Origin of the sequence: Legionella hackeliae, from assembly GCF_000953655.1 — a bacterium.
In the GTDB taxonomy this organism is placed as follows: Bacteria; Pseudomonadota; Gammaproteobacteria; order Legionellales; family Legionellaceae; genus Tatlockia; species Tatlockia hackeliae.
This window is the reverse complement of record NZ_LN681225.1, coordinates 3,331,201-3,388,871: the sequence shown is the minus strand read 5'-3', so window position 1 is coordinate 3,388,871 and position 57,671 is coordinate 3,331,201. Positions and strand designations below refer to the sequence as shown.

Genomic DNA, 57,671 nt, shown 5'->3' with positions numbered 1-57,671 from the left:
CGTTGTTGAAATACAATGCTGCAGAATTACTCGTCGCTTCTTGGCGTTGCAAGTGTGATGATCGACATCCAGGAAATTTTAGTCTCTTTGGCTTGATTGATTGGGACATGGCATTTTATCCCTACACCTATATTATGAAGGGTAAGCGCTTGGTCGATGGTATCCTCAAAGACCTCCCTGAAAAAGCGATGAAATTGCTATCCAAAGATTTGGATGATTTCCCAAATATTGAGGGGCGTACTCATACGCCCACTAATTCAGTACCCGGGAACATTAACATTGCGAAGCGTTTTCAATCTTATCTTGAATTTCAGGCATTAGCGACCAACCAGGCACTAAAAACAGAAACAGGTGATATTTCCTGGCAAGAACAGTTCTTCAGTGCTCTCCTTAAAGAGCTTCTTGTTTTCGAGCCGGATATGTTGCGGGTAAGATTGCAAGAATATTTTGGAGAAGAATTAAAACTTGATTATGATGCTGTCTCTAAAGAAATTCGTACAGAATGGGAGTTAAAGTATTCAGATTTAAAGTTAAACCTTCAAGAATTATTTGGTCAATCCGAAAAAATTAATTTGGATTATCGTTATCTTTCAAAAGAAAAACGAAAGCAACTTAAAGAGACTTATCCAGATATTTTTAGCTATTTAGAAGATCATTTCAAAAATGAAATAACACTTAATCACCGTTCACTTACTGAAGAAAAATGGAAGCAATTGGAAAAAACCCATCCTGATTTCTTTAATGAAGATACTAATCAACAACCTTTCATCAATCATATTATGCGAGTTTTCCAACACGAATATGATGAACTTTATCGAGCAGTCGTATTTTATGCAGGTTGTACCCAGAATAAAAGTAATGTTCCTGTAGTTGGTTTTAGCCGATTTCTACGCAATAAACCCTCAGCTTTTCATAAAGCCAAAGCTTGGGCTGCCCATGAAAATGAAAAGATGAAAGAGCATTGGGATGGCTATAATTCAGCGAGTCATGATGCTTTGGATGCGTATACAACGCCACCAGAAGGTCGTTATGATCCTCAGAAAATGACTCAACGCTACCATCAAATTTGGCGCGATGCCCATGCCCCCACAATTAAAGCCATTTTGGATGATGCAAAAACTTTAGTTCGTCAATTAGGGAATGACTTACGAAAAAATCCCTTACCATTGGCCACGAAGGAAGAAGTTGATGTGAATGCATTGACGGAATCATTCCAGCTGATTGGCACTCCTGAGTTACTTGAAGAATCCAAAACGGTCGACTGTGATAAGGCTAGTGATTTAAAGAAAGCCTTAGAAGAGCTCGAGACAATTGCATTTGAGCTCCATACCTGTGCTCAAAAATATTACCATGTCGATAGAAGAGAGCTTCGACCCGATCACAACCAAGAATTTTGTACTGCTGTTGCACAATTAATTGTTAAATCGGAAACTCACGTTTTACCTCATCTAATGGCCAGTCAAAGATCGGATTCGTTCGGCAAATATCTAAAGAATCTGAAAGAATTTTACAATGGTATTCACTTTCAACTCCATCTGATCGAAAAAGATGTAGCACTCAGTCAGAGTGCAACCCATGATTATTCTGCATTGTTGAATCGAAAGCACACGGATGAAGAAGTTATTTCCACCTGTCTAAAGACTTTGTTCACATGGGTTAATACTCTTGAAGAAGGGACGTTTAATAGCATTATTCTAAATAGTATTGAGGGGTATAAACCAAGTTACTACAATATTACATCGCAGCGTTTTCGGGCACCTTCCGTAGAAGCTTATTTGAAATCGACTAAACATAATTGTGCCAATCGGTTAGCAAATATTTTAGGTGAGGGGGGCGTTGAGAGTACTTCGTTAAACACTCATTTGCTGAAAAATTTAATACCAATGATGATTACCGCAACGGAAGCACAAGTTGAAATTAATTTATTGAGCGTGCGGAATGCGATAGAGCGTGGCAATTTTCAAGCAGAATTTTATGCAAAACAGGCACAAGAATTTGTTAAACAAGATGAACAGTTTATTATTCCAATTTCCAAAAACAGAATTATAAAGTTTAACGATGCCATGTTTACTTGGGTGCACGACCAATCCAGAAAAAATATTGAAAAACTTGTTGCTGCTGCTTTAAAAGAGTATGCAGGTTGGGGACTTTTTGGTGGAACACGAGTGGTTCAAGTGAAGAGTTTTCTTGATCAGTTTCACAATAAACCTCAAACTTATTCGAAGGAAAAATTGATTGCTATGATTTTGACTGATGGGGGAAATGAAGATAATTCTTTGAACACCTGTTTGCTAAAAAGAATACTTAAAGGAATGAAACAAGATAGCAGCTCTAAAAAAACGTCTGCTCTGGATGTGGTTTTGAGCGATATTACTGAGGCTCATCTTCCTTATTATGGTACGCAAATTAAGCTCCTTGCAAAACCTAAGACATATGAGAAAGCCTCAGAGTCCAAAGCATCGGTCAATGTCCTTTAACCAGCCAGTAGTTTTGGTGTAGAGGCGACTAGGTCTTCATGAATTTCTTCTAATTCGTCATGGAGACTTCGCATTTCTACGGCATCAAAATTACCCTTATCTGCTTGTTTGAGTAGATTAATATAGTCTTCATTTAGGAATGATAATAAATCGTCATACGCGCTAGATTTTAATTCGGCTACTAAATTATTAACAATATTAAGCAGATCAGCTGTTTTAATCTTGATTGCTTCAAAATCTTCGGATTTGGAGTTCTTAGCCTCTGGGATTTTCCAGGAGTCATAAAGAAGCTTAAATGCTAAAATACTCAAAGGGAGAAGCACTAAAAACCCCAATACGACCCCTGCATACATTGCTGATGAATGAGGGGCTGTATTCTGGTTGCTATCTGTTGAAGACTGGATTGGCAATGCGGCGGTTGAATTGCAAGTCGCATTCCCACAGGGTAATGCAGACGGCACATAAATTTCAGCTGGCGAAGCCCAAAATTGAAAGGGGGTTAATCTTGACGCTTTGGAAGGTATCGCTGTGTCTTTAATATTGGAATTCACCTGAAAGACTGGCTCACTTGGAGAGTTAGGCAAAGTCTCCGGTTTAACTGGTGTCGAGGAAACAAGAAGTGGAGGTTTTTCAGGAGTAGGCAATCCTTTTAATTCGTATTGTCGGCCTACCCAGGCATGCATGGACTTCATTAATTGTTCGACCATATCCCTCGTTTGACTCACTAACTGTAGTTGACTAGTCTCACTGGCTTGTTGCGTTAGTTGATTAACAACCTGGTTAACTTGCTGTAATAACTCTTTATTGGCTATTTGTAAATCAGAGGGTGTAGTTTCAAAACGTGCCAGATTGTCTTGGTTCTTAATAAAGTCATCAATTTTTTCTTGACGCTGAGTGAGCATTTTCTCCCACCATCGTAAATCTTGTTTAGACTGAATAAATTCGTGGTAAAGGTTGGTATTCGCCTCCAACACCATCATTATATTCTGTTGAGAATGTTGGATGAATTGTTCGATATTTTTAAGTAAACCTAGCATTTGCTCGCGAAACTGGATAATAGTGAATACTTCACCCGCTTGATCAAAAAGATGCTCAAGTTGATCTAAAATGCCTTGAAAACGTGAGATTTCCTGAAGATCGATAAGACTGTTACTGTAAGCCTCTTGCACAGATTCGGGAAGAGCCGCAACAAATTTAAAATCTTGACAGTTTGATAGTGTTTTTGCAGATAGTTCAAGAACATTAAGTTGTCGATGAGATGATTTATTCTCTATATTGGTAACTGCGTCTGAACGAATTGAACCACATGCTTTTGCTGCTAACGTAGGAAATTCTTTTTTTGATTCAAGTTGCGGTTGTGAGGAAGCAAAATGCTCCCAATACGGATGAGGATTAACCGGTTTGTCTGAAAGTGCAAAATGAAGAATAGTATGCCTAAGTTCGGCAACCTGGTTTAATTGTTGTTGAACCTGATGTATTTGCGTTTTTAATTGCCTTGAATGAATTTGATTTTCTATTTCTTTCTGTTGGTTCTCGATAGTACGTCGACAATCACTTAGAAAAAGACGATCGCTACCGACGGTTGCTGAAGTATGGATTTCTACCGTGCGTAAATAATTATGTAATAATTGTAATTGCTTGGTGACGTATTCGGGTGTCTCAACCAAAGCTAGTCGCTTGAGTATTCTTACAGTATCTAGTAGGACATAATTCATCGGCTGATTAAGATGATTGGTTGCGAGATCTCTATTGCGCAGTAACAAATAGTCGCCAATAACGCGAGTCATCGTTCCTAGCTCTGACCAATTTAAGCGTTGATTATCAATCAAGCCAATATGAAAATCGTCCATACTAAGTACTTCTCGTGGCCGATATTCGGCATTAAAAAACCAGGAGTTTTCATTGATATTTGTCAATGCCGTATCTTGATTATTGGAAAACCAGCTATTACTTGTTTGTAACAGATCAGCATCCAAGCCAGAATTTGCTCTTGCGGTTAAAATTTTTGTGCGGAATTGTAATTCTTCGGCTGTATAACTGGCTTCATTATGAAGTACTCCAAAAATTACACCGAAACGTGATTGAGCTGGCATGGGGCGATAGTGAACACGGTGATATTTACTGCGCATAAACACTCTCCTTTAGATTCGTTATTTACGACTTACCATCCTGGTGGTCATTAAAACGGCAATGAGTGAACGCACAACTAAAAATCTACGACAGACAATTATTGAAATTTAATAATGTTATTTTTAATTTGCCATAAAAGAAGGAGGATTTACAATCCGATTGCAATTTAATTTGTTAAATCTGCAAATATGATAGACTGTTTGTTTTAGAGATATATTTTTAATTATTGATTTATCGATATGCTTAACGACTATATAAAAACACTACCGCAGTTCATTATTCCTAAACAGTTGCTAACTAGGCTTTCGGGTCTACTTGCTAATGTCCGCTCACCCGCAATTAAAAATTTACTGATTCGTCGTTTTATTCAACAATTTTGTGTGGATATGCAGGAAGCCAAAGAGCAAAACCCGGAAAAGTATGGTTCATTTAATGAGTTCTTTATTCGTCATCTAAAAGAAGAATGTCGACCCTTGGCTGAGGCGGATATTGTGTCACCGGTGGATGGTTTTATTAGTGAAATTGGAATAATAAAGCAAGGGCAGATTTTACAGGCCAAAGGTCGTTATTATACGGTGGAACAATTATTAGCCTGTCTACCTACCTTGAGTGACCAATTTATCAATGGTTGCTTTGCCACACTTTATTTATCGCCTAAAGATTATCATCGTATTCATATGCCCATCGATGCGACCTTAAGAGAAATGATTTACGTGCCGGGCAAGTTATTTTCTGTGCAACCTGCAGTCGCTCGCATTGTTCCTCATTTATTTGCTCGCAATGAAAGGCTGGTTATTTTTTTTGATACCAAAGTGGGACTTATGGCAATGGTATTAGTGGGTGCTGCAATCGTCGGCGCTATTGGAACTAAATGGCATGGTGATTTAAAGCGTTCACGTAAAATACAGCATTTTAGTTATGCTGATCTTGAGCAAAAAAATATCTTCATGATGCAAGGCGAAGAAATGGGCTATTTTAAATTAGGCTCAACCGTTGTACTTTTATTTGCAAACGGAGAAAAAGTTCATTGGATGAATAGTTTAGTTGCTGGTCAAAGTATCCATTATGGACAAGCTTTTGGTAAGATAACTGATTAAAATCTGAGTCAGTTGGTACCGAGAAGAGGACTCGAACCTCCACGGGGTTACCCCCACTAGCACCTGAAGCTAGCGTGTCTACCAATTCCACCACCTCGGCATGGTCGGTAAAATACTGAAGAATAGACGAGCTGTCAATCTTTCATTAAAAATATCATACAGGCGGCGGCTCTACCTTTTGCTGTTGGTCAACTAGATCGGCAAGGCCAGGTAGAAGCTTTTTTCTAAAATTAAAAAGCTTCTCTTCTGAGCTGGATGCAAAAAAGCCGGGTTTGTAAGATTTCTCATCGCCTTGAAGCAGTTTATATAAGCTTGGAATCATTTTATTAATGAATTGCAAAAGACTCTCTAAAACTGCAGGGAGAACAGTCAGTTTTGATAAATTTTCGCGAGAAAACTTCTCGTATATGTTTGCTTTTAAAGTATCCGTGGTTTTTTGATTTTTGTCTTGAAATTGTTTCAATGTGCCTTGGACCGCCTGGACTTGCTTGGCAAGAGCAGTGAGATCATTTGTCTCAACAGGGGCTTGCTCAGAAGTATCAGCTAAGAGACTTAAATCTGATTTAGTTTGAATAAAAGGTTCTTGTAACGAAGTTAATATTTGTATCCTAGGGTCTTTTTCTGAATACTTCTTTTTTATTTCCGTTACTTCATCCTCTATCGTGCTTATAATATTGTCTAACAACTCCAGTTTACTGGTAACCAGTTTTCTATGTTTTTCTAGTTTTTCTATAACCGTTTTATGTTCAGTAAGCAATCGTTCTTTTCCCAGACGTAGCAGTTCGCCTGTTGCAAAACGATCGATGTCATTTCTACTGTTCTTAAGGGTTTTATATTGTTGTTGAAGTGAGCTTAGCTCTCTTTGAGTTTTGGGAGGAGCCTTGTCCAGGGTTTCAACCAAGCTGTTATACAGTCCATTATAAATATGAACGATTGTCTTAATATCATCATCATTGCTAAAGGAAACGGGTGTTGATTGATAAATAAAGCCGCCGCTTTGTCTGAGCTCCATGTAAGAGTAGTCTTCTAATTCCATGCGCAGCATTTGCACTTCCCTATTTAATTTGCGTTGTTCTTCAATGTGTGCTTCTATTTTCGATTTACTTTCTTGAAGAAACTTTAAGCCATCTTCTATGGGGCCTAATCTATCTCTAGTGATTTGCGAAAGATTTTCTTCCAGACGCGTTGCTAAATACTCATAGGTTCGATTATATTGGCTGACAAGGGGCTTGTTTACAGTGTCCAGGGGATAACGTCCTGACTGATAGGTAAGAAAATCATTCTCAACCGGTAGGATAGAAAATTGTTTAAATTGTTGTCGCAAGCTTTGTATCCTCTTTGCTATATCGGCTCGCTCACTAATATGATTTTCTACATACGTCTTCACTTCGGATCTATTTTTTTTGAGCATTGTAAATTGCTGTTGAATGGACTTTAATTCTTCCAGGGTAATTCGCGAAAGATTACCACTCATGCGTTTTGTTAGGTCTTCCAGATTGAAATTATAGCCTGTGATATCCTTTCTAATGTCTGCATTCACGGGATAAGGTGCGCCCTGAAAATCAAAAGAATTCGTATGAAGAGGAATTTTTTCAAAGCTTTTTAATTGTGATTGTAGCAAGCGCAAGTCATCAGCAATTTTATGTTGTTCCTTAAGGTGGTCCTCTATAAAGGTTTCAATAGCTTTTTTGCTGTCGCGAATTGTTGTCAACTCTTGTGAATAGTTAATAATAGATTCGCTGACGTTATCATCTCCATCCTTTAGGGCTGAATTAAGACGGTTTCGAGCAAGTTGATAATGCTTTATAGTTTCGACTATCGGTGCAAGAGGATATTGTTGTCCTTTGTAGCTAAAAGAACCGTTTGAGGTAGAGACTTCAGGGAAGTCTTTTAAAAATTGTGCTTCAGTGTCTTTTATCCCTTGTCGTTGACCCTGAATTAGTCTAACTGCAGAGGCATAAAGCAATAAATTCAATAAATGAATCTCAAATTCCGATGCGGGCTGGGCTGCGCGAAAATCATAGTTAATTGCTTTGCTTAGCCGTGAGGGGATAAATGAGTCTCTTCCACTGAAAGCTGCTATTACTGCAGTACGTTTAAGACAAAATTCTATATCTTCGCCAATGTTCTCTTTCAATTGTCTCTGATAATCTGAAATGACGTTGAGAATTGTTTCTGATGATTTTTCTTTCTCTTCAAGTTGCTGAAGTATTTCTTGTCGCTCGGCTTTTATACTTTCACGCCAAGACACACTGTCACTCCACTGCAAGCTTGAGGTCGGTGTTTTTAGTTTGAAATCCTCAGCAGCAAAAGATAAACTAAAATGAAGAGATTCATCCATTAACAATGGCCTTAAAGCGGCGTTCAACTCACCTTGCTGTCTGTCGGCAACAACCAGCTGATACACTTTGCGTAGATTACTATAGGTTGTCTCTAGAGTTGTAGTTAGTTCTTCAATAATTTGATCTTGTTTAAAAATTGCTAGGCGCTCTTCAAACAACTTACAAGTTTGCATAACTTCAAACGCAGTTTCACTGAACGTGTAAAGCATATTGGCCAAATCTGTGTACAATTCGGCAGTGATTACGCCTTTTTGAGAAAGTTTAAATATCCGTTCTATTTCTTCAGAGTGGACTTTGACTTGTGCAACTTGAGAGTCTAATCGTTTAAGATCCTCTTCCATTGCTTTTTGTATCCATTTGTCTTGTTGGATTAATGCTATTTTGACTTCGCCTACGCGGTCGTTTACAGAGACATAAAGCTCGGTAGCCGCTTTTTTCCACTCAAGAAACACTTGAGGGTTAATCTTTTTAGGATCAGGAAATAAATCTTTTTCGATAGTTTCAAGATTTTCATGCAACAAATTAAGCGCACTTAGTGTGCGATGCAAAAACTCATTACGATCTCTCAAGTGTTGTTCCAACAACTGGGGATTTGTCATCAGTTTAGGGGCTTGCAAGCGGCTCTCTAACACTTGTAATTTCTGTTGTAAATCGTCGTTAATGCGTTGTATGTCTGTCCATAGTTTTTTTGCATCTGTATTGAGGGCTACTGCACGATAGTTTTTTTTCTCCAAACTAGTGATGAGATCCATTAAAGTAAGCTTTTCTTCCTTCAGGTTCTGAATTGCTTTTTGAAGAGCTTCGTTTGGTTCTGCGATTGGAACTGGTTTTTTGGGGAATTTTGCGCTTTTAGATTTCATGAGCGCCTCACCGAAAAGCTTTGAACATATATTGATTATAGAGTTTATTAATTAAGCATTTATTAAGTCTATTGTTAAATTTGGGTAAAGCCGGGTAAAGATTTAGGGTAAGATAATTAATTAAAAATTTGCCTTGTATCCCCAATGAAAATGCTAGATTTTTTACAAAAATGTATTGATTATTATTTTGCGTTTATACCCAGAAAGCAGCCCGTGCAATCGACGTTTGAAAACGCACGGCTTATTGCTCATCGAGGTGCACATGACAGGAATAAGCACATTGTTGAGAACACGGATGCCGCGTTTACTCAGGCATTACTATATAAATGTTGGGGAATTGAATTTGATATCCACGAAACAGCTGATCACCGATTAGTAGTTAATCATGATCCCACGTTGAAACGGTTATGGGGGCAAGATGTAGCCATCGCCGAGCTGACATTTCAGGAACTACGTCGCCAGGTTCCGCAAATACCCAGTTTAGAGGAAGTGGTTAAACGCTATGGAAAGCGCATGCATTTATTTATTGAGCTCAAAGCACCTTTTGCGGCAGAAGCTCAGTTAGCTAAGGTATTGCAACCGCTTACACCCTGTGAAAATTACCATTTGCTGAGTCTTGACGAGGCGATTTTTGCTTCTCTGTCACAATTTCCGAAACAATCGCTGTTACTTGTTGCTGAACATAATAACGTGAAACAGTTTTGTGAGCTAAGTCTTAAAAACGAGTATGGTGGTGTTCTTGGGCATTATTTATTGATGACAAAGAATATACTAAAGCAGCTGCAAGAAGGTGAGAATCAAGCCGTAGGTGTGGGTATGGTAGATTCAAAATTTAGTTTATATCGAGAGCTGAATCGTGGTGTTCCCTGGTTATTTAGTAACGATGTTGCGAAACTTAGTCGTTGTCTTAAAGCGTTGAAAGAGCCGAGGAAGTAAAAAATGCCACCCTTGCGATGGGTGGCACAAAGGTTAACCAGGATAAACCATCTCTTCAGGTTTTACGTATTGTTTGAATTGCTCAGCTGTTAGAAAACCAAGTTTTACAGCAGCTTCTTGTAAAGAAATATTTTCATGGTGGGCCGTTTTAGCGATTTTTGCTGCTTTATCATAACCAATATGTTGGTTTAAAGCGGTGACTAGCATTAGTGAATGTTGAAGATTGTAATCAATTTTCTCGCGGTTCGCTTCCAGGCCTTCCGCACAAAATACCTGGAAAGAATGGCAAGTATCAGCCAATAAATTTAAAGAATGTAATACGTTAAAAATGATAACAGGCTTAAATACATTTAATTCAAAATTGCCCTGGCTGTCGGCTATGGCAACGGTAGTATCATTGCCAATAACTTGAGCGGCAACCATTGTCATGGCTTCACACTGGGTCGGGTTGACCTTGCCTGGCATAATTGAAGAGCCAGGTTCATTCTCAGGTAAAATTAATTCACCAATACCACAACGAGGACCTGAACCGAGCCAACGCACATCATTTGCAATTTTCATAAGCGCACACGCTAAAGTCTTTAAAGTGCTATGAGCCATTACTAAGGGTTCATGTGAAGCAAGCGCTGCAAATTTGTTGGGCGCAGAAACAAAAGGAAGCTTCGTAATATCTGCAATATGTTTTGCCGCAGCAACAGCGAATTTAGGATGGGTATTTAAACCTGTTCCTACTGCAGTGCCCCCTAAGGCTAATTCATACAGCTCTGGTAAAACGGCTTCAATACGATGAATACAAGCATCTAACTGCGCGACGTAACCGGAGAACTCTTGGCCTAATGTTAAGGGAACGGCGTCTTGTAAATGGGTACGGCCAATTTTTACAATGCTTTTGAATTCGTCTGCTTTGGCTGCCAAAACATCACGCAAATTACGAACGGCAGGTAATAATTTGTTCTTAAAAGCAAGTGCTGCAGCAATATGCATGGCGGTTGGGAAGGTGTCGTTAGACGATTGTGACATATTGACATGGTCATTGGGGTGAATGGGTGTTTTGCTTCCACGAACGCCACCAGCCATCTCTATGGCGCGATTAGAGATTACTTCATTCGCATTCATATTCGATTGAGTACCGCTACCGGTTTGCCAAACATGTAATGGAAAATGCTCATCTAATTTACCCTGTTGCACTTCTTCGGCAGCTTTTATAATTAAATCCGCTTTATCTTTGGGTAATTTGTCTAGTTCCAAATTGGTTAATGCCGCAGCTTTTTTTAAAATTCCGAAAGCATGAGTAACTTCACGCGGCATAATATCGTGACCAATATTAAAATGATGTAGAGAGCGTTCTGTTTGTGCGCCCCAATATTTGTCAGCAGCGACAGCAATTTCTCCCATGCTGTCAGTTTCTATACGCGTAGTGCTCATGTATCAGTTCTCCCCGTCAAAATAAAAATTCTAGCACAGCCTTTCAGTTTAATTCACTTTAAAAATAGATATCATATATTAGCTAATCTATAGGTTTGAGAATTGTTGTGAGAGAAATTCGTATATATCAATCCGGTGATTATTCTCCCGGTCAAGAACTGGAGCTGTCTTCGGCGGCAGGACAGCACGTTGGTGTGGTTCTACGCATGCAGCCTGGCGATAAAATTACCCTATTTTGTGGTGATAACCGCGAATTTGAAGCCGTCATTACCTCTGTTCATAAGAAAAAAGTAATGGTTGCAATTGTAGCGCAGCATTTTGTTAATCGAGAATCACCGCAGGTAATCCATTTAGCGCAGGGAATTTCCAAAGGCGAACGAATGGAAATCGTTATTCAAAAAGCAGTGGAATTAGGGGTAACTAGCATCACGCCCCTGCTAACTGAGCGCTCTGTCGTTAGACTTGATGAAGAGCGGATGGAAAAAAAAATAGCCCAATGGCAAGCGATTGCCATAGCCGCTTGTGAACAATGCGGCCGTAATCAAGTCCCTAAAATAGAAAAGGCTCTCCATTTAAATCACTACCTTAAACGCGGTTCTAATGCCTTAAAATTTGTTCTTCATCCTGAGATGGCGAAAAATTGGCGTGATTATGAATTTCACACTCAGGAGCTCATTTTAATGATTGGTCCTGAAGGTGGTTTTAGTGAACAGGAGATTAGTGAAATTTTATCTTATAATTTCAATCCATTAAGTTTGGGTCCAAGGATTTTGCGGACAGAAACAGCGGCAATTGCGGCCCTGAGCGTGTTGCAAGCAGTTTGCGGTGATCTATAATCTCTGTCAAACTAAGTTTTTATTCTATTAATTAACAAAAGGTGATTCATGAGCGCGAATATTAAAATGGTTACAGATACCAGTTTTGAACAGGACGTATTGAATTCTGGCAAACCAGTATTAGTTGACTTCTGGGCTGAATGGTGTGGTCCTTGCCGCGCGTTGACGCCCATTTTCGAAGAAGTGGCTGCAAGTCATGGTGACAACCTGGTTTTTGCAAAAATTAATATTGATGAGAATCCACAGACACCGTCTAAATACGGCGTGATGAGTATCCCTACCCTCATTTTATTTAAGAATGGTCAGGTTGAAGCTGTGAAAATGGGTTTACTTACCAAATCACAATTAAATGCCTTTGTTGAAAGTAATGTCTAATTACTAAAATAGTGGATCTCTGTGAGAGACTATGTTAATCTGGTCTCTCAAGTGTGGCCATTCCTTAGCCTGCCACTTCAGTAAATCAATTTTTTGCGACTGTACTTCTACCTAAACCTGTAGCTCGGCAGTTGTGCTAAAATGAATATTGATATTGGCAAACTTAGGGGTTGCCTATAGGCAGCAGCTTCCCTGGCTGTCCTTCCAATAAATTATCTCGGAAAAAATCCATTTCGTTTAACCAACACATCAAGTGAGAAGTATGAATCTTAGTGAACTTAAGCAATTACCCATTGCCGATCTTGTCAATATCGCACAGGACATGGGGGCTGAAAATACCTCCCGTATGCGTAAACAAGATATTCTTTTTGCTATTCTTAAAGCGCATTCCCATAAAGGCGAAGATATTCTTGGCGGTGGTGTCTTAGAAGTATTAACTGACGGTTTTGGTTTTTTACGCTCTGAGGATGGTTCTTATCAGGCAGGCCCTGATGATATTTATGTTTCGCCAAGTCAAATCAGACGGTTTGGGTTACGCACGGGCGATACGATTACAGGTAAGATTCGCCCCCCTAAAGATAACGAGCGCTATTTTGCGTTACTGAAAGTTGATCAGATTAATTATGATTCACCTGAAAGTGCTAAGCGCAAGATATTATTCGAAAACCTTACTCCTTTATTTGCTTCAGAGCGCTTGGTAATGGAGCAAGGCAATGGAAGTACAGAGGATTTAACTGCTCGTGTTGTCGATTTGTGTGCTCCCTTTGGACGTGGCCAACGTGGTCTTATCGTTTCTCCTCCCAAGGCTGGTAAGACATTAATGCTGCAAAATATTGCACATTCCATCGAAAAAAATTATCCCGAATGTTACCTCATCGTTCTATTGATTGACGAACGTCCTGAAGAAGTAACAGAAATGCAACGCTCTGTAAAAGGCGAAGTAGTTGCAAGTACGTTTGATGAACCAGCGAATCGCCATGTCCAGGTTGCGGAAATGGTCATTGAAAAAGCGAAAAGATTGGTTGAGCACAAACGCGATGTGGTAGTGCTTCTCGATTCTATCACTCGTTTGGCTCGTGCATACAACACCGTCGTTCCTTCTTCTGGTAAGGTACTGACCGGGGGTGTTGACGCCAATGCCTTGCAAAGACCAAAACGACTTTATGGAGCCGCTCGTAACATTGAAGAAGGTGGTAGCTTAACCATTATTGCTACCGCATTAGTGGACACAGGCTCTAAAATGGACGAAGTAATTTACGAAGAGTTTAAGGGAACAGGTAACATGGAAATCCACTTAAGCCGTAATATTGCTGAACGTCGAGTATTCCCTGCTATTAACATTAATCGTTCTGGTACCCGCCGTGAAGATCTTCTGTTAACACCCGAGGAATTGCATCGTACTTGGATTTTACGCAAGATTCTGCAATCCATGGATGAATGCGATGCGATTGAGTTCTTAATTGAGCGCATGAAAAATCACAAGACCAATGCTGAGTTTTTTGAGGCCATGAAACGCCAAGAATAAGCGCTCTAATCATTACGAAAATCGTGTGTCATTATATAAATAGTGAAGCAACTGTTGTTGCTTCACTATTTATTCTTTTAAGTATCCAAAAAATTCTAATCCCCTCATTGACTATTTTCACGTTATTTCATAGGTTCTGAGGATCAAAGGCTCTTTTTGAATAAATGTTAGCCAAATAATTTTTCTTGACTATACTTATTGCTTATTAAGAGCTGAAGGACAGCACTTAGAAGTCGTTCCCAAATTTGCTACAACTACTAATTCATAATTCTTTAATGAGATTGAGTATGAGCGCTAGTAATCAATTTACAAATGTAGTGGAGTTGTTTCGGCACCGTACACAAGATTTTCCTGACAGTTACTTATATTATTTTTCAGATACAGGTTTGCAAAAAAATAATCGTGCTTATACCTATGCCGAATTAGAGAAAAAAATCATAACCACGGCGGCACTCATTCAGGAATACACCTCTCCTGGTGATAGAGTGCTCATGATTTTTGCACCTGGTCTTGATTACATGATTGCATTTTGGGCCTGTTTATATGCGGGTGTGTTGGCTGTTCCTGCCTATCCACCATTCAATAAAAATACAGTAGAAAAAATCCAGGCCATTCTTGAAAATGCACAACCTGTAGCTATTCTTTCCAATACAAACATCATTAGTAGTATCAAACGGTTAGGATTACTAAAAAAGATGGCGGATAATGGTTTAATTAAAAAATTACTACAACAATTTGCCAGTAAGACCAATGATCTTTTAGCGTGGGATTTTAAACATTTTCACTGGCTTGATATCAATCAAATTAATGGTTTTTCTGGTCAATGGAAACCAATAAATACTAAATTGGATGATCTTGCCTATCTCCAATATACCTCAGGTTCAACTGCAATGCCTAAAGGGGTAATGGTAAGTCATGCGAACATTTTATCGAATGTAGAATTAATACATCAAGCGATAGGGAAAACTTCTGGTGAACGCATGGTGTCCTGGTTGCCTCCTTATCATGACATGGGACTAATCAGTAGTTTATTTTTTCCAGTATATTGTCGGTATGCTGTTATGATGATGTCCCCTATTTCTTTCCTGCGTGATCCTTCGTTATGGTTAAAGGCCATTTCTGAGTTTAAGGGATCAATAAGTGGTGGTCCAAATTTTTCCTACGAGTTATGCGAAAAAAAGATCAATGAAAAGGATTTAGAATCCGGATTTGATTTAAGTCATTGGCGCGTTGCATTCAATGGAGCCGAGCCTATTCGTCATAGTACCCTGGAAAATTTTGCTAAAAAATTTTCTCCTTTTGGATTTAAAAAAAAGGCGTATTACCCTCTTTATGGACTTGCAGAGTCTACAGTGTTCGTTAGTGGTGAAAAAGGAAATAAAGCAGCAGCTCCTTGTTATTTGTTTGCTGAAAAAGAAAGTCTTAAGGGAAATAAAATAACCATTGCCAAAACAGAGGAAGACAAACAAGTATTGGTAGGCTGTGGCAAGCCAAAAGTACCACTTGTTATTGTTTCTGAATCGCCACGTAGAAGAGTCTGTGAGGAAGGTGAAATAGGTGAAATTTGGATAAGTGGCTCTAGTATCACCAAAGGTTATTGGGGCAAAGAGCAAGAAACTAAAGAGTGTTATTTTGCCAGATTAGAAGAAGATCCTTTGGATTATTTAAGAACCGGTGATTTAGGCTTACTGTTAAATGGAAATTTATACATTACCGGCCGCATCAAAGATTTAATTATCATTAACGGTAAAAATTACTATCCTCATGATATTGAATTAATTGTCGAGGGAAGTGACAAGGCAATTCGTTTGGGATGCACTGCGGTGTTTGCTGTTAATGGTAATGATAAAGAAGAGGTGGCTGTAGTTACTGAGTTGAAACTCAACAATGCAGCAACCTATGAGGAAATTGCTCAAAAAATTTATGAACAGATTCATTTAAATTTTAGTATTCCTGTACAAGTTATTACGTTTATTCCGCCTAAAACTATCCCTAAAACGACTAGTGGTAAATTAAGAAGAGGTTATATCAGAGCGGCTCTTGAGGCCAATGAGCTGGATGTGTTATTTAAGTGGAGTCCTAAAGGTGTACTATGAGAACTAAAACTGACATTAAAGCGATTGTCTTGGAAGATATAGAAAATTGGTTAGTGTGTCAGCTCGCTGCAGTTTTAAATCAAAATGTAAAACGAATTGACAGAGATAAGCCTTTGTATACTTACGGTATCGATTCATTGCACATGCAAACATTATTTGCGGAGATTCAAAAAGTATTTTTAATCAAAATTGATGAACATCTTATTCTGGATGAAGAAAACATCAGAGAGACGGCAGCGATTATTCAAGCGTATATGGACGAGCAAAATGTTAATCCCTCTTTAGAAATTTTCTCAGAACCGCATAAAGAAAAAAGACAGATCACCTTCAATGATAAAGAAAGCTATACGGATTTTACTCAATACCCGCCTTACCAGGAATTTAAAAAACTGCAGAATGCATTAGATAATGTTTTTTTTGATCAGCAAGAAGGAACGTCAACAGACACCTGCATTATCAATGGGAATGAAGTGCTTAATTTTACGTCCTACAACTACTTAGGGTTAAGCGCTAATTCCAAAGTAATTGGGACAGCAACAGAGGTCATGAATAAATATGGCACTTCTGTGTCAGCAAGCCGTTTGGTATCTGGAGAAAAAGTGCTTCATGCTGAATTGGAGTCTGAAATTGCATCGCTAATTGGTGCTGAGGATGCAATTGTGTTTACGACAGGTCATGCGACGAATGTAAATACTATCGCCCATTTGTATGGCCCAGAAGATTTAATTCTACATGATGAATTGGCCCATAATAGCTTGATATTAGGTGCTCTTTATTCAGGCGCTACCCGCATTGCTTTTCAACACAATGATTGGAAAAGTGTTGATAAAATTTTGCAAAGCGATCGACAGTTCTACAAACGAGTGCTCATTGTGATTGAAGGAATTTATAGCATGGATGGCGATATTCCTGATTTACCCAAGTTTATTAACATCAAGAAAAAACATGGAGCCTGGCTAATGGTAGATGAGGCGCATTCCATTGGGGTTTTAGGCAAGCATGGTGGTGGGATTCGTGAGCATTTCAATGTGGATGCTCATGCTGTTGATATTTGGATGGGAACCTTAAGTAAAGCATTTGCCAGTTGCGGCGGCTACGTGGCGGGTAAAAAAGAGTTAATTGAATATCTAAAATATACCTGTCCCGGGTTTGTCTATTCAGTAGGCATGCCTCCTGCGATGGCTGGTGCTGCTCTTGCGGCTATTCGTTTATTAAAGGAAGAGCCTGAACGAGTGGCAAGACTTAAAAATTTGAGTGCCTTAGCACGAGAAACTGCACTAAGTTATCATTTTGATATTGGTTTCAATGATTATACGCCTATCCTTCCCATTATTATTGGCGATTCAAAACAATGTATTTCTATTTCAAAACAATGTTTCCAGCAAGGGATTAACATTAAACCCATTATTTACCCTGCTGTTCCTGAAAATTTAGCGCGTTTAAGAATTTTTATTTCCGCCGAACATAAAGAAACTCAGATAGAAAAAGCATTGACTATCTTATTTAAGATAGTGAAAGCCATTAAAAATTAATCCATTGGTCTTAAGATGTGTAATAGTTATTTCTGTCTACTACAGCCTGTGCGATAATCAACGGAATTTTATATCTGAACAGTTATTATGAAATATGCTGATCTTCGCGATTTTATTGCACAGTTAGAAACTCGCGATTTGCTTAAGCGGATTGAATATCCCGTTTCTCCCTACCTTGAAATGACCGTAGTTAGCGATAGGGTGTTAAGAGGAGGAGGACCTGCACTTCTTTTTACGAATCCCAAAGACTATGACGTTCCTGTCTTAACCAATTTATTTGGAACTGTAGAGCGCGTGGCGCTTGGAATGGGCGAAGAATCTATTGCAGCTTTACGAGAGGTGGGAAAATTACTGGCTGCTTTAAAAGAACCAGAGCCGCCTAAGGGATTTAAAGATGCCTTTACGAAATTGCCCTTGCTAAAACAGGCATTAAACATGGCTCCAAAATACGTCAGCAATGCGCCCTGCCAAACCCATGTTTGGGAAAAAGACGAGGTAAATCTCTTTCGCCTGCCCATACAAACTTGCTGGCCAGGGGATGTAGCCCCACTGATTACCTGGGGATTAGTGACAACGAAAGGACCCTATCAAAATCGGGAAAACATGGGAATTTACCGACAGCAGGTGATTGCAAAAAATAAACTGATTATGCGCTGGTTGTCTCATCGAGGGGGGGCTTTGGATTATCAAGCGTGGCAGGAGGCTCATCCTAACGAGCGTTTTCCTATTGCCGTAACGTTAGGTGCTGATCCTGCCACAATATTAGCTGCGGTTACCCCAGTGCCGGATACATTGTCAGAATATGCCTTTGCTGGTTTATTACGTGGTCAGCGTACTCAACTTGTCTCTTGTCTGGGTAATGATTTACATGTCCCTGCGAGTGCGGAAATTATTTTAGAGGGATATATTGAGCCTGGATCACAAGCCGATGAAGGTCCTTTTGGTGACCACACCGGCTATTACAATGAAGTGCAATCGTTTCCCATATTTACTGTGGAGCGTATCACTCACCGCGACCGGCCTATTTATCATAGTACCTACACTGGACGACCACCGGATGAGCCGGCAATTTTAGGTTTAGCGTTAAATGAAGTGTTTGTCCCATTGCTACAAAAACAATTTCCAGAAATTGTGGATTTTTATTTACCTCCTGAGGGTTGCTCTTATCGTCTTGCTGTGGTGACCATTAAGAAACAATACCCGGGGCATGCAAAGCGTATCATGATGGCGGTTTGGTCTTTTCTCAGGCAATTTATGTACACTAAATTTGTTATTGTTTGCGACGACGATATTGATGCGCGGAATTGGCAGGATGTCATTTGGGCTATTACCACACGAATGGATCCTATGCGTGACACGGTGATGATTGATAATACTCCCATTGATTATCTTGATTTTGCATCACCCATTTCTGGATTAGGCTCAAAAATGGGTCTGGATGCCACCAGTAAATGGCCTGGTGAAACACAAAGAGAGTGGGGAAAACCCATAGTAATGACAAAGGAAGTGTTACAACAAGTTGAAGGATATTGGCCAGAGTTGGGATTAGAGCTATGAGGAAATCGATTACCGCTCAGGTTGAGCGAATAACACCGCTTACCGATAGTATTTTACAAGTTGTATTAAAACCTGCGAAATATCTGGATTATCAACCCGGACAATATTTACAACTCCTGACTCAGAGCGGGGAGCTAAGTTATTCTATTGCCAATGCCCCTTTGGGGTCACATCACTATGAATTACATATTCGTCATAGTCAGGATAATGTCGCCAATCAACAACTCTTGGCTGAAATTAAAGAAAAAGGGGAGGTCAAAATTGGTATACCTCGGGGTGATTGTCATCTTAATAAATTATCTCCCAATATACCTATTTTGTTTATCGCTGGTGGCACCGGTTTTGCACCGATTAAGGCAATGATCGAGCAATTGCTGGCGACAAATGATAAGCGTTCATTTGAATTATTTTGGGGCGCTCGCTCCCAAAGCGATTTATATATGGACGAAAAAGTAATGCAATGGCAAGCTCATGTTGAGCATTTTCATTATTTTTCCTTACTTTCTAATACGAGTAAAGAAACACTGGCCTCTGTAATTCTTGATCATCATGCTATTGATTTAAAGCAATGGCAGATAGTCATTGCAGGACCTTTTGATATGGTTTTCGCGATAAGAGATATTTTGCTTGCCCATGATGTACCGCGAGCACAGTTATTTTCCGATGCATTTGCTTTTGAAGAAATAAAAGGGAGTGAGTAATGGAAACTTTGTATCAAATTCTGGGGATTGTGGGGGCAGGACTTATTGTATGGATTTTATATCGTACCATTAAAGGGCGTCCTGAGCTGTTTACCCGAGAAAGTTTTAGCAAAAGTTTTGCTACTATGGGCTTATTAGCGCTTATTTTGATAGGTTTTATTGCCTTTCTTGTTTTTATGCTAAGGCATACTTAATTGTCTAATGCAGGCAGCTATTACTGCGATAGTTGCCCTGGTTTTCATACAGGTAATTGCGTAATTGCGGGTTATCAATAATATTTTTACTTAAGTCTATGATTAGCAAGCATTCTTCGACATAGGTCATTTGATTGCTTTCATCAACTAACAGTCGATACCATGGGTTGCGTGTTGCAAATTCACGCTTAAAAACCTGAGGATTAATACGACCAGAGGGTTGAAAAAAAGGATCAATATCAATGATGACAGCGCGATAACCCTGTTGTTTATGAATCACACAGTCGCCGACGTTGAATTTTGCTTCCTTTTTCATCATTCACTCCATATCGTTGTCAGTTCTTGCCTTTTAATGTCGATATCGGTTAGCCTCGATGATTCTTGAATGAATCTTTGGCAGCGATGAATAAGGATTTGCTAAGTTATAAGTTACGCTTCATAACAGTTGGATTGCTTGTCGCTTATACCTTCCTTCATATTAAGCTCACAGGTCGCTACATTGACGCTACGTTTCAACAGCTTTTTGAGTTTTCTGCCCGCCTACCTTTTGGACAGCGATTATTAATACCGGCTCTGGCGAGGAGTCTTGCTTTTTTTATTCCTTTGCAGGTGAATGAGATATTTTTACTGATTGAATTAATTGCAATTAGCTTATCGTATCTAGTGCTGAAACAATTAATGCGGGAAGAATTTGAGCCGCTTCAGGCTAAATTGTTAAGTTGGTTATTTATCTTGTTGCTTCCGCTTGTCACTGTAGTAAATTATCGTTTTTCTATTACTGGAGAGGCGACAGTCTATTATCCTTATGACAGCGCTTCGCTTTTTTTCATGCTCACAGGTTTATTGCTGTGCTTACGGACACAATGGCTTTATTTCATTCCGCTGGTATTTATCGCGACATTTAATCGAGAAAGCAGCTTCTTATTAGTTTTACTCATTCCAGCTACTCATTGGCAACGGTTCTCATCTATTATCAAACCGTTAATATTGTCCATTCTGGCCTACGTAATAGCCAGGCTAATTATTTTATGGCTGGTGCAGGGATTCCCTGGGGACATGATCGAGTTTTACTACAGAGCATCTCATTATACTCATTATGAAGTGAACCTCGCCTGGTTGTTTTCAAAAGAACATGTGTTGCTATTTGTCTTTTGTTTAGCGGGTTTGCCGTTGTTCTGGTTTGCTTTCTATGATTTTATACCTTTGCAATATCGGCCTTTACGTTATGTTGCACTCGGTTATTTTTTAATGCTCTTGCTTGTTGGAAACTTTATGGAGGCGCGTATATTTATAGAAATTGTTGCGCTACTTTATCTTCCGGTATGCGCCGCTGTAAGTCGTTGGCTTAAGCAGAGAGCGCCCTTTCAATCGAATAGCACCGGTGTTCTCCATTATATTGACCGCTATTTTGTGGTAGCTGTATTAGCACTTGTCATTTTATTACATACGGTAATAAATCCTGTCATTCTTTGGTTAATACCTCCCCCTTAGGCGACAAAGAAGGAACAATTGCCACCAAAAAAAGTCCTAGTTCATAGAGCAAGCAAAGCGGAACAGCCAGCATAACTTGTGATAACACATCTGGTGGAGTTAATAACATACCTAGAGTAAAGGCCGAAACAATGACATAAGGTCTTATTTTTTTGAGCAGGACAAGGTCAACCCATCCCAATCGCACCAGGACAAGACACACCAGTGGAACTTGAAAGCACAATCCAAATATCAGCAACATACGGGTAATAAAATCCAGGGCATAAGCCATATCTGGTAACAATCTGACACTAGGGGGAACGGCATTGGCAAAAAACTGGAACATGAATGGCAAGACAATGTAATAGCAAAATAGCATGCCTAGCAAAAAGAGAAGCAAACTCATCAAGAGAGCTCCGCGTAGATTATTGCGCTCATGCCTATACAATCCCGGGGCAATAAATTGCCAAAGTTGCAGTAAAGCAAAAGGGGCAGTACAAAGAAAGGCCGCATCTGCTGCAAGTTTAAGTGGAGTTAACACCGGAGACGTAATATGCGTTGCAATTAATGCATCGCGTGCCCCCAATGCCTTTAATAAAGGGGCTACCAGGGTTTGAAATAGATTATCCGCGAAGAGAAAGAATAGGAAAAAAAACAAGGTAAAGAAGCATACAACATAGACGGCGCGGCGACGAAGCTCGATTAGATGATTAAGCATGGATTTGTAATTTTCTAGTAGCTATGGCTTAAACTAACATGTCCTTTTCGTTCCTCAAAGGTTTAAGGGTTTAAAAGCGACAATACTTGTAAAGTTACCATAAACATCAAGACGTAGACTTAAAGAAAATCAATAAGTGGCGTGCTATAGTTATAAAATGTATTTTGTTAATAACAAGACTTGTATGCCAATGGTTGGTATAGCCCGAGACGTTGTATCACGTTTAATTGAAAGTGCTACCGCTAAGGAAAAAATAGATGGACTTTCCAGGGGTTTCTAAGTCACAGATAGATGAAAAATTAATTAGAGAATCCTACAAGAATTTTCAGTTTGTTATCCTGGCTGATTTCTTTGCTGTGATATTATACACAGTCCTACTATGGCCAAAAGTAACTAATCAAAAGTTAGTCATCGCCTGGTTAATTTTAATGGTTGTAGTTAACAACTGTTTGCGGGCAATGATCGTCTTTTTTTATTATCGGGAAAAAAATTTACCCACATTGCTGCACCCAGCGTTTTGGAAAAATTATTTCATCTTAAATAATCTACAATCAGGTATATTCTGGGCATTAGGAGGATTGCTCTTTTTTTATGTAGATGACCCACTTCTTCGAGTGGTAATTTTTGTCTATTTTGCGGGTTTGTTGGGTGCTCCTGCTGCTAAATTGCTAACTTATCACAGGGCTTATCTTGGTTTTATGATGCCAATTTGGCTAGTAATGCTTTTCTTGGCTGTTTCGATTACCAGTTCACTTTCAGTTATTTTATTTTTGGCAGCGCTGCTTTATGTCTCTTTGGTAATATTTGCTAGCTGGGGGGCGAATACGTTTTTGCTGAAATCAATTTATCTCGAATTGTATAGTTCAAATCTTTTGCTTGATTTAAAGCGCAGTGAAGAAAATTTTCGAAATACTCTAGAAAATGCTCCCATAGGCATGGTGATCGTATCCCCAGAAGGAAACTGCATTCATGCGAATCGAACGATGCAAGATATTCTTGGTTATAGCGATCAGGAATTAAGCAATAAAAATCTTTTGGAAATTACTTATCATGATGATGTATTAATGACCAAAGAATCCATGACAAAAATTCTTAAAGGCGATATGCGTATTTCTCATCTTGAGAGACGCTTTATACGTAAAGATGGGAGTGTTATTTGGGCGATGGTAAGTCTGTCCTTAATTCGAGATGAGCAGGGGGAACCGATTAATTTTATTTTACAAATGAAGGATGTCAGTGACCGTGTTGAAAGTGAAGAAAAAATGCGACAACTTAATGAAAAAACTCTGGAAACATTAAATGAGCTGAAATTGTTGGAACACGATGAAAATTTACTCAATAAATTAAATCGATCGTTACAAATTTGTATTTCAGCAGAAGAAGCTTATCCACGTATTCTCTTGGTCGCTCAGGATTTATTCCCGGGACTAAGTGGGGGATTAATGGTGTTTAACAAATCAATTAATCAAGTGGAAACAGTGCTTCAATGGGGAGAGCTTCAAATACTTTCGAAGTTATTTTCGCCAATGGATTGTTTTGTAATTCGTGAGGCTGACATTATCGCGGTCAATGATCCGCAGAAAAGCATTCCCTGTCATCATTATATTAAGCCCCCGCAAGGAGGCTACATTGGATTGCCTCTCATTGTGCAAAATGATCTCATTGGCGTTATTCATTTATTCGCGGGAGCCGGAAAAAAATTAACGCAACATCAACAAGATATGGCAATAGCCTTTGGTAATATTGTGAAATTAGCTTTAGCCAATATTAACTTGAGAACGTCTTTAAATGAACTTTCCCTGCACGATCCTTTGACGAATTTATACAATCGGCGTTATTTGAATGATCTTTTATCAAGAGAATTAATAAGGCTTGCACGCGAAAAAACGACATTATGTGTCGCTATGCTTGATATCGATAATTTTAAAAATTTTAATGACAATTACAGCCATTTGGCAGGTGATGAAGTTCTCAAATTACTGAGTTTATTATTAAAGAAAAATTTTCGTGATAGTGATATCTCTTTTCGTTATGGGGGAGAGGAATTTGTTGTTGCTTTATTGAATACTACAATAGAGCCCGCAGCCCAAAAATTAGATCGATTTCGTGAGCTTTTAAAAGAAACACCAATTACTTATAAAAATAAAACATTAACGAATGTGACTATCTCAATTGGCGTCGCAGAAGCCCCCAAACATGGTGGTACAATTGACGATATAATCAAGGCAGCAGACCAAGCACTCTATGCGGCAAAACAGGCAGGGAAAGACAGGGTAAAAATCTACAAAAATAATGTTTAATAACTTAGCCTAATCATTATAATTTGCTATAATTTCGGCTTTGTTTTTAGGTGAAACAAAGTGAAGCATCATCCACGTAAGCGCTTTGGCCAAAATTTTTTACAAGATAAAGCGATTATCCATAAAATCTTGAGCGCTTTGAATTTACAGGAAAATGATAACATTGTTGAAATTGGTCCTGGACTTGGTGCATTGACTGAACCTTTACTGCGGCAATTAAAGCGTTTAACTGCGATTGAAATTGATACCGATTTACAGGCTCATTTGACAGCCATGCCCGCTGCCATGAATAAACTGCATCTAATTGCTGGCGATGCATTGACCGTAGACTTTAGCCAATTGGGTAAACATTTGCGGGTAATAGGCAATTTGCCTTACAACATTTCGACACCGCTACTCTTGCATTTACTTGACTATGCCCCACTTATTGAAGATATGCATTTTATGCTACAAAAAGAGGTTGTATTACGCATGAGCGCCAATCCAGGCACGAAAGCATTCGGACGGCTGAGTGTTATGTTGCAGTACCGCTGTGATGTAGAGTATTTGTTTGATGTGCCCCCTGAGGCTTTTTATCCACAGCCGAAGGTTGATTCGGCAATAGTGCGTTTAACACCTTATTTGAATTCTCCTTATCCTGAGGTGGATGTTAGTGCTTTGGAGCCTTTAGTGGCTCAAGCTTTTTCAATGCGACGTAAAACGTTAGCAAATAATTTAAAGTCTGTACTCAGTGCAGCCCAGCTGACTGAATTAGGTATTGATCCAGGTTTGCGCCCTGAACAATTAAGCATTAAAGATTATGTTCAAATAGCGAAATTTGTGAGCAATTAGTGTAAAATAATAGTACATGCCTGATCTTGGAGGTTGATTTGTTTAACCGTTATGGAAAGAAAGCGAAGTCGCTAAACGCAAAAGCCTTGAGTGACTTAACACGCATTGTTCAAGCCCCACTTTTATTAGCTGAAGAAAAGCGAAAAGTATTAGTTACTCAAATTAAAGAGGCGAGTGCTTTGGAAGAAGCGCGCTTTGATAGTTTGTGCTTAAGTCTTATGCATAATTTTGTGAATCATTGTCAAAATTTGCCTGAGACCGCCAATAGCTATTATTCTCACCAAGGTGGTTTTTTGGATCATGCTTTAAATCGCACCGAAGCGGCGCTTTCGCTTTTTAAACAATACATCATTCAAGAAGGTCAAGCAGAACTGTCTGAAGAGCAAAAACTGTGGCAGTACGCCCTTTTTTCAGCGGCAATATTACAGGGTGTTGCCAAGCTACACATCGATTTTCAAATTGAACTTTATGATAATCATGGTCAATTCTTAAAACAGTGGAACCCTTTACTTGAAAGTTTAGTCGCTGTGGGAAGTCATTACAGTTATGAATTCCAGAAAGAAACGGATGAAGACTTTCGCCGCCGCCTTAATCTGTTATTGGCTCGACTCCTCATGCCAGCGAGTGGATTTGCCTGGATTGCCTCCCATCCGCAAGTCTTGGCAGTTTGGCTTGCCCTCCTTAATGAAGATTTACAGGGAGCTGGTACGCTTGGCGCTATTCTAATAAGAGCGAATGCTATTGCTTTGCAGCGTTATTTTAACCAAATGATGGTGCGAAATTACGGCTCACGGGGAGGACGTTACGGACGTGTTAGCACCTTTGCTGGTGGTGTACCTGAATCCATCTCCGAAATTGAGCAACAACTGGGTGTAGAGTTTATTCAATGGCTCACTAAGGCGTTGGATGCTGGCCGTATCATGGTTAATAAGTCACCTTTATTTATGGTACCCGGCGGAATGCTGATGTCGCCTGATATTTTTAAATTATTTGTGCGCGAACATCCTGAATATAAGAATTGGCAGGCTATTCAAAATGGCTTTCTGTCACTCGGTTTACATCGCCTGGCTCCGGATGGCACTATTCATTCTCGTTTCGAACAGAGCAATACACAGCAAATGCATAATGGTATTGTTTTTGCCGATTATGCGGTTGCCTTGCCTGCAAAAGTGCAGGTGAATCATTTGAATACAGGGAAATCGAGCACTATTTCAGCTACGGAACTTATTTATCAAACTCAGTTTCACAGCCATTTCACGCGTCAACAATCGAATTCAATCATTAGTCCTATTCCCCATTTAAATGCAAATGGTAAATGGCAGCCACTAACAGCACCTGCCGTGCAAACCCTGTTAAAACCGGGGGTGACTAACGGTGTCTGATTATGCAATTGGCGATGTTCAGGGTTGTTATGAACCTTTGCAACGTCTGCTTGAGCATATTCATTTCGATGAAAGAAGAGATAGATTATGGTTCGTGGGCGATCTCGTAAATCGCGGCCCACAATCTCTTGAGGTATTGCGTTTTGTAAAGCAGTTGCCTTTGACTCCTCGCATCACATTGGGTAATCATGATTTACATTTATTGAATAAACTCTTTGGTGAGCACCCCCATAAAAATGCTGATGACAGTTTACATGCAGTATTGGCTGCTAGCGATGGGGAAGAATTGGGGCATTGGTTACGTAAACAGTCTATCTTATGGCATGATGAAGAACTCGAAATTGTCATGTGTCATGCTGGAATTCCTCCTGTTTGGGATTTATCAGAGGCAAAGCGTTATGCACGTGAATTAGAGTTAACCCTATCAGGTGAAAATTATCGTGATTTTTTTTCACAGATGTACGGCAATGAACCGTCTTGTTGGGCAAATGATTTAACAGGGCTCACAAGACTTCGAGTTATCACCAATTATTTTACAAGGATGCGTTTTTGCAATAAAGCAGGTTGCTTACTCCTTGATTACAAGGGAACTATAAAGGAGGCTCCTGTTGATTATCTGCCTTGGTATGCAGTTCCTATGCGTAAATCTATTTCCGTTGATATCGTGTTTGGTCACTGGGCAGCTCTAGAAGGTAAAAGTCCAGAACCGACGATTTATGCGATTGACACAGGTTGTTTATGGGGAAGGAAGTTAACCGCATTGCGGTTACAAGATAGAAAACGATTTTCTGTTTCTGGGTTAAAAAAATAAATCTTATGAAAAGATATTTATTGCTGACAGTTGTTTTACTCATCCTGGTGATAGTCGGGTGGTTTAGCCTATCGCGATTAACACGAGAGACTATAGAAGTAGTGCATCCGGTCTATGGTAATGCCGTGCAAGCAGCCTATGCTACAGGTACGGTCGAGGCTACAGTGATGCTGCCTATTTCTACGCACATTGCTGCGCGATTAATCAAATTAAATGTTGATGAGGGTAGTGAAGTTAAAAAAGGAGAAGTGCTTGCACAATTGGAAGATGAGCAATTACAACAATCGTTAGTTGAACTAAAAGAAAGAGAAGACTTAGCCCGAAAACGCTTTCAGCGCAGTTCTACCCTGGTCACGAAAGGGGTTATTTCCAAAGATGAATACGACAGAACCCTTTCAGAATGGAATGAAGCCCGTGCAGCAGTTCAGGGCGTAGAAGCACAGATCAAATATTTGAAACTCACTTCGCCGGCTGATGGTCGAATTATTCGTCGGGATGGTGAAATTGGCCAATTAATTCCTGCCAATCAAGCTGTATTTTGGCTATCTTGTTGTGCGCCACTGCGAATTTCTACCGAAGTTGACGAAGAGGACATTGCTGAGGTTCGTGTAGGACAAAAAGTATTAATTCGCGCGGATGCTTTTCCTGGTCGGATTTTTTATGGCATCGTACAAAGTATCACGCCCAAGGGTGACCCCATTGCTCGAAGTTATCGGGTACGAATTCGTTTTGTAGGAAATACCCCTTTATTAATTGGGATGACAGCGGAAACCAATATTATTTTACACGAAAAAAAGAATGCCTTATTAATTCCGGTAACGGCGGTTGTGGAAAATAAAGTTTGGCTAGTGAAACGAGGTCGCTTGGTACACTCGCCTGTTTTGATTGGCGCAAAAGGGTTTAAACAAATTGAAATAATAAAAGGAGTTGAACCACAAGATTTGGTGGTGTTGCGAGCTACCCCTGAACTAAAGCCAGGGGCGCGTGTCAATACTATTCTTGTCGAACAGGAAAAAGAATGAAATTATTTCTAAGCATTGCTTTAAAGCATTTGCTGTCGCGGAAACGACAAAGTTTAGTCTCGCTTATGGGAATTATTCTAGGTGTTGCTTTCTTTTTAACAATTTCCTCATTAATGCAAGGATCAGAACAAGACTTTATCCGTCGCCTTATTGATAATTCACCACATATTACTATTGTTGATGAGTATCGCAATCCCCGCCTGCAGCCTATTCAACAACTTTATAATGAAGGCGTTATAGAGATTCGCAATGTGAAACCTCTGACTGAAACGCGTGGCATACGTGGCTATGAACAAATTATGAAGTATTTGCATACTTTTCCGGGCCTCCTTGCTTCGCCAGTGTTGGTGGGACAAGCATTAGTTAGTTTTGCAGGTAGAGATGTTTCGATTACTTTAAATGGCATGATTCCAGAAGAGATTAAAAAAGTATCGACGATAGAAAATTATATGATCGCCGGGACAATTGATGATTTAGTGATTAACTCCGATGGAATTGCCGTTGGCAGTGAACTGGCTCGAAAATTATCATTGAAACTTGGCGATAATATTACGGTGACAGCTCCTGCAGGACAGGTGCGGGTTTTTAAAATTCTTGGAATTTTTCGCACAGGCCGTTCGGATTTTGACACCAATCAAGCATTTATTAGTATTAAACGTGCTCAGGCACTACTCAATCGTACTCATCGAGCAAATAATATTATTATGAAATTGACTACTCCTTATCAAGCACATGCGATTGCCGCGCAAATTGAAAAGCAGGTTGGTTATCAAACGCTATCTTGGCAAGAAAAATCAGAGGACATACTCAATACATTGGCCATACGAAACATCATTATGTATAGCGTAGTGAGTGCAGTACTTATTGTGGCTGCATTTGGTATTTACAATGTGATTTCAACTGTGGTGATGGAAAAACATCGCGATATAGCCATTCTTAAATCAATAGGGTTTCACAAGAGTGATATCCAACTCATTTTTATCATTCAAGGTTTTCTACTTGGATTGGTTGGTTGTCTGCTAGGGCTACCGCTTGGAAGTGGGCTTATGTACAGTCTGATGCAGATAAAATTTAAACCCCCGGGTAGTACGGAGGTTATTGGTATGCCTCTGGACTGGAGTTTCCTGCATTTTCTTATTGCTGCTACCTTTGCGATGACTGCCGCTATGGTGGCGGCTTTACTGCCGGCACGCAAAGCGGCCTTGGTTCAGCCTGTTGATATCCTGCGAGGAGGATTATAATGCCTGTATTAATAAGGACTGAACAGCTTACCCGACGCTTGGCAGGCGAAGTACCAATAACATTGGTCGCCGATATTGACCTGGAAATTCAGGTTGGTGAATTCATCGTGATCATGGGGCCCTCTGGCTCAGGTAAATCCTCCCTACTTTATTTACTAGGCCTATTAGATAGACCCACTAGCGGTGAATTATGGTTTTTAGGTGAGAATACCGCAAATTATAATGAGAATAAGCTGGCTGATGTACGCCTGGCTCAGCTTGGTTATGTCTTTCAGTTTCATTTTTTGCTTCCAGAGTTTAGTGCCCTTGAAAATGTCATGCTCCCTATGCAGCGTTTGAGGAAATTGTCACCAGAAGCCATTAAAGAGCGTGCCAGTCAATTATTAGTAAGTTTGGGTTTAGGAGATCAACAACATAAACTTCCAAAGCAACTTTCTGGCGGGCAAAGTCAACGTGTTGCAATTGCCCGAGCACTCGCGAATGAGCCGCAGCTAATTTTAGCGGATGAGCCTACTGGAAATCTCGATACAGCTTCAAGCAAGAATGTAGAAATAATCCTGCGAGAGCTTGCTCATCGACAGCAGAGAGCTGTTGTCGTCGTGACCCATGAACCTGGTTTTGCAGCATTAGCTGATCGAGTGATTCATATCGTAGATGGTAAAATCCAGTAATTTATAATCCCTTCCTCATTTCACGCCATTCAAATTTATTTCCAAAAAACTTTATTAGTGAGACGAAACCTGATGTAATTTCGTACAGTGCTCTTTAAATACTTAAATAAATTTAGGATTGAATAAGTGAATAAACTTTTATTGCTGTTGGTCATTATCTTTTGCAATTTTCAGGTGATTGCTAAACCTCGTTTTGTCCCTGCAAAACCATTATCTGCGACACATTATGAAATTGATGGTCCGGCTTTGTGTGCAACAGCCAAAGAAACATTAGCTTATCTAAAGAAAGGCAAACAATATGATTCGCGTGTTATCCATTCAGGTAAGGCTCTTAAGATTCCGTTAGCACGTGTGAAAGCTACCTTGGTGTTTATCTGTAAACATCAAAATGAAATGAATAATCCTGCATTTGTTAAAAAGCATTTTGACTTCGTTCGTTGGTATCCAGATGTTGAGCAAGCAAAGCCTCTTAGGAGATCTAAATCACTGATTGCTAATTTACCCAACGATAAAATTTTAATGACCAAATACTATGTACATCGTGCGAGGGTTTCAAAACAGCCTAGCACGGCTTACCCGCTTGCACTGTATGCTCTACCAAAAGATGAAGCATTGTTAACACTTGAAGAAGCCGAGGCTAAACCCGAACTTGTTCGCTTTCATTATGGAAAACAAGACATATTAAAAGGTGCATTAGCTAACAAGCAGGTTCCTGTTTTAGCGTATTTAAATCGTGATGATTTGGAAGCTGCGTTAATGCAAGGCACCGTGGTAGCCGATTTTGGTGATGCCAGGCAGCCTGTGAAAATCTTTAATGTTCATCGTTGCAATAATATTCCTTACGATAAAGCCAAAAATCCCTATCAACAGGAGCGCTACTGGTATTTTAAATCCGTAGATGGCATAAAAGGTTATGGTAAAGATGCAGAGCATAAGATTACTGTGAATAGTGGAGTCACGTTTGCTGGTGATCTTGAGCAATTGGGTTTGGGAAAATTGCTGATGGTGCAATATCCTAATCAAACAGGAAACATTGTGACGCGAGCCGGTATTTTGGCGGATACCGGAGGTGCATTTGCAAATAATCTTTATCAAGTTGATTTTTTAACGGGAAGTTATGCGGGGAAAGACGCGTTTTATCAGGCAAATCGTCATTTACCTAATTATGTAGTGGCTTATTTCATGGTATTAAAAAAATAATATGAAAATCACTCGATTCTTTTTATTCTCCTTCTTCATAAGTTCTCTGGGGCACGCTTTTTCTTGTCATGATGCACAAGTGATTCATCAAGCACCCATTCAATTTGATGAGGAGCGCATTGCCTTAACGCAGCAATATCAATTGACTCATTACGGCATTGATTCCAAATCGATTGAAATTGAACCGCGAATGATTGTGTTGCACTGGACTTGTATTGCCAGTTTAGAGGCTACTCTTCGTGTCTTTAACCCACCTACTTTTCCTCAAAGTTCACCACGCATTAAAGAGTTGCCTGGGAATTTAAATGTTTCAAGTCATTTTGTAGTCGATCGCGATGGCAGTATTTATCAGCTTATGCCTGAAAACTGGATGGCAAGGCATGTTATCGGCTTAAACCATTATGCAATTGGTATTGAGAACATTGGTGGTGTTGATAGTGTGGATGATTTAACTGAAGCACAGGCACAAGCCAATGCATTCTTGGTCTGTCATCTGAAGAAAAAATATCCAGAGATAAAATATGTGATTGGTCATAAGGATTATTTAAATTTCAAAAATACCGAATTATGGCTCGAACTAGATCCAAACTATCAAACGGATAAAGACGATCCCGGACCTTCTTTTGTGAATAAGGTGATTAAATTGGTCAGTCAGAGCCAAGCTAACTAAATGCCCCAATTACTCTGAAGACGAAATGAATGAATAGCAGGATAAAAATAAAGGGTATAAGCACTGACATAAAGCTTCTGTTAATCGGTTTTTTTCCAGTATTCATATTCACATCCAGACTATTCGGAATGTTTGAATCGTAAAACGTATCTCTATCCACAATTATCGCTTGTGGTGGAAGTTGAGGCGATTCAGGAGTTAGGCTCGTTGTTTTTTTAACTGCTGTACCGATAGCTAAAAATTCAATTAATCCATTGCCTAGTTGATAAACATAGGTTTTTACGCCAATAACATCGTCTGCCCCGATGGCTTTCGCTTCAGCGTTAATAATGGCTAGTGCGTTTTCGCGGGCATCATAAATCAGACGGGTTAATTCATTAATCTCACCCCGTATAAATGATTTTAACGTCGAGGTAAGGCCGCCAACAAAACCTAAAGAATAAACAGAGGTTCCCAACAATAGTTTTAGTGGCATGTAGCCCTTACTGGCCATATTCCACATTTCGATATTGGTCATATCGCTACTGATAGGCTCATCTGCTTTATCACCCGGCAATTTCGGATTGTGAGAGGCCGTGCCTAGCATTAGCATTTCATTAACACCGCCAAAAGGAAGAATTGTAGTTCTAATACCAAGAACAGCATTGGCTTTATGTTCTTTGGCATGAGCGATAATACGGCTTAGTGCCAGATGTCGTGTATGGTTAAAAATATTCGAATATTCTTTAATCTCACCGCGTGCCAGTGTTTTCAAACTACCAAGAATTCCGCGACCGATTCCCATAGAATAGGCAACATTACCAAACGCAAAGCAAATGGGCTTAAAGCCTACATCCAATTGAGCATAAAGCTCCTGACCATCAGCAGATGTTGAGAATTTATTTAAAGAGGTGGTTCCATTGGCATGTATTCCAGAGCCAATCGCTAAAAATTCAACATTCCCACTATGGAAAATGAGCTGACTGTCAACACCGGTGACCCCAGTTGCATTGTAGTTTACTGCTTCTTGCAACATTCGCTGATAAGCGGTTTTTCTACCATCTTCAATCAGTTGAGTAATCTGGGTTAACTCACCCCCAAGCATCGCCTTCAAACCAGTGCCGACGCTACGGATAAGTCCTAGTGAATGAACGCTATTACCAACAACAATGTTACCCGGAGCGTAACCTTTTTCTGCTAAACAATAGATTTCATTGCCTGACAATCCAGTTGTAACAGCCATAGTATTACCCTCTCCATGGATTTGTTAAACACAGTATAGAACTAGTTCAGGAAAAATGCTTGAATATTAATAAATTTCACTCACTGGCGAGTGAATGTTGTACAGGATTTTACAAAAATGTCTCTTCTTATTGAAACGGACAATCTTATTCTTAGACCGCCACAAGCTGGCGATGAGCTCCCTCTTAATCTAGCGATTAAAGAATCATTACCTGAACTAGCTCGTTGGATGCCATGGGCCTCGGATTCAAGTTTGGAAATAACAAAAACATTTATTGATGAAAGCATTGCCAATTGGGGGACTCCTCGTCAAAAAGAAATGCCTTTCATCGTTTTGCTAAAACAAGAGCTGCGTATTATTGGTGCTAGTGGCTATAATGATCAAAGCGACCCTTCAGTGCCCTATTTTGAAATTGGGTATTGGATACATAGTCATTATGTGGGGCGAGGATTAGCTACGGAACTAAGTATTGCGTTGACTCGTTATGCATTTGACTATTTGCATGCAGTAAGAGTGCAAATTTGTTGCCAGGCAGAGAATAATGCCTCGTTGAGGGTCATAGAAAAATGTGGGTATCATTTTGAAGCAAGACTTCATAATCAATGTCTGGATTTAGTAACAAGAAAACCCACAGACAGGCTGGTTTTTGCTTGTTTTGACACGCAAAATCTTCCCTCGAGATATATTAAATTTGCTGCATAATTTGAGTTTTTAAGTTTGCCTTAAGTCTGATTTTGCTCTATTTCTTAAAGAGGATGATGAAAAAAGAGCAATTTGGTTTTATAAGGAGATAACTATGCTTAAATATATCATTGCCTGGTTATTAGGAGTTCCATTGAGTATATTGGTATTAATTTGGTTAGTTTCCCATATTTTCTGATGGCCAATTTTTTTAATCTAAAACAAGGAATGTTACTATAATCAATGAACCAACTCACTGTCATCATACTTTCAAACGAATTTCCTGGAGTGCAGTTTTAGTAGGTGCTCTTGTAAGTTTAGGTTTAGGCTTTTTGTTAAATTTATTTGGTATTGCAATAGGCTTAAGTCTTTTTACATTGAATCAGGAAGGCGCCACCGTTTTAGCGGTGGGTGGTTTACTTGGTCTTTTAATCGGTATTATTGTTTCCATGCTGGTAGCAGGCTATGCCGCAGGTTATCTTGGTCGTTTATAGTGCCCTAAACGCAACCTTGGCATTCTCTATGGTTTTATTACCTGGGTTTTGTCCTTATTACTAGCAGCTATCATGGCAGGGCATATGAGCAACTATGTTTCGAGTTACACCAATGATGTAACTAAAACCTAGCAACAACAGCTCAAACAGGTCAAACAACTATTGCTGATAACGAGGCAACTAAAACTAATGAAACAGCAAACGAACCTGCTACTTCCAAGCAAACTAATTTACCGCCCTCAGTTACACGGGACAACTTGGTGTGGGCAGCGTTCATAATATTTGCTTTGTTTTTTATTGGCGCAATATCTACTTGCATCGGTGCCTGCTGGGGAATGAGTTGTAGAAGAGAAGAAGAATAAATCCGCAATAAAGGCCGAATAACTTCGGCCTTACCTACCTTCTATACTTAAAAAAAGGACTTAAAAAATAGGAGGAACTATGGATAAGTTAAATGGCGTTAGGGTGGCTATCTTGGTTGCCAATGGATTTGAACAAGTCGAGATGGAAGAGCCACGACAAGCCCTGGAAAATGCAGGGGCGGAAACGGTTTTGATTTCTCCTGAAAAAGATCAGGTGCAAGGTTGGAATCATTATGAAAAAGGCGATTTCTTTCCTGTTGATGTTGCTTTGGATGAGGCTAAACCTGAGGATTTTGATGCCTTACTTTTACCGGGGGGAGTAATTAATCCAGATCGATTACGTACTTTTCCTAAAGCTGCTGCATTTGTTAATTCAATAGATGAACAAAATAAACCGATTGCCGCGATTTGCCATGGGCCTTGGCTGCTTATTAATGCTAAAGCTGTTAAAGGACGTAAATTGACATCGTGGCCATCTATTAAAATTGATTTGCAGAATGCGGGTGCAGAATGGGTTGATCAAGCAACTGTTTGTGATCATCAATTATTAACCAGCCGCAAGCCAGATGATATTCCAAAATTTAATGAAGCGATGCTAAATTTGTTTCAAAAGAATGGACATTAATAAATTCACATCCAATGAAGCAAAGATTTATCAATTGCTTCATTTGATACCTTTTTAAATTTAATATTATAAGAAGGCTATACGGGAATAACCTGAAGTATTAAAAGAATTAACAAAATAACAATCAATAGTCCTACAATCCCAGATGGACGATAGCCCCAATTTCTACTATAGGGCCATGCTGGAGCCAGACCTGCTAAAAGCAGAATAAGAATTAATAATAGAATCAGACTCATTTTAATCTCCCTTTAAGCGAGTTTATTACACATATTTACTTTAATTATAGTAAATCGTCTTTTTTCTTTTTGGTTTAGGTTAAAAAATTCATGATTATTATGAGGTTATTGCCTGGCTTAATAATTATTTAATTATTGTGCATTATGATTAATATATTGTTATGAATTTATCCTGTCACTATGCAACCAACGCATGTCATAAAATCAACGCTGGCACAACTTAAAGAAGCTCATAGTAAGCGCATTGAACGTATAGTATGCAGTGGTGGAGGTGCTAAGGGCGTAGTCTACCCCGGATCTTATAAAGCCATGGAGGACACGGGTGTCTTCAAAGGCGTGCAGACACTGTCAGGCGCTTCAGCTGGAGCAATAACCGCTACAATGATGGCATTAGGTATGCCCTCCTCCGAGTTTCGTAAAAAATTACTGACAACGAATCTTAAAGACCTAATGGGTACTACTGTTGGCACAATTTTTGGTAAAAACGCCCCAGGCATCGCTTTTATCACTAAAGATGGGAAGCCACTGGAAGAGTTTATTCGAGAAGGTATTATTACCACGATAAAAGAGAAGCTATTAACATTTGAAAATATAGAAAAAATTACGGACAAAGAATTACAACAATTATTGGATAAGCTTAAAACTTCATCGCCCTCAGTCACCTTTGGCGATTTAGCCGTTCTTAATCGTCATTTTCCTGAACATTTTAAGAGTTTGACGATGCCAGCTGTTAAGTTTCCTAGCGGGAAAGTGCAAATTTTTAGTAGTGAATTAACTCCCGAAGTTGAAATTGCTCTGGCTTGTCGTGCCTCAGCTTCAATTCCAGTCATTTTGGAACCTGTTACCATCGTTGTTGATGGCGCTGCGCAGCAATTCGTTGATGGCGGAGTTTATGATAATTTGCCGACGGATTATTTTGACTTGCAAGCTGATACAAGAACTTTTGCAAGAAATACCAGGCCTGAACAAACGCTCGTTTTTGCTTTTGGGGAAGGGTTAGATAATAAAACCAATCAAGTATTTCAAGCACTTTATGGTACGCGCTGGGATGAAGTTGTCGATAATGAGCTATTGGCTGATTTAATGAGGGCTGCAATAGTTGTTGCCAAAAGAGTGATTGAGTCTGGAGACAGATTAGACCCTACTGAAGAAGCTCAGCTACTAAGTCAATCCATTAAATTTGTTCTAGATCAACACGTTAAGCAAAACGCAATGACTATTGACGAGTCTAAAGCCATTATGACGGCGATGAAAAAATCAATAAATAGTATTTTACTAAAACCTCAAGATTACCAAGCATTTTGGGATTCTTATCAGCAAAAAGGTGATGAAGAAAGTAAATTGGCATTGTTAGCCAATATCATTAAGGAAAAGATGAAACCTATTCTCTATGATGCAGGTATTATCGAGCAATTGAAGAGAAATACCTTAGTCAGAGTTCTCGGTGATTTCATCGCCCCGTACAGAAATACTGACCAGAAAGAGATTGGTTATCAAAAATTACGTGCGCAATATGCATTACGTACCGTGGAATTGCGCGTCGGGGATATTAAAACTACTGACTTTGATGAGGCGACTAAGGCGGCCCGCGTGATGGATACTTTAGGGTATCTTGATACTATCAATCATATTACGAATCATGAATTACACGATCCTGAAGTTTTTAATACAGGAGAATTTTACCTCGATATTGTAACGAATTTTGATGCGATTTATAAAGCAGTGCTTGCTGGGGCAGGAAAAGAATTGGAACGCGACAAATTAATGCAGACGATTAATACTTTACAAAATCAATTAAGAATAGAGGGTAAATCTGAGGAAGATATCGCTAGAAATGTTTATCAGCTCATCAAAGACAAAGTAGAGGAGAATTTGGATTCGGCACAAGCATTTGCCTTGTCTCGAGCTGTGGAATATCGTAATGGCGTTTTAACTGCACAAGAACTATTTAAAGAAACCTACGAAGAGGGATTTAAGAGAAGCGGCACCTTTGCCATGTCTAACATTACCGGAGAGCGTATTTTAAGGACCGGTTCTTTGCATGAAGCTTTAAAAGGGAAGGACATGTTTGAGTTATATCGTAATCAATCTCCTCATAATGGCATGACTCGGACAGATAAAGTATTTGCATCATTAGAAAATTTGACTTCCTTTCGTGGAGCCTATGAAACTGCACCTCAAGTTGAACAAGGAAAAGGTTTTAAGTCTGATTTATAAATTTTTTTATTGGATATCCTTATAAAATTGCTCATTCACTCAAGGTTTAGAAAGCCCCAAATTTTAAAAAACGTCAATTTAGGCCGTTATTAGGCCGTAATGAATATTTTTAATCCATATGATATACTCTCGCCGCCACAAGTCCGTGGAATAACATTGGAGATTTACTATGAAGTTAGCGAAATTCGCCATCTTATCGATGATAGTGAGTGGAAGCTTGGCGGCTCAGGATATTAAAATTGTTGGGACAGTGACCAAAACAGCTAAAGTCCCCGTGACTAAAAATAAAGCTGCAACTAAAAATATTACTAACGCAGCCACGAACATAATCAAACAAATTAAATTGTTAAATGTCCAACTCTCAGCGAAAGCGAAACAGAATCTTGCCATGCGAGCTAAAAATGCGCTTTCTCATACTCAGCAATTTGCTCTCAGTGCTACTGCTGCTTCAGGAGATTCAGTACAACTTGGTATGAATGATGTTCCAGTGTTAGATCAGGGAATGCATGGTACTTGTGTAACGTTTGCCACAACTGCTGCAATTGATGCGGCTTTAGGGAAAGGCGATTATGTGAGCCAGGTATGTCAACTGGAACTTGGTAGCTATCTTGAAAAGACCGGTTACAGCATGAGTGGATGGGAAGGTTCGTTAGGGCGCATAGTGCTTAATCAAATGGATGTTTTCGGGATTATCAGCAAAGAACAGCAAACATCACAAGGTTGCGCTGGTGTTACTGAGTATCCGACTCGAGGTAGCGAGCCTAATGTACAAATGACTCCGGATGAATATCACCAGATGAGTGAAAATGTCGGTGAGCAAGTCGCCTGGTCTCCTGTATTAGATATCTTTGATGCCATATCCGATCGCGTCGATACCAATAAAGTGGTTGCTGACGTAAAGCGTATTTTGAAAGCAAACGATAGACTGACTTTCGGCGTTTTATTGTTGGATTTTGATTTAGGATTTATGGGTGCTGTGGGTAGTCATAATGCTACGTTTGACAGCTGGGTATTGACGCCAGAAATCGCAAGAGACGTTTATTTAAGACCTAATTTTGGTGGTCACGAAATGGTGATTACAGGATATGACGACAATGCTGTTGCCACTGACGATAAAGGAGTTGAACACCGTGGCTTATTTACTTTACGTAATTCGTGGGGTGATAGCGTAGGTGATCATGGGAACTTCTACATGTCTTATGATTATTTTAAATTGTTAGTAATTGAAGTACAGCGTATCCGCAACTTAGGCGCTTCAGAAGAGTAACTTCTGAAGGGCTATCTATCAGGAGATTAATTTCTCCTGATAGATAATTCTAATTTTCAATCACTTATAGAAATCCCAAGTATCAATCAAGTTCTGTCACTTCAGAATTTACTTTGCATTTTTGCCACACTGAAAATAAACTAAGCAGCTATTTTCAAGGATGCGAGAATAAGATTTGCAGCTACCCGGTTATGCCGTTAACGTCGTCGGTTGGTTAGCAGCGCTAATTTTGCCTGCTTCCCTCTTTATCTTATTAAAAGGGGCAATGATAAATTGGGCGTGTACCAATTTTGTAGTTCTCTTTTCTGCTGCCTTGGTGATGTGGGTTTTCCGCCTTCTTCCTGAATATGTTCCTGCGATATTTATGATTTTGGCAACCATTATTCTAGGATTAGCGCATCAAAATGTTTTGTTATCAGGGTTTAGCTCAGACAGTTTTTTCCTGGCCATGGGGGTTTTTGGTATTGGTGCTGTTTTAGTTAAATCGCGACTATTTTATCGTTTATCCCTACTTATTTTAAATCATTTACCCAAGCATAAAATTTTATTACAAATGGTTCTTTTTACCATTGGTGTTTTACTGACGCCTGTAATGACTGCTCAAAGTGCTCGGGTGTCTTTAATTATTCCCTTGTTGGAAGATATGCGTAAAACATCAGGTCTTAAACCATGCAGCACTGCCGCTAACAGTCTTGCTTGTACTGCATTTCAAGGTTGTATTTTACTTTCGGTAATGTTTTTAACAGGTAAATCCAGCAATTTTGTTCTCTTTGGCATGCTCCCTGAGCAAACTCAGTGGCAATACGGTTGGCTAAATTGGCTTTTTGTGGCTTCTGTACCTGGTATTTTTTTAACGATAAGCTTCTTTTTTCTCAATAGCCTTCAATTCCGCAATCAGGATGCTTTGCAGGTGAATCGTTTGATGATCTGGCGCGAATTGCGGCTATTAGGCAATTTAACCCCGCATGAATGGGCCGCAATTCTGAGTATTATTGCATTAATTTTAGGTTTGGCGTTTTCGTCCTGGCACCAAATTCCGAGTGCCTGGGTGAGTTTTACCATCTTTTTCGTATTACTTACCTCCGGTGTATTAAATAAAGAGGATTTCAAAAATGGAATTAACTGGCCTTTTTTATTTTATCTGGGTGCAATTATTGGCATTATGCGCTGTGTACAAGAAATTGGTATAGAAGCCTGGATAGTGACTTATTTATCCTGGCTTAGTGATATTGCCAACGAGCAACAGGTACTATTTATTACTTTAGTCTACGCGATAAGTTGGTTAGGGGGGTTACTTTTTGGAACTATGGCAGCACCGGCATTGATGTTTACTTTATTAATGCCTGTTGCAGAGCAGGCTTTATTAAATGCCTGGTTAATTGCATTTGTCATTTTAATGGCTACTGAGGCTTGGATTTTCCCGTATCAATCAAGCTATTACTTATGTTTTGAAGAGTGGATCCTCGAAACGCAGGCTTATGATTTACGCAAAATTTTATCGTTGAATGCTTGGTTCTCTCTGGTTAGACTCGGGGCCATTTTATTAAGCATCCCTTTTTGGCGTAGAGTAGGTGTGTTATGAGTTCCAAACACTTAACCACGTTTTGTACAGGGCTTTTTTTATTGACGGTTTTTTGTTTTCTTGCTTATCAGCATCAGCACAAGCCCCGTATTTTTATACTGCATAGCTATAATGCCAGGATGCCTTGGGTACAAAGTCTTAATGAAGGGGTTAGAAAGATTTTAGGCGATAAGACTTACATAAGCTTACGTTATTTTTACATGGACACGCGCCGCCATCATTCAAAAGGATATCGGGAACGAGTTCGTAGAGAATTAGTTGATGCTATTAACGCTTGGCAACCGGATATTCTTATTGCATTTGATAATGATGCACAAAATATGGTAGTGGAAGAATTTCACTCACCCGGTAAACTTAAAATTATTCTGGCTGGAATTACCAACAGTAAGCGTTGGCTAGAATATGAGAAAATACCGCATGTCACTGGAATCACCGAACAAATTCCTGTTAAAGCAATTGGCGAAATTTTATCGCTTATTTTTCATAATCAAAAAAGAATTTATTACTTATCTGACAATTCTGAAGCAGCAAAAACATTGGATAAAGATATCGCAAAACAAGATTGGGGAAGTTATGAGTTGGTTGCTCATAAACGTGTAGATACCTTTGCGCAATGGCAGAATGCTGTCGAAGACGCTCAGCAAAATGCGGACATCTTATTAGTCTCTATTTACCATGCAATTACTGATGGTAAAAAACGAATCAAATCACGGTATTTGGTGAACTGGATGAATGAACATAGCAACATTCCTGTAGTGGGGGTTTATGAATCGTTTATTATTGATGGCGGGATTCTTGCCATTGCTATTTCCAGTTTAGAACAAGGCTATACTGCAGCATGGTTGGCGTTAAATGTGCTTGAGAAAAAAATATCCATACAAGATATACCTTTATTGCACGGCAAAACATTTTCGCTGTTTATTCATAAGGAGGTTCTACAAAATCGCTTTCCTTCGGTGCATATTCCAGTGATTATTGATGCATTTTCTAAATCGCACTGGACGTTAGATGCGCTAAATACACCTGAATTAGATTTACCTAGTATTGAAAAATTACGTTCAAAAAAAATTTAATCGTTTGATTGCTCTATTTCCGAAAAGGCAATGACTCGGTTTCTGCCATGAGCTTTGGCAAAATATAGAGCCTTGTCAGCTAACTCGGTGAGTTCGTCTTTATTTCTGCTATCTTTAGGAAAAACTGCAATACCAATAGAAACAGTGAGTGGTATTACGGGTTGGGCACCGTATTTAATTTGTAATTTAGAGATCGTGGTTCTAATTTGCTCCGCGCGTTTCTTAGCATTCGCTAGGTCGATGTTGTGAAGCATGATAAGAAACTCCTCACCCCCGTAACGTGCAGCGATATCTCCTTGACGTGTGCAATCCTCCAACACTTTCCCGACTTCCCGTAGACTTACATCGCCGGCATCATGACCATAATTGTCATTAATTTTTTTGAAATGGTCGATATCTAGCATCATTAATGCAAAAGAAAATTTACTTCTCTCTGCTTGATGGATTTGTTTAAAGAGCGCGTCTTCTAGATAACGTCGATTATAAAGACCAGTAAGAGAATCACGAATAGATTGATAGCGTAGATTTTCCCGCAAGCGTACATTTGCCAGTGCAAGGGCAGTTAATTCAGTAAAGGCTGCAATGATTAACCTTGTTTCTTCATTTAAGATGAACTTTGCTTCGGCAATTTCTATATAAAGAAGGCCATAAATATCATTTTTAGCCATAAGTGGGACACAAATAAATGTCGGAGGATGCTTGCTAGTGATTTGAATATGCTCGCAAACTAACTCTTTGTCTGCCTTTTTAATTTGATGAATTCGTCCAAGCCGTATACCCCAACATTGATCGGGTGTTATAAGTTGGTCTTGTGTATGAGGCTGCCCCCAACTGCTCGCTTTCTCAAGATAATTTTTCGAAGGGTGCATAATGTATAAATAGCCACTGCTAAAAGCCAATAATGCCTGAGCATATTTTGCCATTACTTTACTTAGTTCTTCTTGCGAATTGGCAGCTAACATGATATCGCTCATGTCCACAAGCAAGGTTATTTGTTCATTCTTAAGCTGTAGTTCCTTCATACCCTCTGCCAGTTTTTTATAAGAGTCTTGGAGTTGAGAGTGTTCTTGTACTCGACTTGTGATGTCACGAACATTGTGCACCAAACCTTTATTCTCGTTTTGTTCATTTTTTATTTGAGTGGCACTAAGTTCATAAATAGTTTTACCATTTTCATGCTTAAATTCCAGGAGCTTTGTGCTTTCGTCAGGTTGTAGCGATTTTTGCCAAATTTCTAATAAATGTTGTCTATCCTGTGGGATACCGGACAAAGCTTCCTCAAGGTTCATACCGACTAGCAATGATTTACCAAATAATCGTTTAAATTCTTGCTGATAGGCTTCATTAAAGATTTCAAAGCGATTTTTTGCATCAAGTGCAGCTATCATGTCATTGGTGCTTTCAATGATTTGACGCAGATGTATTCTTGTAGTGCGATTTTTATGCTCAATAATCTTACGATTAATTAATTCAATATTAGCTAATGTAAAGGGAACTATTAAAAAGATAATACTCAAAATACTACCAACAATTAATAAAATGTTACCAAGCTTGGTATTTTGTAGAGTGTGGTTATTCCTTTCACTCAATAAAATCTCCTCAACAGAGATAATTTCTTGACCCAAGCCCTTTGCGGCACTTGAAATTTCACTGCCACGATTAAATAAACTAAGACCCTCAGGAGTATTTAATTGATTGTTAGCTTTTAATTGCGTGACTTGTGCTAATAGTTCAAGCCTTTCTTTGATCAAGGCTTTATAGCGTCGGACTTTTTCATTTTGTTTGGCATTATCTTTGGTGAGGACTGATGCTATTTGTAAAGTATCTATAAGAGTAGCTTTGCTAGAATTAATTTCTCTTAAAAAATTTTTATCACCAGATACCAAATAAGCACGTTGATCGGATTCAATTTCTGCCAGGTAATATAGGGAAACATTAATTTTTCCAATCACTTCGTAGGTGTGATTGACTAAGCGATTTGCCTCAATGAGGTTTTTTAATTGCGAGTAGGAGAGATAGCTTACGACGCTTAAAATCAATAAAGCTGTAATAAAAAGAAAATTTAATACCACCTTATTAAGTTTAATGGGTCTTATTGTTTTGAGCATAACTTTCCTAAATTTATACCTATCGTAAAATATAGCAAATTTGGGGCAATGAAATTAAGTAGAATAGAATATTGATTATCAAAAGGTTAGCTATTTTAAATAGGCAAGTGGGAGTTCTGACCATTTTGTTGTATAGCTTGGTGTCTTTAGTTGTCTTTTCATTGACCAAGGTTTTTGCCAGCCTTGAGCTGCCAAGCGAATGGTTTGGGTACCGTATTTTGTGTTAATACCCTCCATTGCTTTCATGATTTTCTCAGCTCTCAAAATTTCTTCATCCGTAGGTTGATTAAAAATATCCATTTGTTGATATTGCTTGTTGATTAGATCGGCGAATAAGACACCACATTTGTAATACGATATGCCTTTTTTATAAATTTGGTCTAAACAAAGTTTGGCCATATGTGTTAAATAACGAATGTCATCTGTGGGATTAATTAGACGAAAACCAATTGAATTAGAATATTGCGGCAAATCATGACGAAAAGAGTTTGAGCGGATAAAGATAGACAAATGTTGAGTTATTAACCTTTGTTGGCGCATTTTTTTCCAGGCTATCCCACAATGATGACTAATAGCCTCCTTAAGCGCGCTATGTTCTGATTGTAATGTGCCAAAAGAACACGAAGACATAATTGACTGTTTAGGTTCAATCACCTCAAGCTCAAGGCAGGGTTTACCCGCCAACTCCAAGGCCGTGCGTTGCAAGGTTACATTAAATTTATCTTTAATCAGTCGAGGATTCATCGTTGCTAATTCATAGGCATTCGTGACGCCTAAGCCTGCCAACTTCCTACACCATTGACGACCCACACCCCAAATGTCACTCACCGCCAATTGAGATAGCCAAATAGTCTCCTGACCTGTGATATTAAATACCGGGCAGTCTAATTTCTTTTTAGCAATATGATTGGCGACCTTGGCAAGCGTTTTTGTTTGCCCAATCCCGATGGAGATAGGGATACCGGTATGTTTTAAAATCTTTTTCTGCAAATCACAGCAGAATGCTTCAATTTTTTCATAGGCTAATGTTTTTAAATCCAGAAAAGCTTCATCAACCGAATAAATTTCCATTTCTTGCCAGTTTTCTTCAATAACTTTCATTACTCGCTGAGATAAATCACCATAAAGGGCATAGTTTGAAGAAAAAACATGAACATGATGTTGTTTGCAAATTCCTTTTACTTCAAAAAAGGGAACCGCCATTTTAATGCCTAAGGCTTTAGCTTCCTTTGAGCGAGCAACAACGCAACCATCATTATTACTTAAAACGACAATAGGTTGATTCAGTAAATCTGGGCGAAATAAGCGTTCGCAACTGGCATAAAAATTATTGCAATCAATAAGGGCATACATGATTATACCGCTTGATGAATGACATAAGTGACTACACCCCAAATGACTAAGTCTTGGGAATCGGTAATATCAATAGGTTTATAGGCCTTATTACCTGGCAGCAGTTGTACTTTTCCATTGGATTTTGAAAGCCTTTTTACAGTGAGTTCCCCATCAATTGCGGCAATGACAATTTTGCCGTGCAAAGCTTCAAGACTCTTATCGACAATGAGCATATCACCCGGTTGAATGCCTGCATCGGTCATCGAATCCCCGGCGGCAATTAAAAAGAAGGTGGATGCAGGATGTTTAATTAAATATTCATTTAAGTTGAGATAGGATTCTATATAATCGTCGGCGGGAGAGGGAAAGCCTGCGCGAACTTTAGAACTATAAAGAGGAATGCCTTGAAGTTGATTTTCAAGGTAGTCTTTTACTTCCTCGATCCGAGAAATAGGGATGCGTAGTGTTTTTGTTGATTCTCCGTAACGACTAGTACCTACAGGACGCCCCGCACCTGCTCTTTTTCCGCCACGACTCATACTGCCTCTTTTATTTTGATTGTTGCGACATTAATCAAATCATAGAGAGGGATAAATCGTTTGTAAATAGGCCAAACTGATTATTCATTATCATAGAAAGATAGGTCTAGGATTTTTCTTTAAAATTTCTGAAAAAAAATGTTATCAGGCCCGTGAATAAATCTGGGATTTGATTTATTGATTTACTCTACAAATCTGATTGCCGTAAAATGCCAATAACTTCCTCGTTGTTAATGCATTGGAACTTGGTTGTCGCTCTGCGCCAAGGCTGCGTTTACTTTAGACAGTATTTAACGAAGACAAATATTCAGGTTAGGGGTATTAACAAATGACAAAGCGTATCTTCATCCTTGGCCATATGGGGACAGGTAAGTTTATATTTACCGAAGCGTTAGCTAAAAAATTAGGATGGCAACTTGTTGATGCAAATCCGAGTATTGAACGTTATGTTGGACGACTGACACGAGACATTCTGGGAGAGCAAGGAGAGGCAGCATTTAATCGCTGTCAAGCGGATATCATTTCACATTGTATTGGAAAAGAAAATGTTGTCGTTCTATTGGAGGAATGTGTTGTATCGAGCGAACAATGTCGAAAATTATTGTCCTCAGAGTTTGTTGTGTATTTGAAAGTCTCTATACCCACTCAACTTGAGCGTATGAAAAATGGTCGAGAGCCATCGCTTCCGGTGGATGATATGAAAAGCTTCTTGGAAAAACAACATCAGGAACGAGATCATTTTTATGAGGAAGTAGCCACCCTGGTTGTTGAATCTATTGGTTATTCTGAGCAAGTTTCAGAAATCAATAAAATTATTGAGAAAGACGTCAACAAAGTTATGAAGGCCATTGGAAAATAAGCATAGATACTCCGAAAACATTGCTTAACATGAAAAACCTTGATATCAAAACGTTAAAACAAGCCTGCGAAGATTAAATGTCTATAAATCCTATTAAAATAATTCACCTCGATGAGAAATATTATGTCGGAGAAGGTAATCGTCGTATAGTTTATGCACATCCAGAAAATGATGCTTGTCTAATAAAAATTGCCAAATCCACTCTTGATAAGTGGACTCATAACAGTCCCATCTCTTACCAGAATTATCGTCGTTTCTTTAAATATTTTTTAATAGAGCTTTATGAGCATGCTCGAATAAGATTGCAAGTTGGTAAAAATCCCCTCCCTCATATAATCCAACATATTATTGGCTTTGTAGATACTAATTTAGGTTTAGGGTTGGTAGTAAGAGCTGAGAAAGATAAACAAGGACAGTATGCCCCCACATTGGAACAACTCGTAAAAAATAATCAGGTCGACGATAATGTTGTGAAGCATCTAAAAGAATTTCTTGATGACTTAACCAAAATAGATATTTGTGTTTATGACTTGCAGCCAGGAAATATTGTTTACGCTTATATGCCAGAGAAAGGTCATTATTTTGTACTTATCGATGGAATAGGCGATAAGCATTTTGTTCGCATGAGCTCTTATTTTTCATTTGCTCGAAAATACAGACGCACACAGGCCATCAAGCGGTTAAGGAGTAGACTCTCTTTAATGTTTACTAATCAAGCTGCATTTGATTTTAACTCCTGAATGCCAAGACTAAAATTTCAAACTTTTCTTGCTCCGTATCAAAATCTAGACTTTTAATAACTTTCTGATAACCTACAACATTCAGAAAAGTCTGAATAAAGTTATCAGTTAAATGGAGTGAACGTGAAAATTTCAAAGATAAATAGGAAGCTTTTTGTCGGCTTATTCATGGCTAACAGCACAGTCGCATTTTCTGGTACAGTAGGCAGTAGTGAAGATGTCAGTAATCATTTTTTCTTTACTGCAGCACCTGTATATGGCTCTTTAAGTGATGAAGGAATTAACAAAACCATATATAGCAATATCATTTCTGTGAATGGCGCTAATAACGCGCATCAAATAGACCCTGATTCTAGATGGGGATATTTGCTGGGAATAGGGTATAAGTTTGGTCCGCAGCAAGATCATGATGTAACGTTAACTTATACTAACTTAAAAAATAAAGGATTTGATACAGCAAGCACCCCTATCAATGGCGTACTCATTAATGAATTAAGCCAAATCGTGCAAGTTAATCAGTTTGTAAGTCCTACTGATCTAATTTCTCCTGGCGGACAACAGCTTCTTAATGCAGCTTCTGCAGTTAGCTCACGCTATGATTTTCAAACTGCTGAATTACTAACTCATCGCTATTTTCCGAGTACTTTCCTCGAGAACGTAAGTTTTTCACGTTATTACGGTATTAAAGCGTCTGAATTTAAAAAGGGCTTTTCTGCACAATATAATGGAACCATGGCTTATATGGATGACGCTTTCCTGACATTTTATACTCCATTAAGTAACTCCATTAATTATGAAGCAAAATACTATGGAATTGGGCCGCAAATTGGTATGGGGGCTTCATGGAGTCTAACTCGTTACATCAGCATCGTTGGTGATGTCTCCGCCTCTGCTTTAGGTGGTTCCTATCGCTCTAAGTGGAGTGAAAGTTTGAATACAGCAGGAATAATTCCAAATTATCCCAATATAGTGTCAACAAATAATTTCAGTTACACCCAGTCTACATCAACGACTATGTGGACTTCGATTGTTGTGGGCTCAAATTTGGCAATTGCGGCACAGGTTCCCTTAAAAAATGGAAGTATCTTTGGTATTCAAGGGGGGATTAACACCGAGCAATACTGGTCACAAGTTAACGCAGAGGCTATACACAGCGGTGTAACCGAAAACCATCTCGTTTTTGCTCAAAGATTTGCTGTTCGTGACGTTTTCATCAAGTTAAATTATTTGATCTAAAAATATTCAGTATTATTTTCTCAAAATATAAATATTTGTTAAGGTACATCAAACCAGATATACCTTAACATAGCGTTGATTTGAAATTAGATGTTATGAGGTCAAACATGCTAATGAGTCAATTAGAGCATTCAGCAAATCTTATTCCTGCTCTGGATCAAATTCACCCAACAGTCTTAATTGCCCCCGGAGCAAAAATCGGTCCTGGTGTCTCAATAGGGCCCTATTCAATCATAGGGGAAAATGTGAGCATTGCTCGAGGAACATCAATAGCTTCCCATGTCACTATAGAAGGATGGACGGAAATTGGAGAACGTAATCAGATTGGAATTGGCTCGATTATCGGAGGACGTCCTCAAGATCTAAAGTTTAATGGCGAGATAAGCAAAGTCTTTATTGGCAATGATAATGTGATTCGTGAATATGTCACCATAAATAGAGGAACGCGAGGAGGCGGCGGCATAACGCGCATTGGTGATAATAATATTATTATGACCTCTGCTCATGTAGGTCACGATGTTCTCATCGGAAATCATAATATTATTTCGAACGCAGTCGCTATCGGCGGACATGTGGTCATTGAAGATCGAGTAACCATAGGCGCTCTTTCTGGCTTGCATCAATTTGTCAAATTAGGGCGCATGTCTATGATAGGAGCTCTTAGCTTAATTACCAAAGATGTTTGCCCCTACGCATTGGTTACGGGAAACCCGGCGAAATTATATGGGATTAATGTTGAGCGTTTACGCCGTCAAGAATATTCAACGGAAGCAAAAAGTTGCATTAAACGAGCCTACAAAATCCTATTTTATAAGGGTCTTCGTAGTACGGATGCAATAATGCAGTTACAAGCAGAATTTAAAGACAATGTAGATATTAATTTTATTATTGATTTTCTTAAAGGTTCTACTCGTGGTTTTTATCGCTAATCCTAATTAAGGTATTAATTATGTCTTTTCGCTTTTCAACACCTAAAGGCCCTTTTACTTTGGCTTATTTAGCGCAATGCGCTGGTGCTTCCCTTCATAATGGAGGAGAGGATTTTGTGGTTTCTGATATTGCGCCTCTTTCGTCTGCCAGAGCGTTTCATTTATCAATGTTGCATGAAAAAAGATATATTAAATCCTTAAAAAGCTCTCAAGCCGGAGCATGTATTTTAGCGCCCGACTGTGTTCACCATGCTCCCAAAGAGATGTATTTATTAATTCATAATAATCCTTATAAAGCCTACGCATTAATCGCTCAGGCTTTCTATCCAGTGACTGCCGTTACGACTTTTGTTGCTCCGACTGCTTTTATCGCCTCAAGTGCTAATGTGGGAAAAGATTGTTATATAGGTCATGGTGCTTATATTGGCGAAAATGCACATATCGGTGCTCGTTGTAAAATAGGAGTAAACACCTTTATTGGTGATGATGTCATTATTGGAGATGATTGTTGTATTGAAAACAATGTCAGTATTAGTCACACCGTAATGGGTAATCATGTCTTAGTGTATCCAGGAGCTTGTATTGGTCAGGATGGATTTGGATTTGCAGGAGATGGTCAAGAGTATTATAAGATACCGCAGATTGGCGGAGTGGTTATTGGCAATAATGTTGAAATTGGTGCCAATACATGCATTGATAGAGGTTCCATGAGCAATACTGAGATAGGCGACTGGTGCCGTCTGGATAATTTGGTACAAATTGGTCACAACGTAAAAGTTGGAAAGGGGTCTATTCTGTGTGGTCAAGCTGGAATAGCAGGAAGTAGTAAACTAGGAGAATACGTCTCTTTAGGTGGTAAAGCAGGAGTAAACGGGCATCTTACGGTGGGAGATCGGGCTACCATCCTCATAGGATCTGTAGCGGTTCAGGATGTTGAACCAGGTGCACGGGTAGGAGGTTTTCCCGCCCTCCCCGATCGTGATTGGCACCGACAAACCTGTCTTTTAAAAAAGCAACTTAAACGTTAACTCTGTTTAAAAGGTTAAAAATGGCTAAGGCTGCTTTTTTGTTCGCATTTTGTCTTAAGGATTGGTGAATAGTTGTAAGTTGATTTCTTAAAACTACAGTGTCTTTCGAGTTTAATAGCTGTAACATTTTTTGCGCAATAGGTTTTGCTAATGCTTCTGACTGTACAAATTCAGGGACTAATTTTTGGTTGGCCAAAATATTGGGTAGAGAAATAAACGGTATTTTAAGTTGCGGGGCTATAATTGCATGGTTCAAGGCGCTCCATTTGTAGGCAACAACCATTGGACATTTTAATAGCATTGCTTCCAGGGTGGCTGTTCCTGATTTGATCAAAGCAGCGTCTGAAGCACTCAGCGCTTTGTGCGATTGTCCATCGAGAATTTTTAACTTAAATTTATAGCCTTTCTGATGCAATTGTTGTAAAAAAATAGCTTTTAAATTTGTGTTGGCCATTGGTGCTATAAACTGAAGTTCTGGCATTTGCAGGCTTAACTCATGCATCACATCGAGAAATAAAGGGCCCATATATTTTAGCTCACTGGCTCTGCTACCCGGAAGTACGCTAATTAATTTATCCTGCGGCAAAATTCCTAATTGCCCTCTAACAGCCTTGGTATTTATTTCTAAATTAATTTGATCCGCGAGTGGATGCCCAATATAGCGAACCGGAACATTGAATTTCTGATACAGTGCTTCTTCAAAAGGAAATAAAGTGAGAATTAAATCCACTGCTTTCTTAATATAAAATACTCTTTTTTGTCGCCAGGCCCAGATTTTGGGACTCACTAAATGAACCGTTTTTATTCCTAATTTTTTTAAGCGCAGCTCCAAGGACAAATTAAAATAGGGATAGTCAACGCCAATAAAAATATCAGGTGGATTTTTCTGCCATTGCTTGTAAAGAGTTTTTCTGATGTTGAATAACTTTGGATAACGAAGAAAAGTGTCACTGATCCCCATCACCGAAAGCTGTTGAATATTAATTAATGACTTAAATCCCTCTTGAATCATTGCGGGGCCGCCAATACCCGTCCATTCAACATGCGGCAAAAGATTTTTTAACTCTCGCATTACCCCCGCGCCCAACAAATCTCCAGAGGCTTCTCCAGCAACTATCGCAATACGAGTTGGTGTTTTTATTTTATCCATAATGAACTACTAGGGTCGATTTAATCGCCGATATTACTTAACTAAAAATCAAAAGCCAATACTATTTTACTTTCCAGAAAGCTGCATATAGACTTTGTCCCCTGTCTTATCAGTGATCAAATGGATGAAGATTATATGCTTGAAATAAAACATAGTTTAAATTTTCTTCCACTTAATTGGATAGGGTGGATTATTTATTTCCTAATTCCTGAAAAACGCAGTATCGCTCAAAAAAATATTGCACGCGTATTTGGCGATACCCTTTCTCCCCAAGAAAAAAAACGTATTGTTGTTGCCTACTACTCGCATCTATTCCTGTGTTTTAAGGAAATTTTTCTGTTGCCTTTCTTAGGTAAAACTCGCTTGGAAAAACGCGTCAAAATCATTGGCGAAGAACATTTGCATCAAGCTTTACAAAAAAATAAAGGTGCTATTATTCTATCTGGACATTTTGGTAACTGGGAATTTGCTCCACTTTTTATTCTTGATAAATTAAAAAACGAAGTGGGTCATGCTTACTGTGTTCGTAAATCACTGAGATTTAATTTCTTGAATGATTTTTTTTGGGGACGTTTTGAAAAAGCTGGTTATAAAATAATTAACAAAAATAATGCTCTTGGACAAATTCGGCTTATCCTGGAAAAAAAGAATGTTGTCTTCGTTCCCTTTGATATAAAACCCTCTCGGCGAAGTCGCTCTAGTGTGAAGGTTAATTTTCTAGGAAGATTAAGTAACACCTACACCAGCGTAGCTTATTTAGCGAACAAATTTGAGTGTCCAGTTCTCTCTGTAAGGTCTTACCGTGTGAACAAAAAAAAGCATATTGTTGAATTTTATCCTGAAATTCAACGTGATGTTTATAAAGATAAAGAACAAGCTTATCTAGAAGATACAAAAAAATATAATCACCGCTTGGAAGAAATGCTTCTTGCTTCTCCTGAGCAGTGGCTTTGGTCTTATAAGAGATGGTATTCGAAGGAGCAGTAAGTGAAGTCTAAATTCCGTATTAGTCTGCTGGGTGTTTTATTTTATCATTTAATTCCCTTACGCCGACAAATTGTACTCAATAATATTGATCGAGTTTTCAAGGATAAACTCTCTTCAAAACAAAAAAAGCATTTAGCCAAGGCATTTTATTCTCATTTAATTTCTACACTGAGGGAATTCTTTTTTTGGGATTGGTATAGTGCAAAACGTCTTAATAATCTTCTGGAAGTAAGGGGTATTGAACATCTTCTGGAAGCAAAAAAAATGGAGCGAGGATGTTTTATGCTAACAGCGCATATGGGAAATTGGGAACTTTCGATACATTTACTAAATGATAAATTAAAGTTTTTATTTGATCCCTTATATGTCATTAGAAAAAAGATAAGTGTTAAATGGCTTGAGAGAAAGATATCAAATCGCAATAGGCGCTTCGGCCTACAACGAATTGATAAATCTGGTGCGCCCTTGAAAATAATCCAAGCTCTTAAAAGCAAAGGGATTATTATTTTCGCGCTGGATCAACATGCCGAACTCAAGAATAAAGAAGGTATTGCGGTAAATTTTTTTAATAGCAAGGCTGGGACATTTAGAAGTTTGGCTTTGTTTGCTCATAAATATCAAGTTCCTGTTGTTCCTGTTTCTGTTTATCGCCAATCGAGAGACAAACATATTGTAGAGATTCATCCAGCAATGCCTTGGGAACCTCATCCAGAAACAGAGGAAGCAATCTACAATAATACTTTGCGATATAACCAAAAATTAGAAGAATTGATTCTAGCGCACCCCGAACAATGGTGGTGGGTGCATCGCAGATGGAAAATATAAATGAACGTTTGTCAGGATCTTTAAATAAGAAAAAAAATGAAAATATTGGTCATACAGCATAAAAAAATTGGTGATGTTTTGCTAAGCAGTATCATTGGTAATAATTTAAGAAAAGTATTACCAAAGGCAGAAATTCATTATTTAATTAATAAAGAGTCTTTACCGGTATTGGACGGAAATCCTAACATTAACCGGATAATTACGATTTATCCTGAGAATAGAGCAAGCGTAAGCGCTTTTATAAAGTTTGCTTTGCAAATAAGAAGAGAACAGTACGATATTGTTATTGACGCTTATACTAAATTGGAAAGTTGGTTTATTGTTTGGCTTTGCCAAGCAAAGTATCGTATTTCCTATAAAAAGAAATATAGAACTTTTCTTTATACCCATAATCTTTGTCGGGATTCATTTAAAGGAACTTCGTATGGAAGTGCAATCGATTTAAAACTACTCTTGGTTCAGCCCTTTTTAAACGATGCAGCGCCAGATTGTTTCCCGCAGATTTTTCTTTCCAATGAAGAGAAACAAAAAGCATCTTTTTTATTTAAAAAACATCAGATTCCATCTAAAAAGACTCTCATGCTCAATATTCTTGGCAGTTGCCCTTTAAAGACCTATCCTCCTGAATTCATGGCAATTCTTATAAATCAAATTGTTGAACAAGTCGATGTAAATATTTTATTTAATTTTCTACCCCACCAAAAGGATATAGCACGAAGAATTTATGACTTATGCAGCAAGAAAGTCCAAAAAAATATATTCTTTGAACTATCAAATTATGACTTGAGAACTTTTATTATAATTATGAATCACTGTGATGGAATCATAGGTAATGAAGGTGGAGCTATACATATTGCTAAGGCCTTAAATAAACCTTCATTTACTATTTTTTCTCCATGGATTAAGAAACGTGAATGGTCTACTTTTGAAGATGATATTTATCATGTTGCTGTTCATCTTTGTGATTTTAAGACCGATTTATATGAGAACATTACTGAACAATCCATTAAAGAAAAAACACCAGAACTCTTTAAGGAATTAAAACCAGAATTTATTTGGCCTAAACTAAGTTCTTACATCACTTATCATTTTGGACAGACATCAACTACGAGAATTAGAACGACAATTTAATTCTGCGCTTTATGAAAGGTCCATGTTAAGCCCTTTACAGATTTGAGCTTTAGAACAATCTCATCTAGAATCAAATATTTTTAAGATGCGTACATGGTAGAGTTTGTGTCTGCCGGAGGACCACGAAGAAATAGATCCTCACAGAGCTCTATTAGCAAGCTTAAAAATTTTTTAATTTGTGAAACCTAAAATTTTTAGGCCGTTTTCAATATAATTTATTACTTTTGGTTGTGATAATAGGTATTGTCCAATATGGTTTGTCAGTTGATCGTGAGCTATTGCAAAAGCTTCTGTCCATTCGCTTTTCTTAAAGTCTCCATGTCCTAAATACAATAAAGCCACCAGAGTTGCTTGTTGATCCGGCGGTAAAGTATTTATTTTATTTAGAACACTTTGATACCAGGGATCAGATAAAACATAGAGTGAATCTTTTTCACAAGTCAATTTTGGATATTCATCTTCCTTTTCTTGGAAGCATTTTATTTGATTAAGAATATCTCTAATTTTGTGAGGCTCTATATTTAGCATATTAGTTTCTCCATAATAGTTAATTATAGTTTATTAGGGAGACTATGCTGCAAAGTTTGTCAAATTATGTTGTACATCTGCATATAAAAGGTTCTTTATCTAAAGTGGAAGGTTTTGAGAGACTATTCAGCTCAAGAATTTAACTTCTTTAAAAATAGTTTATACAAAAAGGCTCACTTTATGTCGATTAAGACACAAAATATATTTGCATAATAATATGCACAATTGCTCTGAATTAATGGGATTTTAAATCATTAAGGTCTGAGTACATGATAATTAAACCCAGGATAAAAATTACCAACTCTGCAATTCTATCTTGATCATTTAACTGATTTGAAACAACACTTTAATGAATATTTGAATAGCGACTTAGTTTGTATTTGAGTAGCTCTAAGTATATTGATATTAAAAAATCACTTTTCTTAACTTCAGTTAACCGATGTTTATTTATAGAATTTTTTTAGCTTTCTTAAATATAGTTTTCCCCACATAAGCCCAAATACTGCAGAAATAAGGGAACCAAATAAAACACCTAGTTTAGCTGAATTCAGGTATATTCCTTCTTTGAAAGCTAACATCGCAATAAATATTGACATTGTAAATCCTATTCCAGCAAGTAGTCCAACTAACCAAATATCCTTCCAAGTAAAATTGTGTGGAAATTCGCACCAACTAAAACGTAAAGAAATCCAGCTGAACCCCACTATTCCAAGTGGCTTACCAAAAATTAAGCCTAAAGAGATTCCTGTAATTAGCCATATAGATCCTGGTTCAATGAAGGACTTATAGTTTATTGCAACGCCAGCATTAGCTAGTGCGAACAAAGGGATAATGAAAAAAGCCACCCAAGGATGCAGACTTTTTTCAACTCTTATTACGGGTGGTATTAATTCCCTTTGGGCTAACCTCAACTTGCGTTGAGTCTTCACAGAGACGTCTTCTTCTTTCAATTTGTTTGAGATATAAAATATTGTTGATAATGGCGTTTCACGCATTCGGATTCCCCTAACAGGAGTCATTAATCCAAGAACAATACCGGTTAAAGTTGGATGAATTCCGGTAACAAGCATACCTATCCAAATAATTCCGCCTGGTATTAAATAACCAAAGGCAGAACCAACACCTATCTTTTGGAGACTCCAGACAAATAAAACTCCACAAACTGAAATTAAAAATCCTAAATAGTTGAGTCCTTCAGAATAAAAAATCGCAATTATGAGAACAGCTAAAATATCGTCAATTATAGCCAAAGTTAGAAGGAAAAGCCGTGTGGAGCTTGGAATCGCACTTCCCAATAAAGCGAGAACACCAACAGCAAAAGCAATGTCAGTTGCAGTTGGGATAGCCCAACCATTTATCGCTGTAGAATTTTGATTAAAGACAAAAAATATAAAAGCAGGTACAACAACTCCACCAATCGCCGCAATAATAGGTAGCAATGCATATTTGCGATTACTTAATGAACCATCATGAATTTCTCGACGAATTTCCATTCCAACAATTAAGAAAAAAAATGTCATTAATCCATCGTTAATCCAAAAATGAAGGCTTTTTGAAAAAGTGAATTTCCCTATCCCAAAACTCAATGATGTGTGCCAAAATCGATCATAAGTAGCAGCCAATTGAGAATTTGCCCATATTAATGCAATTGCAGTACTCAGGAGTAGAACAAAGCCACTTACAGCTTCAATTTCTACAAATCGTTGCATAGCTCCATATGCTTTTTCAGCCATTGCTTGTGTAGGAGGCAATGGTTTTATCTCATTGTTTTCATTGGGCATATTTTTCATGTCTGAAGTTCTAATAAATAGCTGATGTTTAGCATAACAGCGAATCTACTCTTGACTCCAATTTTGCTTTAGTTTTCTGTAATAAACTTTATCAACTAATTGCTAGCTCGGTTGCATAATAGCTAACCTACTGATTTATAATAAGAGTTGCGTTTATTATTTGAATTCATCTTTCCTGGGTTCATTCTCGATGTATAAAGAGGGAAAATTATGTGTGGTCGTTTCGCTATTGATACCGATTATAAAAAATCAAAGAACAGTTTGGCATTCACCAAATGGAACTTTTTCCCTAATAATTTTAATGTAGGGGGGCAATCATTGGAACGAA

The 57,671-nt window shown here is 38.6% G+C and carries 50 protein-coding genes and 1 tRNA gene (1 of these 51 running past the window's edge); 36 read left to right on the top strand and 15 right to left on the bottom strand.

Annotated elements, in window-relative coordinates; translation table 11 throughout:
- Window positions 1–2,477: the 3' portion of a hypothetical protein gene (locus tag LHA_RS14955; RefSeq protein ID WP_045107260.1), read on the top strand. Its footprint begins 394 nt before the window's first position; 2,477 of the gene's 2,871 nt are visible here — the last part of the coding sequence; its start codon lies beyond the left edge, outside the window; the stop codon is at window positions 2,475–2,477.
- Here LHA_RS14955 and LHA_RS14950 read toward each other — a convergent pair.
- On the bottom strand, window positions 2,474–4,606 hold the full coding sequence (locus tag LHA_RS14950; protein ID WP_045107259.1) for a hypothetical protein: 2,133 nt from the start codon (window positions 4,604–4,606) through the stop codon (window positions 2,474–2,476). The two genes, LHA_RS14955 and LHA_RS14950, sit on opposite strands and share 4 nt — an antisense overlap.
- A gap of 240 nt (window positions 4,607–4,846) precedes the next feature.
- Between LHA_RS14950 and asd the strand changes: the two genes are divergently transcribed.
- Window positions 4,847–5,704: an archaetidylserine decarboxylase gene (gene asd, locus LHA_RS14945; protein ID WP_045107258.1), complete on the top strand. Its 858-nt coding sequence runs from the start codon at window positions 4,847–4,849 to the stop codon at window positions 5,702–5,704.
- Between the two features lie 13 nt (window positions 5,705–5,717).
- Here the strand turns inward: asd and LHA_RS14940 are convergent.
- A tRNA-Leu gene (locus LHA_RS14940) sits at window positions 5,718–5,804 on the bottom strand.
- A 54-nt stretch (window positions 5,805–5,858) separates the two neighbouring features.
- On the bottom strand, window positions 5,859–8,906 hold the full coding sequence (locus LHA_RS14935) for a hypothetical protein (RefSeq protein WP_045107257.1): 3,048 nt from the start codon (window positions 8,904–8,906) through the stop codon (window positions 5,859–5,861).
- A 144-nt stretch (window positions 8,907–9,050) separates the two neighbouring features.
- On the opposite strand from LHA_RS14935, the gene LHA_RS14930 reads away from it, so the two are divergent.
- The gene (locus LHA_RS14930) at window positions 9,051–9,842 is read left to right on the top strand and encodes a glycerophosphodiester phosphodiesterase (RefSeq protein ID WP_045107256.1); all 792 of its coding nucleotides are present in this window, start codon (window positions 9,051–9,053) and stop codon (window positions 9,840–9,842) included.
- A 33-nt stretch (window positions 9,843–9,875) separates the two neighbouring features.
- Here the strand turns inward: LHA_RS14930 and fumC are convergent, their stop codons facing one another.
- Complete coding sequence (fumC, locus tag LHA_RS14925; protein ID WP_045107255.1) at window positions 9,876–11,267, bottom strand: class II fumarate hydratase; 1,392 nt, start codon at window positions 11,265–11,267, stop codon at window positions 9,876–9,878.
- A 107-nt stretch (window positions 11,268–11,374) separates the two neighbouring features.
- On the opposite strand from fumC, the gene LHA_RS14920 reads away from it, so the two are divergent.
- The 8 genes from LHA_RS14920 (at window position 11,375) to LHA_RS14885 (ending at window position 20,083) form a co-directional block, all read left to right on the top strand.
- A complete protein-coding gene (locus LHA_RS14920; protein WP_045107254.1) occupies window positions 11,375–12,103 on the top strand; it encodes a 16S rRNA (uracil(1498)-N(3))-methyltransferase in 729 nt (242 codons plus the stop codon).
- A gap of 48 nt (window positions 12,104–12,151) precedes the next feature.
- Window positions 12,152–12,478: a thioredoxin gene (gene trxA / locus LHA_RS14915; protein WP_045107253.1), complete on the top strand. Its 327-nt coding sequence runs from the start codon at window positions 12,152–12,154 to the stop codon at window positions 12,476–12,478.
- 262 nt (window positions 12,479–12,740) lie between these two features.
- Window positions 12,741–14,003, top strand: coding sequence for a transcription termination factor Rho (rho, locus tag LHA_RS14910; RefSeq protein WP_045107252.1), 1,263 nt, complete (start codon window positions 12,741–12,743; stop codon window positions 14,001–14,003).
- Between the two features lie 287 nt (window positions 14,004–14,290).
- A complete protein-coding gene (locus LHA_RS14905; protein ID WP_045107251.1) occupies window positions 14,291–16,099 on the top strand; it encodes a fatty acyl-AMP ligase in 1,809 nt (602 codons plus the stop codon).
- Window positions 16,096–17,631 (top strand): aminotransferase class I/II-fold pyridoxal phosphate-dependent enzyme, encoded by a 1,536-nt coding sequence (locus LHA_RS14900; protein ID WP_045107250.1) that lies wholly within the window; start codon window positions 16,096–16,098, stop codon window positions 17,629–17,631. The genes LHA_RS14905 and LHA_RS14900 overlap by 4 nt, the downstream gene beginning before the upstream one ends.
- Window positions 17,632–17,718: 87 nt before the next feature.
- Window positions 17,719–19,188: a 4-hydroxy-3-polyprenylbenzoate decarboxylase gene (gene ubiD, locus LHA_RS14895; protein WP_045107249.1), complete on the top strand. Its 1,470-nt coding sequence runs from the start codon at window positions 17,719–17,721 to the stop codon at window positions 19,186–19,188.
- Window positions 19,185–19,889 (top strand): NAD(P)H-flavin reductase, encoded by a 705-nt coding sequence (locus LHA_RS14890; protein WP_045107248.1) that lies wholly within the window; start codon window positions 19,185–19,187, stop codon window positions 19,887–19,889. The genes ubiD and LHA_RS14890 overlap by 4 nt, the downstream gene beginning before the upstream one ends.
- A complete protein-coding gene (locus tag LHA_RS14885; protein WP_045107247.1) occupies window positions 19,889–20,083 on the top strand; it encodes a hypothetical protein in 195 nt (64 codons plus the stop codon). The genes LHA_RS14890 and LHA_RS14885 overlap by 1 nt, the downstream gene beginning before the upstream one ends.
- A gap of 4 nt (window positions 20,084–20,087) precedes the next feature.
- On the opposite strand, the gene hspQ is transcribed toward LHA_RS14885, so the two are convergent.
- A complete protein-coding gene (gene hspQ / locus LHA_RS14880) occupies window positions 20,088–20,399 on the bottom strand; it encodes a heat shock protein HspQ (RefSeq protein ID WP_045107246.1) in 312 nt (103 codons plus the stop codon).
- A 65-nt stretch (window positions 20,400–20,464) separates the two neighbouring features.
- Between hspQ and LHA_RS14875 the strand changes: the two genes are divergently transcribed.
- Window positions 20,465–21,574 (top strand): hypothetical protein, encoded by a 1,110-nt coding sequence (locus tag LHA_RS14875; protein ID WP_231861944.1) that lies wholly within the window; start codon window positions 20,465–20,467, stop codon window positions 21,572–21,574.
- On the opposite strand, the gene tatC is transcribed toward LHA_RS14875, so the two are convergent.
- Window positions 21,546–22,271: a twin-arginine translocase subunit TatC gene (gene tatC / locus LHA_RS14870; protein ID WP_045107244.1), complete on the bottom strand. Its 726-nt coding sequence runs from the start codon at window positions 22,269–22,271 to the stop codon at window positions 21,546–21,548. The two genes, LHA_RS14875 and tatC, sit on opposite strands and share 29 nt — an antisense overlap.
- 257 nt (window positions 22,272–22,528) lie before the next feature.
- Between tatC and LHA_RS14865 the strand changes: the two genes are divergently transcribed.
- From LHA_RS14865 to LHA_RS14825, 9 genes are all read left to right on the top strand, one after another.
- Window positions 22,529–24,571 carry a GGDEF domain-containing protein gene (locus tag LHA_RS14865; protein WP_045107243.1) on the top strand — a complete coding sequence of 681 codons (2,043 nt, stop codon included), beginning with the start codon at window positions 22,529–22,531 and terminating at the stop codon, window positions 24,569–24,571.
- A 60-nt stretch (window positions 24,572–24,631) separates the two neighbouring features.
- Entirely contained in the window at window positions 24,632–25,402 is a 771-nt protein-coding gene (rsmA, locus tag LHA_RS14860) for a 16S rRNA (adenine(1518)-N(6)/adenine(1519)-N(6))-dimethyltransferase RsmA (protein WP_045107242.1), read from the top strand.
- Window positions 25,403–25,440: 38 nt separating this feature from the next.
- Entirely contained in the window at window positions 25,441–26,784 is a 1,344-nt protein-coding gene (locus tag LHA_RS14855; protein WP_172480814.1) for a conjugal transfer nickase/helicase domain-containing protein, read from the top strand.
- Window positions 26,777–27,595 (top strand): symmetrical bis(5'-nucleosyl)-tetraphosphatase, encoded by an 819-nt coding sequence (locus LHA_RS14850; RefSeq protein WP_045107240.1) that lies wholly within the window; start codon window positions 26,777–26,779, stop codon window positions 27,593–27,595. The genes LHA_RS14855 and LHA_RS14850 overlap by 8 nt, the downstream gene beginning before the upstream one ends.
- Window positions 27,596–27,600: 5 nt before the next feature.
- The gene (locus LHA_RS14845; RefSeq protein ID WP_045107239.1) at window positions 27,601–28,617 is read left to right on the top strand and encodes an efflux RND transporter periplasmic adaptor subunit; all 1,017 of its coding nucleotides are present in this window, start codon (window positions 27,601–27,603) and stop codon (window positions 28,615–28,617) included.
- Complete coding sequence (locus LHA_RS14840) at window positions 28,614–29,858, top strand: FtsX-like permease family protein (RefSeq protein WP_045107238.1); 1,245 nt, start codon at window positions 28,614–28,616, stop codon at window positions 29,856–29,858. The genes LHA_RS14845 and LHA_RS14840 overlap by 4 nt, the downstream gene beginning before the upstream one ends.
- The gene (locus LHA_RS14835) at window positions 29,858–30,529 is read left to right on the top strand and encodes an ABC transporter ATP-binding protein (RefSeq protein ID WP_045107237.1); all 672 of its coding nucleotides are present in this window, start codon (window positions 29,858–29,860) and stop codon (window positions 30,527–30,529) included. The genes LHA_RS14840 and LHA_RS14835 overlap by 1 nt, the downstream gene beginning before the upstream one ends.
- 126 nt (window positions 30,530–30,655) lie before the next feature.
- A complete protein-coding gene (locus tag LHA_RS14830) occupies window positions 30,656–31,729 on the top strand; it encodes a hypothetical protein (RefSeq protein ID WP_045107236.1) in 1,074 nt (357 codons plus the stop codon).
- 1 nt (window position 31,730) lies between these two features.
- Window positions 31,731–32,399: an N-acetylmuramoyl-L-alanine amidase gene (locus tag LHA_RS14825; protein ID WP_045107235.1), complete on the top strand. Its 669-nt coding sequence runs from the start codon at window positions 31,731–31,733 to the stop codon at window positions 32,397–32,399.
- Here LHA_RS14825 and LHA_RS14820 read toward each other — a convergent pair.
- Window positions 32,392–33,621 (bottom strand): heavy metal-binding domain-containing protein, encoded by a 1,230-nt coding sequence (locus LHA_RS14820; RefSeq protein WP_045107234.1) that lies wholly within the window; start codon window positions 33,619–33,621, stop codon window positions 32,392–32,394. The genes LHA_RS14825 and LHA_RS14820 overlap by 8 nt on opposite strands.
- Window positions 33,622–33,738: 117 nt before the next feature.
- Here LHA_RS14820 and LHA_RS14815 point away from each other — a divergent pair, with 117 nt between their 5' ends.
- Together LHA_RS14815 and LHA_RS17425 are read left to right on the top strand one after the other, a co-directional pair.
- The gene (locus tag LHA_RS14815) at window positions 33,739–34,323 is read left to right on the top strand and encodes a GNAT family N-acetyltransferase (RefSeq protein WP_045107233.1); all 585 of its coding nucleotides are present in this window, start codon (window positions 33,739–33,741) and stop codon (window positions 34,321–34,323) included.
- A gap of 311 nt (window positions 34,324–34,634) precedes the next feature.
- A complete protein-coding gene (locus LHA_RS17425; RefSeq protein ID WP_231861943.1) occupies window positions 34,635–34,796 on the top strand; it encodes a hypothetical protein in 162 nt (53 codons plus the stop codon).
- Window positions 34,797–34,947: 151 nt separating this feature from the next.
- Here LHA_RS17425 and LHA_RS17420 read toward each other — a convergent pair whose 3' ends face one another.
- On the bottom strand, window positions 34,948–35,115 hold the full coding sequence (locus LHA_RS17420; protein ID WP_231861942.1) for a hypothetical protein: 168 nt from the start codon (window positions 35,113–35,115) through the stop codon (window positions 34,948–34,950).
- Between the two features lie 122 nt (window positions 35,116–35,237).
- On the opposite strand from LHA_RS17420, the gene LHA_RS14805 reads away from it, so the two are divergent.
- Window positions 35,238–35,783, top strand: a complete 546-nt coding sequence (locus LHA_RS14805; protein WP_045107232.1) for a type 1 glutamine amidotransferase domain-containing protein — start codon at window positions 35,238–35,240, stop codon at window positions 35,781–35,783.
- 77 nt (window positions 35,784–35,860) lie between these two features.
- On the opposite strand, the gene LHA_RS16385 is transcribed toward LHA_RS14805, so the two are convergent.
- Window positions 35,861–36,019 (bottom strand): DUF3309 family protein, encoded by a 159-nt coding sequence (locus tag LHA_RS16385; protein WP_045107231.1) that lies wholly within the window; start codon window positions 36,017–36,019, stop codon window positions 35,861–35,863.
- A 180-nt stretch (window positions 36,020–36,199) separates the two neighbouring features.
- Between LHA_RS16385 and LHA_RS14795 the strand changes: the two genes are divergently transcribed.
- The 4 genes from LHA_RS14795 to LHA_RS14780 all read left to right on the top strand — a co-directional run bounded on the left by LHA_RS14795 (window position 36,200) and on the right by LHA_RS14780 (window position 42,158).
- Window positions 36,200–38,236 (top strand): patatin-like phospholipase family protein, encoded by a 2,037-nt coding sequence (locus LHA_RS14795; RefSeq protein ID WP_052673740.1) that lies wholly within the window; start codon window positions 36,200–36,202, stop codon window positions 38,234–38,236.
- Between the two features lie 169 nt (window positions 38,237–38,405).
- The gene (locus tag LHA_RS14790; RefSeq protein ID WP_045107230.1) at window positions 38,406–39,503 is read left to right on the top strand and encodes a C1 family peptidase; all 1,098 of its coding nucleotides are present in this window, start codon (window positions 38,406–38,408) and stop codon (window positions 39,501–39,503) included.
- Window positions 39,504–39,678: 175 nt separating this feature from the next.
- Window positions 39,679–41,085 carry an SLC13 family permease gene (locus LHA_RS14785; RefSeq protein WP_045107229.1) on the top strand — a complete coding sequence of 469 codons (1,407 nt, stop codon included), beginning with the start codon at window positions 39,679–39,681 and terminating at the stop codon, window positions 41,083–41,085.
- Entirely contained in the window at window positions 41,082–42,158 is a 1,077-nt protein-coding gene (locus LHA_RS14780; protein WP_045107228.1) for an ABC transporter substrate-binding protein, read from the top strand. The genes LHA_RS14785 and LHA_RS14780 overlap by 4 nt, the downstream gene beginning before the upstream one ends.
- On the opposite strand, the gene LHA_RS14775 is transcribed toward LHA_RS14780, so the two are convergent.
- From LHA_RS14775 to LHA_RS14765, 3 genes are all read right to left on the bottom strand, one after another.
- Window positions 42,155–44,266 carry a diguanylate cyclase gene (locus LHA_RS14775; protein ID WP_045107227.1) on the bottom strand — a complete coding sequence of 704 codons (2,112 nt, stop codon included), beginning with the start codon at window positions 44,264–44,266 and terminating at the stop codon, window positions 42,155–42,157. The two genes, LHA_RS14780 and LHA_RS14775, sit on opposite strands and share 4 nt — an antisense overlap.
- 90 nt (window positions 44,267–44,356) lie before the next feature.
- Complete coding sequence (locus LHA_RS14770) at window positions 44,357–45,619, bottom strand: Y-family DNA polymerase (RefSeq protein WP_045107226.1); 1,263 nt, start codon at window positions 45,617–45,619, stop codon at window positions 44,357–44,359.
- A gap of 2 nt (window positions 45,620–45,621) precedes the next feature.
- Window positions 45,622–46,140 (bottom strand): LexA family protein, encoded by a 519-nt coding sequence (locus tag LHA_RS14765; protein ID WP_045107225.1) that lies wholly within the window; start codon window positions 46,138–46,140, stop codon window positions 45,622–45,624.
- Window positions 46,141–46,468: 328 nt separating this feature from the next.
- Here LHA_RS14765 and LHA_RS14760 point away from each other — a divergent pair, with 328 nt between their 5' ends.
- From LHA_RS14760 to lpxD, 5 genes are all read left to right on the top strand, one after another.
- Window positions 46,469–46,999, top strand: a complete 531-nt coding sequence (locus tag LHA_RS14760; protein WP_045107224.1) for a shikimate kinase — start codon at window positions 46,469–46,471, stop codon at window positions 46,997–46,999.
- Window positions 47,000–47,076: 77 nt separating this feature from the next.
- Entirely contained in the window at window positions 47,077–47,739 is a 663-nt protein-coding gene (locus LHA_RS14755) for a YrbL family protein (protein ID WP_045107223.1), read from the top strand.
- A 168-nt stretch (window positions 47,740–47,907) separates the two neighbouring features.
- On the top strand, window positions 47,908–48,975 hold the full coding sequence (locus LHA_RS14750) for an Lpg1974 family pore-forming outer membrane protein (protein ID WP_045107628.1): 1,068 nt from the start codon (window positions 47,908–47,910) through the stop codon (window positions 48,973–48,975).
- Window positions 48,976–49,082: 107 nt separating this feature from the next.
- Window positions 49,083–49,904, top strand: a complete 822-nt coding sequence (gene lpxA, locus LHA_RS14745; RefSeq protein ID WP_045107222.1) for an acyl-ACP--UDP-N-acetylglucosamine O-acyltransferase — start codon at window positions 49,083–49,085, stop codon at window positions 49,902–49,904.
- Between the two features lie 17 nt (window positions 49,905–49,921).
- Window positions 49,922–50,932: a UDP-3-O-(3-hydroxymyristoyl)glucosamine N-acyltransferase gene (gene lpxD / locus LHA_RS14740; protein ID WP_172480837.1), complete on the top strand. Its 1,011-nt coding sequence runs from the start codon at window positions 49,922–49,924 to the stop codon at window positions 50,930–50,932.
- Here the strand turns inward: lpxD and lpxB are convergent.
- Window positions 50,922–52,082, bottom strand: a complete 1,161-nt coding sequence (gene lpxB, locus LHA_RS14735; protein WP_082060374.1) for a lipid-A-disaccharide synthase — start codon at window positions 52,080–52,082, stop codon at window positions 50,922–50,924. The two genes, lpxD and lpxB, sit on opposite strands and share 11 nt — an antisense overlap.
- Before the next feature lie 120 nt (window positions 52,083–52,202).
- Here lpxB and LHA_RS14730 point away from each other — a divergent pair, with 120 nt between their 5' ends.
- Genes LHA_RS14730 through LHA_RS14720 form a run of 3 tightly spaced genes read left to right on the top strand, consistent with a single transcriptional unit; the run spans window position 52,203 to window position 55,025 of the window.
- Window positions 52,203–53,069: a lysophospholipid acyltransferase family protein gene (locus LHA_RS14730; RefSeq protein ID WP_331709216.1), complete on the top strand. Its 867-nt coding sequence runs from the start codon at window positions 52,203–52,205 to the stop codon at window positions 53,067–53,069.
- Window positions 53,070–53,894, top strand: a complete 825-nt coding sequence (locus LHA_RS14725; protein WP_045107219.1) for a lysophospholipid acyltransferase family protein — start codon at window positions 53,070–53,072, stop codon at window positions 53,892–53,894. It begins immediately after the preceding gene.
- Window positions 53,895–53,930: 36 nt separating this feature from the next.
- A complete protein-coding gene (locus LHA_RS14720) occupies window positions 53,931–55,025 on the top strand; it encodes a glycosyltransferase family 9 protein (protein ID WP_045107218.1) in 1,095 nt (364 codons plus the stop codon).
- 171 nt (window positions 55,026–55,196) lie between these two features.
- Here the strand turns inward: LHA_RS14720 and LHA_RS14715 are convergent, their stop codons facing one another.
- Window positions 55,197–55,553, bottom strand: a complete 357-nt coding sequence (locus LHA_RS14715) for a DUF3775 domain-containing protein (RefSeq protein ID WP_045107217.1) — start codon at window positions 55,551–55,553, stop codon at window positions 55,197–55,199.
- A gap of 443 nt (window positions 55,554–55,996) precedes the next feature.
- The gene (nhaA, locus tag LHA_RS14710; protein WP_231861940.1) at window positions 55,997–57,343 is read right to left on the bottom strand and encodes a Na+/H+ antiporter NhaA; all 1,347 of its coding nucleotides are present in this window, start codon (window positions 57,341–57,343) and stop codon (window positions 55,997–55,999) included.
- Window positions 57,344–57,671: the final 328 nt, after the last annotated feature.

Coding starts and splice junctions, on each gene's coding strand:
- LHA_RS14950 (WP_045107259.1), bottom strand. CDS start 4,606: ATGCGCAGTAAATATCACCGTGTTCACTATCGCCCCATGCCAGCTCAA.
- asd (WP_045107258.1), top strand. CDS start 4,847: ATGCTTAACGACTATATAAAAACACTACCGCAGTTCATTATTCCTAAA.
- LHA_RS14935 (WP_045107257.1), bottom strand. CDS start 8,906: ATGAAATCTAAAAGCGCAAAATTCCCCAAAAAACCAGTTCCAATCGCA.
- LHA_RS14930 (WP_045107256.1), top strand. CDS start 9,051: ATGAAAATGCTAGATTTTTTACAAAAATGTATTGATTATTATTTTGCG.
- fumC (WP_045107255.1), bottom strand. CDS start 11,267: ATGAGCACTACGCGTATAGAAACTGACAGCATGGGAGAAATTGCTGTC.
- trxA (WP_045107253.1), top strand. CDS start 12,152: ATGAGCGCGAATATTAAAATGGTTACAGATACCAGTTTTGAACAGGAC.
- rho (WP_045107252.1), top strand. CDS start 12,741: ATGAATCTTAGTGAACTTAAGCAATTACCCATTGCCGATCTTGTCAAT.
- LHA_RS14905 (WP_045107251.1), top strand. CDS start 14,291: ATGAGCGCTAGTAATCAATTTACAAATGTAGTGGAGTTGTTTCGGCAC.
- LHA_RS14900 (WP_045107250.1), top strand. CDS start 16,096: ATGAGAACTAAAACTGACATTAAAGCGATTGTCTTGGAAGATATAGAA.
- ubiD (WP_045107249.1), top strand. CDS start 17,719: ATGAAATATGCTGATCTTCGCGATTTTATTGCACAGTTAGAAACTCGC.
- LHA_RS14890 (WP_045107248.1), top strand. CDS start 19,185: ATGAGGAAATCGATTACCGCTCAGGTTGAGCGAATAACACCGCTTACC.
- LHA_RS14885 (WP_045107247.1), top strand. CDS start 19,889: ATGGAAACTTTGTATCAAATTCTGGGGATTGTGGGGGCAGGACTTATT.
- hspQ (WP_045107246.1), bottom strand. CDS start 20,399: ATGAAAAAGGAAGCAAAATTCAACGTCGGCGACTGTGTGATTCATAAA.
- tatC (WP_045107244.1), bottom strand. CDS start 22,271: ATGCTTAATCATCTAATCGAGCTTCGTCGCCGCGCCGTCTATGTTGTA.
- LHA_RS14865 (WP_045107243.1), top strand. CDS start 22,529: ATGGACTTTCCAGGGGTTTCTAAGTCACAGATAGATGAAAAATTAATT.
- LHA_RS14845 (WP_045107239.1), top strand. CDS start 27,601: ATGAAAAGATATTTATTGCTGACAGTTGTTTTACTCATCCTGGTGATA.
- LHA_RS14840 (WP_045107238.1), top strand. CDS start 28,614: ATGAAATTATTTCTAAGCATTGCTTTAAAGCATTTGCTGTCGCGGAAA.
- LHA_RS14835 (WP_045107237.1), top strand. CDS start 29,858: ATGCCTGTATTAATAAGGACTGAACAGCTTACCCGACGCTTGGCAGGC.
- LHA_RS14825 (WP_045107235.1), top strand. CDS start 31,731: ATGAAAATCACTCGATTCTTTTTATTCTCCTTCTTCATAAGTTCTCTG.
- LHA_RS14820 (WP_045107234.1), bottom strand. CDS start 33,621: ATGGCTGTTACAACTGGATTGTCAGGCAATGAAATCTATTGTTTAGCA.
- LHA_RS14815 (WP_045107233.1), top strand. CDS start 33,739: ATGTCTCTTCTTATTGAAACGGACAATCTTATTCTTAGACCGCCACAA.
- LHA_RS17420 (WP_231861942.1), bottom strand. CDS start 35,115: ATGCAAGTAGATATTGCGCCAATAAAAAACAAAGCAAATATTATGAAC.
- LHA_RS14805 (WP_045107232.1), top strand. CDS start 35,238: ATGGATAAGTTAAATGGCGTTAGGGTGGCTATCTTGGTTGCCAATGGA.
- LHA_RS16385 (WP_045107231.1), bottom strand. CDS start 36,019: ATGAGTCTGATTCTATTATTAATTCTTATTCTGCTTTTAGCAGGTCTG.
- LHA_RS14795 (WP_052673740.1), top strand. CDS start 36,200: ATGCAACCAACGCATGTCATAAAATCAACGCTGGCACAACTTAAAGAA.
- LHA_RS14790 (WP_045107230.1), top strand. CDS start 38,406: ATGAAGTTAGCGAAATTCGCCATCTTATCGATGATAGTGAGTGGAAGC.
- LHA_RS14780 (WP_045107228.1), top strand. CDS start 41,082: ATGAGTTCCAAACACTTAACCACGTTTTGTACAGGGCTTTTTTTATTG.
- LHA_RS14775 (WP_045107227.1), bottom strand. CDS start 44,266: ATGCTCAAAACAATAAGACCCATTAAACTTAATAAGGTGGTATTAAAT.
- LHA_RS14770 (WP_045107226.1), bottom strand. CDS start 45,619: ATGTATGCCCTTATTGATTGCAATAATTTTTATGCCAGTTGCGAACGC.
- LHA_RS14765 (WP_045107225.1), bottom strand. CDS start 46,140: ATGAGTCGTGGCGGAAAAAGAGCAGGTGCGGGGCGTCCTGTAGGTACT.
- LHA_RS14760 (WP_045107224.1), top strand. CDS start 46,469: ATGACAAAGCGTATCTTCATCCTTGGCCATATGGGGACAGGTAAGTTT.
- LHA_RS14755 (WP_045107223.1), top strand. CDS start 47,077: ATGTCTATAAATCCTATTAAAATAATTCACCTCGATGAGAAATATTAT.
- LHA_RS14750 (WP_045107628.1), top strand. CDS start 47,908: ATGGCTAACAGCACAGTCGCATTTTCTGGTACAGTAGGCAGTAGTGAA.
- lpxA (WP_045107222.1), top strand. CDS start 49,083: ATGCTAATGAGTCAATTAGAGCATTCAGCAAATCTTATTCCTGCTCTG.
- lpxB (WP_082060374.1), bottom strand. CDS start 52,082: ATGGATAAAATAAAAACACCAACTCGTATTGCGATAGTTGCTGGAGAA.
- LHA_RS14730 (WP_331709216.1), top strand. CDS start 52,203: ATGGATGAAGATTATATGCTTGAAATAAAACATAGTTTAAATTTTCTT.
- LHA_RS14720 (WP_045107218.1), top strand. CDS start 53,931: ATGAAAATATTGGTCATACAGCATAAAAAAATTGGTGATGTTTTGCTA.
- LHA_RS14715 (WP_045107217.1), bottom strand. CDS start 55,553: ATGCTAAATATAGAGCCTCACAAAATTAGAGATATTCTTAATCAAATA.
- nhaA (WP_231861940.1), bottom strand. CDS start 57,343: ATGAAAAATATGCCCAATGAAAACAATGAGATAAAACCATTGCCTCCT.